Here is a 55,835-nt window from a genome sequence, read left to right as displayed (position 1 = left end):
TTGCGGACCATCGGCTCGAGCCCGGATCCGTTGAGCTGTTGTGTGTTGAAAGCCGTCACGGCTTGTCTCCCGCGTCGATAAGGGCGGGAGCTCGAAGAATCTCTCAGTCGCCACAGCCCGGTTAGTCCGAGTGGCAATCTCATCACTATAACATATGTCGCGCGCGGAGTCCCGATCAATCGGCAACAGATTTAAGAATTTCAATAAGTTAGGCGGAAAGGGAATCTTCCAGAACTCGACAAAGTACCCGCACGGCAGACGTCAGGCTCGAAGGGCCGGACCGATCTTGGGACTAGTGGGAGGCCTGTGCACGCAGATGGAGAATGGGTCGGGCTTGCGCAGCAGGCTTGGAAGTCAGCACCCGTCGGTTCTGGTGCCAAAGCTCATAGCGGCCGCTCCGCAACTTTCGAGTCAGGCGCATCGCCTCCGAATCGCTGTTGGCATCGATCACGTCTTCCACCCATTGCGGACATCCGAGACCATCACGCCTTATTGCTCCAGCGATCCCGAGAGCGAGGGCTGCTCGCCCTTGGTCGGGGTCCAACCGAACAGACGCTCTGAAACGATCCAGGCGGTCAGGCCGCCGATGAACTGGGCGATGACAAACGGCGGCGCGTTCGACGGCGCGATCCCAGTGAACGTGTCCGAGAACGACCGAGCGATCGTCACTGCTGGATTGGCGAAGGACGTCGAAGCGGTGAACCAGTAGGCCGCGACGATGACCAGCGCGACAGCAACCGGCACGGATTCCGGCCGCGAGCGGAGCGTCCCGAGGATCGTCAGCACCAGCGCGAAAGTGGCAACAGTCTCGGACAGCCATTGCCCCAGGCCCGTGCGGGCGTGCCCCGATAGCTGGATCAATGGTTGATCGAACATCACATGAGCGAGCAGGGTCCCGCTGATGCCGCCGGCGATCTGCGCCGCGACAAAGGCGCCGGCCTTAGCCCAGCCAATCTCCCGCCTGAGCGCGAAAACGGTGCTCACGACCGGATTGAGGTGAGCACCGGAGACCGGTCCGAGCGCGGTGATCAGGACGAACAGGATCGCTCCTGTGGCGATGCTGTTCGCGAGCAGCGCGACGGCGACATTCCCGCCCGCCAGTGTCTCGGCCATGATCCCGGAACCGACCACCGTCGCGACAAGCAGCCCGGTGCCGATCGCCTCCGCGGAAAGCCGCTGGACCAGTGAGTATTTCATGCTCGCGCCTATGCGGCCGAAAATGTCCGCTTTCCACCCAAAGCGACACTTGCCGTGTCGGCCTAGAACTTGATCTTGAGCCGAACCATCAGTCGATTGGACGGGAAACCACCCACATCAGCCTGCTCTGTTTCAGCGCTGGCGCTAACCCCAGTGGCAAGTTGCACCTCGGCCTTCGGAACCTGCGGCTGCGGTGCAGGCGGTTGGTTGATGCGGTAAGGGCTCGAACCATCGGTTCGGGGGGCGCAGACTACAATTTCCTCGTTAGACGAGCGCCGCGCTTCGCACGGCTGTGGAATGGTCAAAACAATCCTTTCGGGGGGAGCCGAGCTTATAGCTTGAGCCACGAGGAGGAGAAGCAAAGACAATTCGTTACCTCGTCATCTAAGTCACCGTGGGTTCAAAAGACCCGATTTGCAATGATCTGCTAGCCATCGATAGCGGCATGGCGGCTGGGCCTGCTCCCGACCATTGCGGACATTCGACTCTCGTGCAAACCTCATCTCACTAGGGGAAGCTGAGAGTGGAACTCGCAGTACAGCGTTTTGCCTGCACCCAATGTGGCATGTGCTGCAATCGGTCACCCGAGGTCGAGCTGTCGGAAGCGGCGGCCCTTGCGGACGTCTTTGTGCTCAGGCTCATGTTCCGCCTCTACTGGCTGCCGCGTCAGCTAAGCGACTATGTCGCACCGAGCGAGGACGCGGCGAATGCGAGGGCGGTTTTCTATGAAAAGAAGCGCCTCCTGAGTGCCTTTGCCGCACACCAGTCTTCGGTGAAGGTGCGGCGTGATCGGAAAGCGGTCGAGTATACGAAGTACTTCATGATCTCTGCGCTCGCGCTCGACACGAGGCTTGGGGCCTGCAGCGCCCTGAACGGGGAGCGCTGCGGCATCTATGATCGGCGGCCACTGAGCTGCCGCTCGGTACCGTTCCACTACTCACGCGCCGAAGCCTTGGCAGAGAGTGGCCTCAAGGCCTTCGTTGAGACGACCGGCTATGGCTGCGACACCAGCGAGACTGCGCCAATCGTTCTAAAAAACGGTCAGATCGTCGCTTCGGACATGAAGACAGCTCGGTCGGAAGCCATTGCGATGGTGGAGCGCGACCGCCGCTGGAGCGAGGCAATCGTCCGACGAATGAAGGCCGGAACTCAGGGACCGGGCACGCTGCCGAGGCTGCAGGAGGTCGAAGCCGGAGCGCACTTCGGAGCTACGACAACGTCGATGAGCTTGGCCTGGCAGATTGCTGCCGATGTTGGACTGATTGGTTCGGAGGAATGCAATAGGCTCATCAAGCTTCAGCTAACCGTAATCGACCGGGATCTCGCGGCTAGCAGGTGCTCGCCAGATGCACGCGAAACCCTCGCCGGGATGCGAGCGGAGTACCAAAACCACCTGCATGTCGGCCACGCCATTGTCCTGAATGACTAATGTCCGCTTTCCACCCAATGCGGACATTGGACTTGCGGCTGGGGACCGAAGCTCGCGAAACCCACAAGCGCCGGATGGCTCGCCAACCCAGCGGGCGAGCCTTCGCCGCCGTGGCCCGCAAGTCACAACCCGTTAGGGAATGGCGACTATTTTCGAATTCATGGGGCCGCGGCGCGGCGGGCCGCGTTGAAACCGGGCGAGGACGAAGGGAGCCGATCGAGGTGCGAGCGGGGCCGCGAATGCCAGGACTGATCGCGGCGGCGCTGCTGTGCGGCGCTTCGCCGGCCATCGCCCAAACGCCCTCGCAAAATCCGGCTCCCGCGTCCGCCAGCCTGACCCCCGCGCTGGTGAGCTTCGCGCCGCTTCCGGCGAGCCCGGCGGTCAACATTTACTACCAGCAGCGCGCCAATGCGCCGATCTGGCTGCGCGACTCCGCGTCGCTCGAGGCCGCGAAGCTGCTGCCGGCGATCCTCGAGCGCGCGACGCTCGACGGGCTCGCCAACGGTCCCGAGCTCGCCCGGCTGGTCGAGAGCGCGATTGCCCAAGCCCAGCCCAATATCCTGTCCGCGCCGCCCGCTGCCCGGCCGTCCGCGCTGGTCGACGCGGACAAGCTGCTGTCCGCGGTCTGGGTGCAATACGTGCGCGCTCTGAAGTCGCCCATCCGCGGCATGACGTGGGGCGACCCGGCGCTGGCGCCGCGCCTTCCGCTGCCGCACCAGGTGCTCGCCGAAGCGCTCAAGGCGCCGTCGCTGGCCGAGCACGTCCGGGCGGTGTCGTCGATCAACCCGGTCTACGCGCAAATCCGCGACGCGGCGTGGGACCGCATGCGCCTCGAAGGGGGCCCGGCTCCCGACGCCCGGCTGACGGCCAATCTCGAGCGCGCGCGGGTGTTCCCGGCGACCGGCCGCTTCATCGCCGTCAACGCCGCCACCCAGCAATTGTCGGTGTACGAGGACGGGCGGGTGGTCGACACGATGAAGGTGGTGGTCGGCCGGCGCGACACTCCCACGCCGATGCTCGCCGGGACCATCCACTACGCGACCTTCAATCCATACTGGAATATCCCGACCGACGTCGCCCAGCGGGCGGTCGCGCCGCTGGTCGTCAAGCGCGGCACCGCCTATCTGCGCGCCGCGCGCTACGAAGTCGTGTCGGACTGGTCGACTCAGGCGACCGTCGTTGCGCCCGACAGCGTCGACTGGAAGGCGGTCGCCGAAGGCACGGTCGAAGCGCGCATCCGCCAGCTGCCTGGCCCCAACAACATGATGGGCGCGATCAAGTTCGGCTTCGTCAACGACCTTGGCATCTACCTCCACGACACTCCGCACCGGGGTCTGTTCGCCAAGGACCAGCGGACCTTCAGCCTCGGCTGCGTGCGGGTCCGCCAATCGGCTCGGCCGCTGGCTGCTCGGGTCCGAACCGGTGCCGCCGTCCGAACAGCCCGAGCAGTCGGTCCGGCTGCCCAGGCCGGTACCGGTCTACATCACCTATGTGACCGCGCTGGCGGACGATGGCCGGCTGGCCTTCACCAAGGATATCTACGGGCTCGACCCCAAGGCCGAAACGGGGCTGGCGGCGATCGAACCGCTGGTCCCTGCGCCAGGCTCCACCGCGGCCGCCGGCGGGGCGGACGCCACGGCCGCTCCGCACTAGGAATGCAATCTAGGATAGGCATCTGCCTATTGCGGATAGGAAACAAATAGGGAACAAGGCTCCTACGGAGTCGCCCCTATGCTTGTTATCGATGCGCCCGTTCTGGTCGGGCTTGCCGCGTTCATCACCAGCCTGTCGACGCTGATCTGGGCGGTTCGTCGCAAGCCCTGAGCGAGCGCTTCATTTGCTCGGCTTGGCGCTCGGGATCGTCGCGACGAGCCGCCGCCCCTGCCAGATCTCGCATGCGCTCGCTCTGCCGAGGCCGCGGGCGGCCGCGACCGCCTGCTCGTCGCTCTCAGCTCGAAGCACGTCGGCGGCGCGGGCGATCCGCTTCGCCCCGTCGAGACAGTAAAGCTTGTACTCGGGCATGCCCCACCCCCGAGCCGTTCGATAGCCGAAATCCCGGCGTTCCCCGAGTCCGCGGGCCGACAGTTGTTAAATTTACGTTTGTTGGGTGGACAAGCGCGCCGCCAGGCGCCGCTCGACCAGCCGGATCGCCTCGGCGATCGCCTGATCGATGTCGAGCCCGCTGGTGTCGAGCAAGTCGGCGTCGTGCGCCTGGGCGAGCGGGCTGATCTGGCGGTTCGTGTCGCGCTCGTCGCGGGCCCGGATGTCGGTCAGCACGTCCTCGTAATGGGCGGGCAGCCCGCGCTCGAGCAACTCGCGGACGCGCCGTTGGGCCCGCACCTCGGCCGCGGCGGTGACGAACAGCTTGGCGTCGGCTTCCGGAGCGACCACCGTGCCGATGTCCCGGCCGTCGAGCACCGCCCCGCCCGGCTGGCCGGCGAACTGCCGCTGGCGGTCGAGCAGCGCGGCGCGGACCGACGGGTAGGCCGAAATCCGCGAGGCGATGCTCGACACCGCTTCGCTGCGCAATTCCGCGTCCGCCGGGTCGACCGCGGCGACGTCGCACCCCCGCAGCGCTTCGAACTCGCTCGAAGGGTCGCCGCCCCAGCGCCACAGGTTCAGGGCCACCGCTCGGTAGAGCATTCCGGTGTCCATGTGCGGCAGCTTGAAGTGGCTGGCGAGCGCCCGGGCGATGGTCCCCTTGCCGCTCGCCGCGGGTCCGTCGACAGCGATCAGAATCCGCTCCGCAGCCACGTTCTCGTTGTCGTAGTGCTCGTTCAAGCACCGCGCTTTGACAGGGCTCCAAGCCTATGGCAAGGCGCCCGCCGCACGGTGCCGGGCTTCCCTTCAGGCCTTCCGGACCGAACCCGAAACTGGAGTGAAACTCACCATGGTGAAGCCCGAATGGGGCGCCAAGCGCACTTGCCCCAAGTGCTCGACCCGCTTCTACGATCTCGGCAAGGACGATCCGGTCCATTGCATCGAATGCGGCAATGAATGGGTGCCCGAGCCGATCCTCAAGTCCAAGCAGCCGCTGCCGTTCGAGCCGGCCGCTCCGGTCGCCAAGGAGCCCGTTGCCGAGACCGATCTCGAAGCCGAGGATCTGGCGATCGACGAGGACGAGGAGCCGTCGGCCGACGACGAGGTCGACCTCACCACCGGCGACGACGATCTCGGAGTCGAAACCGAGGCCAAGGAAGACGAAAGCTAGGCTCCAGCGGTCGGGAGCGCTGCACAGGCGCTCGATTTTCAAGTTTTCAGGAGAGACAAGTTCGCCTAAAAGCGCTTGTCGGACGGGGCCGTAGCTCAGCTGGGAGAGCGTCGCAATGGCATTGCGAAGGTCAGGGGTTCGATCCCCCTCGGCTCCACCATCCGTCCACGCTGGCCGCCCCCGCGGAGGCCACTGCCGAGCTTGTTCCGCTCCTAGCTCAACTGGATAGAGCGCCGGGCTTCGAACCCGGAGGTTGGGGGTTCGAGCCCCTCGGAGCGGGCCAGCGCCCGGCGCTACTAAGAGGCAAGCGCCGCGGCTTGGCGGGCGCGCTCGGCGACGGCCAATAGGTCCGTCTCACCGCGGCCGACCAGCCAGCTGCCGCCGACGCAGTGCACCGCCTCGAGCGCCAGCCAGTCGCCCGCGCTTTCGGACGTGATTCCCCCGGTCGGGCAGAAGCGCACGTCGCCGAACGGCCCGGCGAGCGCCTTCAGCGCCGGGATTCCGCCCGAGCTTGCCGCCGGAAAGAACTTGAAGCGGTCGAGCCCGAGGTCGAGCCCGCGCATGATGTCGCCGGCACTCGCCACCCCGGGCAGGAACGGCACGCCGCTCGAGATCGCTTCGTCGGCCAGCGGCTCGGTCAGGCCCGGCGAAACGATGAAGCGGGCACCCGCCTCCGCAGCGGCGACCAGCTGGCCCGCATTGAGAACGGTCCCGGCACCGACGATCACACCCGAAACGCCGGCCATGACCCGGATCGCATCCAGTGCGTGCGGGGTTCGCAAGGTCACCTCGATTACCGGAAGGCCGGCCTCGACCAGCGTTTCCGCCAGGGTGGCCGGGTCGAGCGAGCCGTCGAGCACCAGCACCGGGATCACCGGCGCTTTGCGCATGATCTCGTCGATGGTCACCGATAGGCCTGGGCGAAGGCTGCCGCTGCGCCGAACAGCCCGGGCTGCGGATGCGTAACGAGCTTGACCGGAATCGCCTCCATGCGCCGCTCGAAGCGGCCTTTGGCGATGAAGCGGTCGTCGAAGCCCGATTTGTGGAGATGGTCGCGGAGCCGGTAGCCGAGGCCACCGGCAATGACGACTCCGTTGGCGCCGTGGGCCAGCGCAAGGTCGCCGGCCACCGCTCCCAGTGCCAGGCAGAAGCGGTCGAGCGCCGCCGAGGCGAGCGCATCGCTGCCCTCGAGCGCGGCGCTCCACAGCGCCTTGTCCTCGGGCGGGGTCACCGCCCGGCCCTCGATCGCGGCCAGCGCGGTGTAGGTGTTTACGAGGCCCGAGCCGCTGGCGATCCGCTCGACCGAGACTCGGCGAAAGCTGCGCCGCAAATGGGCGAGGATCTGGTCTTCGAGGCTGTCGAGCGGAGCAAAATCGACATGGCCGCCCTCGGTCTCGATCACGTGGCGGTGCTCGCCGTCGATCAGCAATTGCGCGACCCCCAGGCCCGTGCCGGGTCCGACGATGGTCGTCACGCCTTCGCGCGGCAGCTCCAGATCCGGTCCGCAGACATGGAGAAAATGCTCGGCGCCGAATTCAGCCACCGCGTGGGCGATCGCACCGAAATCGTTGACGATGAGGTGCCGCGTGACCCCGAGCTTTTCCTCCATCAGCGCCGGGCGGATCACCCACGGGTTGTTGGTCAGCTTTAAGAGCTCGCCGCCGACCGGCCCGGCGAACGCCATTCCGAGCGCGTCGGGCAGATCGCCGTCCGCCTGCCGCCCGAACTCCTCCCAGGCGGTTCGGAAGCTCGCATGCTCGGCGGTCTTCAGGGTCACCGGCTCGCCCAGTGCGACGACGTGGCCTGAATCGATTTGGGCCAGCGCGAACCGCGCGTGGGTGCCGCCGATGTCGGCGACGGCAATGGTCCGGCTCATGCGAGTTCGAGGTCCATTTCCGCGAGCATCGCGGAGCCGCCGGCCTCGGCGTCGTTGCAATAGCGGCGCATCAGAGCGAACAGCTCGCGCCCGGTGCCGAGCGGCGGCGCCGGCGCCGGCGCCGGTTCGCGCGCGGCGATATCCACTCCGACCGCTTCCAGCCGTCCGTCGTGTCCGCACAGCCGGATCAGGTCGCCGTCCCGGATCCTCGCCAGCGGCCCGTCGGGCAGCGCTTCGGGCGAGACGTGGATCGCCGCGGGAACCTTGCCGCTGGCGCCGGACATGCGCCCGTCGGTGATCAGCGCGACCCGGTGGCCGCGGTCCTGGGCGACGCCGAGCGCCGGGGTCAGCTTGTGCAGCTCGGGCATGCCGTTCGAGCGCGGGCCCTGGAAGCGGACCACGACCGCCATGTCACGGTCGAGCTCGCCGGCCTTGAACGCCTCGAGCACCTCGTTCTGATCGGAAAAGCAGCGCGCCGGCGCCTCGATCGTCCAGCGGTCGGCCTCGACCGAGCTGGTCTTGAAGATCGCCCGGCCCAGGTTGCCCGCGACCAGCTTCATTCCGCCATCGGGCAGGAACGGGTCGGAAACCGGGCGCAGCATGTCGAGGTCGAGGCTGTCACCGGCGGGCTTCCACGCCAATGCGTTGCCTTCGATCACCGGGTTGGCGGTGTAGGCGCTGAAATCGTCGGCGCCCGCGGTCAGGGTGTCGGCGTGGATCAGGCCCTGGGACAGCAGGGTCGAGGCGACGAACGCCATTCCGCCCGCGGAGTGGAAGTCGTTCACATCGCGAGCGCCGTTGGGGTAGATGCGCGCGATCAGCGGCACTTGCGACGACAACATCGCGAAATCCTCCCAGTCGACGCTGATGCCCGCCGCCCGGGCGATCGCCGGCAAATGGATCGCGTGGTTGGTCGAGCCGCCGGTCGCCAGAAGCCCGACCATCGCGTTGACGACGGCTTTCTCGTCGACCACCTCGCCCAGCGGCCGAGCGCCGTCGCGGCCCAGCTCGGCCAGCCGGTGGACGGCGGCCCGGGTCAGCGCCTGGCGCAACGGGTCCTGCGGGTTGACGAACGCCGCGTTGGGGATGTGAAGCCCCATCAGCTCCATCATCATCTGGTTGGAATTGGCGGTGCCGTAGAAGGTGCAGGTGCCAGGGCTGTGGTACGACTTCGACTCCGCCTCGAGCAGCTCGTCGCGGCTCGCCTTGCCTTCGGCGAACAGCTGCCGGACGCGCTGCTTTTCCTTGTTCGGCAAGCCCGACGGCATCGGCCCGCCGGGAATCAGAAGCGCCGGCAAATGCCCGAACCGGAGCGCCCCGATCAGCAGCCCCGGGACGATCTTGTCGCAGATGCCAAGCAGCGCCGCGGCGTCGAACATTCCGTGGCTCAGCGCGACCGCCGTCCCCATCGCGATCACGTCGCGGCTGAACAGCGACAGGTCCATGCCCGGCTGGCCCTGGGTGACCCCGTCGCACATCGCCGGAACGCCGCCGGCGACCTGGGCGGTTGCCCCGGCCTCGCGGGCGAAAATCTTGATCTGCTCGGGGTAGCGTCCGTACGGCTGGTGCGCCGAGAGCATGTCGTTGTAGGCGGAGACGATGCCGATATTGGGGCCGCTCATCGTTTTGATGCGGTCCTTGTCGTCGCCGGCGGCGGCGAAGCCATGGGCGAAATTGCCGCACGACATGCGCGGCCGGCCGATGCCCCGCTCCTTCTGCTCGGCGATCAGCTCGAGGTAGCGCCGACGCTTCGGTTTCGATCGCTCGATGATCCGGTCGGTGACCCGGGCCACGGTTGCATTGAGCGTCATTTTCCCAACTCCTGCGATACGCCCGTGCCGCTTACTCGTGCCAGCTGACGCCGTCGCGCTCGGTCAGCGCAATTGCGGCCGAAGGTCCCCAGGTTCCCGCCGCATACGGCCGAGGCGCAACTCCGGCCTCGGACCAGCCGGCGCGGATGGCGTCGATCCATTCCCATTGCGCCTCGACCTCGTCGCGGCGAACGAACAAGGTGGGGTCGCCCTCGATGAGGTCAAGCAGCAGTCGCTCGTAGGCGATCCGCCGGCGCTGGTCGGCGAACGCGTTGGCCAGCCCGAGGTCGAGCGGCACTTCGCGAAGGCGGATCCCGTGGCGGTCGAGGCCCGGAGTCTTGGCCATCACCAGCAAGCGGATGGTTTCTTCCGGCTGAAGCCCGATGACAAGCTTGTTGGGAACGGTGGCCGCGCCGCGGGCGGCGAAGATCGAATAGGGGACGCCGTTGAACTGGATGAAGATCTCGGTCTGCCGCTCGGGCAGGCGCTTGCCGGTGCGCAGGTAGAAGGGCACTCCCTTCCACCGCCAGTTGTCGACATAGGCCTTCAAGGCGATGAACGTCTCGGTCGAGCTGTCGCGGCCGAGCTCCTCGACATAGCCGGGCATCGTCTGCCCATCGATCGCGCCGCGGCCGTACTGGCCGGTGACAATGTGGGCGGCGATGGTTTCGCTGGTCGGCCGCCGAAGCGAACGCAGGACCTTGACCTTCTCGTCCCGGACAGCCGTCGCGTCGAAATTGGTCGGCGGCTCCATCGCGACCAGCGCCAGCAGCTGCAGCATGTGATTCTGGACCATGTCGCGGAGCGCCCCGGCGCCGTCGTAATAATCGCCGCGGCCCTCGATCCCGACCGTCTCGGCGACGCTGATCTGGACATGGTCGATATGGGTGCTGTTCCACAGCGGCTCGAACAGCGAATTGGCGAAGCGCAGAGCGAGCAGATTCTGGACGGTTTCCTTGCCGAGATAATGGTCGATCCGGAAGGTGCGCTCCTCGGGGAAGGCCGCTGCGACCGAATCGTTGATTTCCCGGCTCGACTTCAAGTCCGAGCCCAGCGGTTTTTCCAGCGCCATCCGAACCGTCGGGCAGGCGAGCCCGACCGCGGCCAGCCCGTCGATGGTCGGCTTGAACAAGGATGGCGCCGTCGACAGGAAGATCGCCAGCCCGCGCGCCGGGTCGCCGACGGCTTCGGCGAGACGCTGAAAACCCGCCTCGTCGGCGATGTCGAGCGGCACGTAGGCAAGCCGCTTGAGGAAGCGCTCACCGATTTCGGGATCGTAGAAGCCGGCGGCGAGGTGCTCGTCGAGCGCCTGCTTGGCCTTGTCGCGGTAGCCGTCGTCGTCGAGCTCGCTTCGAGCGGTGCCGATGATCGTCAGATCGTCGGGCAGCAGCCCGTCGGCGTCGAGCCCGTACAGCGACGGAAGCAGCATCCGCCGGGCCAAATCGCCCGTCGCTCCGAACAGCAGCAGTGCGGAAACCTTATCGGCCATGCGCTCCCTTACGCGGCGGCAGCAGGAAACGCAGCGGGATTTCAACGCGCGAGGCCCAGCTGATCTCGTTGTGCGCCTGGCCGGGGAAGTTGCGGCTGATCCAGTTGCGGCCCAGCCGGTAGCCTCGCCTCGCGACCACTCGATCGATGCGCATCTGGTAGCGGGCGTAGACCGCATCCAGGGTTTCGCTGCCATGGTCGAAGTACAGCCGGTGGGTGCGCGGCGAAGGCAGAGACGGCGCCAGATAACGCTCGAACGCGGAGGACACCGTCTCATAATCGGAGTCGCTGAGTGTCTTGCCTTCCGGCGGGATCATCAGCGGCCAGTGCGTCGAGACCATGCCCGCGCCGCCGAAGACATGGGGATATTCGCTGATCGCGTAAAGCGAGATCAACGCTCCCATCGACGAACCCATGATCGCCGTGTCGGAACGGCCGGTGCGCACTTGGTAAGCGCGGTCGATGCGCGGCTTGAGCTCACGGACGATGAACTTTAGGTAGCCGTCGGACAACGGGTCGCCGCCGTAGAGGCCGCGCACCCGCTCCATGTACGCCGGCGGAAGACGCCGGAACGCCTTTGACGGCACATATTCGCGCAGGCGCTTGGGCGTGTTCCAGATCGCGACGACGATCGTCGGACGGACCTTGTTCTGGGCAATCAGCCGGCCGAGCACTTCGTCGATCTTCCACTCCATCCCGCCAAAGCCGGTTTCCGGATCGAACAGATTCTGGCCGTCGTGCATGTAGAGCACCGAATGCCGAGGCCCGCCCGGCCGGTAGCTGGCCGGCAGCCACACGGTCACCTTGCGCGGGTCGGCGTAGCGCGACTGCACGATGCCGAGATCGTCGAGCTTGCCCGTGGAAATGCCGGCCGCCGCGGGGACAGCGGCCAGAAGCATCGCCAGGAACAGCGCGAGCCGAGCGATCACGCGGCGTCCTCGAGCATTCCGAGCGCCTCGGAGTGCGGCCGAAAGGTCTTCGCGCACTCGGCGATGAAGCGGTCGATCTCGTCCATGTCGACCGGGACGATGTCGGGTCCCGGCGGGCGAAGCTTCGATGCATCCGGGAAATTGCCGTAGCCGGCGAGCATGCAGTGCCACGACACGGCGCTGTAATAGCCGCCGATGTCCTGCTCGGCGACTTCGCGGTCAAGCTCGCCGCCGCTGAACCAGGCGCTGATGATCCCCTTGAGGCTGTCGGACAGTTCGGTCATCGCTGCGGCGTCGCGCCAATAGTCGGTGTCGCGGCGAAGCTGCGTGCGATAGTGGCAGACGATGTAATCGCGGATGCCTTCGTAGCGCCGCGCCGTGGCGTCGTTGAAGCGACTGCGCGCCGCCTCCTCCATGCCTTGCGAATCGACCTCGGCGATGAACTCGTCGACCGTCGTCAGGACGATGTGCAGCGCGGTCGCTTCGAGCGGCTCGAGAAAGCCCTGGGCGAGCCCGATCGCGAGGCAATTGCTGACCCAGCTTCGCTCGAGCCGGCCAACTCGCATCTCGAGGTGGCGGACCTCGGCGTCATTCGCCAGCCCGAGGTGCGCTCGAAGCTCGGCGGCGGCCTCGTCGGGATCGATGTAGCGCGACGAATAGACGTAGCCATTGCCGATTCGGCTCGTCAGTGGGATGTGCCAGATCCAGCCGGCGCTTTTCGCTGTCGCCAGGGTGCAGCATCCGGGCCCTTCGTCCGGCAGCGGAGTCGGAGCGACGACCGCCCGGTCGTTGAACAGATTGTCGGCGAACGAGCGACGCGGCTCCCCGAGCGATTGCTCGATGATCAGCGCTCGAAACCCGCTCGCATCGACGAAAAACTCGGCTTCGAAGCGGCGGCCGTCCTCGGCTTCGAGGGCGATGGCGTCGCCGTTCTCGCCCAGCTCGACCGAGGCAATTTTCGCGTCGACGTGCTCGACACCGCGGCCGGTCGCGACTTCCTTGAGATATCGGCCGAGCAACACCGCATCGAAATGATAGCCATAGCTCGCCTGGAATGCGGCATCGGCCGGCGCGAGCGGCGCAAGGCGCTTCCGGGCGAGCGCTGTGTTGAGGAAGAAGCGGTCGGGATGCGCCCAGACGTCGCGGCCGGTGCGGCGCGCCCGCGTGTTGTAGAAGAACTTGTTGGCGGTGTGCGCGTCGGCCGTGGTCAGGAACGGGTGAAAGTAGCGGTCGAACCCCGGCCGGTCGGACCAGTCGATAAAGCGGATGCCGGCTTTGTAGGTCGCGTTGCACCGCGGCATCCACTCCTGCTCGGAAATCCCGATCGTGTCGAAAAAGGCTTTCAACTGCGGAGTCGACCCTTCACCCACGCCGATGATCCCGATTTCGCTCGATTCGACCAGCGCGACGCGCGTGCCCAGGGTGCCCCAGCGGTGCTGGAACAGGTTGGCGGCCATCCAGCCGGCGGTGCCGCCGCCGAGGATCAGGATCGAAGGGGGCCGTCCGCCGTCGCTCACCGCCTGGCTGTCACTATTTGAGGGCCACGAACCGCACCGCCGTTCCGCCGCCCGGCGCGATCCGGATCGCCAGGCGATCGCCGCTGGTCACCGTCCGATTCTCGATCACGATGTCGCGCGGGTTGGTGCGGTAATCGGCGCGATCCCCGTCTCGGTAGATTTCGGCCCGGTAGCGGCGGCCCGGCGCGAGAAAGCCGAGCGCAACGTCGAACCGCCGTTCCTGCTCGTCGCCGACCGCCCCCAGATACCAGTCGGCCGAATTGCGGTCCTTGCGGGCAATCACCGCAAAGTCGCCGACCTCGCCTGCAAGCATGCGCGTGTCTTCCCAGTCGACCGGCACGTCCTTGATGAACTGGAACGGCCGTCGGTTGGCTTCGTAATTCTCAGGCAGATCGGCGGCCATCTGGAGCGGCGAATAGATGACGACGTAGAGCCCGAGCTGCCGGGCGAGCGTCGATGGGATCGCCGTGTCGCCCCTGCCGCGGAGGCTGAGGATCCCGGGGGTGTAGTCCATCGGTCCGGACAGCATGCGCGTGAACACCAAGTTCACTTCATGCTCGGGCGGGTTCTTGGGCTCGCCCCAGGCATTATATTCCATCCCCCGCTGACCCTCGCGGGTGACCCAATTGGGGTAGGTGCGCCTCAGGCCCGTGTCCTTGATCGGCTCGTGCGGATTGATGGAAATCCGGCGTCTTGCCGCTTCCCTGACCACCTTCAGATGATGGCGGGCCATCACCTGCCCTTCGTGCCACTCGAAGCGGATTCGGCCATCCGGACCGCGCGCCTGGATTCCGCCGGCGTCGGACACATAGCCGGTCTTCACCGCCTGAACGCCGAGTTGTTGATAGAGGTCGAGGCCAGCCTCGAGCTGATCTTCGTAGTGGGCGATATTGCCCGAAGTTTCGTGATGGCCGATCAGGCTGACGCCTTTGCGGCGGCCGTGGGCGGCGACCCTGGCGATGTCGAAATCGGGATAGGGTTCGGTGAAGCTGAAGTCGTCGCCGGTCGCGAACCAATCCTCCCAGCCCTTGTTCCAGCCTTCGATCAGCACGCCTCCAAAGCCGTGCTTTGCGGCGAAGTCGATCATCCTCATCGCGTAGGCGGTCGTCGCCCCATGCTTGGGCCCGGCGTGCCAGGTCTGAGTGTCGAGGTGCATGCCCCACCAGATGCCGACATATTTCATCGGCTTGACCCAGCTGACGTCGCCGAGCGCGTTGGGTTGGTTGAGGTTGAGGATCAGCGTGTTGGCCGCGTACAGGCTCGGCGCGTCCGCAGTAATCAGAAGCACCCGCCACGGCGTCGCGAACGGGGTCGCGCGCGCCACCTTCGGACCAGCCGCGGAGTAAGTGAGCACCGCTTCGAGCAGCCCATTCTCCACCTGGCGGACGTTCATCCCCGAATAATCGACCAGCGCCGCCTCGTGGATCGCGATGTGGACGCCGCTCGCGGTGCGCATGGTGAGCGGCGTCTGGGCGGTCGCGATGCCGCTGATCGGAGTCCGATTGTAGAGATATTCCTCGCGATTGGATTCGAACGCCGGCGACCACCACGCCTCGCCCGGCTCGACGACCCGGAATTGGGTCAGCTCTTCGGTGATGCTGACCTGGTTGAGGTTCGGCTGCTGCGGCAGCTCGTAGCGAAAGCCGATGCCGTTGTCGTAGAGCCGGAACACCAGCGTCATGCGGCGCTTGAGCTTGTCCTTTTCTTCAAGGCCGATGGCGAGCTCGTTGTAGCGGTCGCGGACGGTTCGCCATTCGCCCCACGGCTGCTCCCAACTCTGGTCGAAGCTGCGCCGGATTTGCCCGGTGAGCTGAAAGTTGCGCAGCAATTGCGGAGCATCGGCGAGCAGGAATCCGACATGGCTTTCGCCGATCACCGGCTGGCCAAGCCTGCTGACGGCATATCCGACGCGTCCCTCGCCGTTGATGGTGATGTCGAGGGCCAGCACTCCGCCAGGCGAGGTCGCGCTGGCAACCTTGTCCGCGGCCGCGGCGGGCACGGCGAGCACCAGCATGAGCAAAGCCAAAAGAGACCGGACCATCAGCTAATGTCCTCAATGGCCGCCGAAAATGCGCCGAGCGCTCCCGAAGACGCCTCGCCGGACGATATCAGGCTTGGGCCAGATGCCCGGAACGCCGCCGGCCGCTCCGAAAGGTTGAAGCTGCACAGCAACCGCCGGCCGTCGTGCGAGCGCTCGAAGCGCAGCAGCTGCTCGCCGGCCTCGATGATGTCCATCGACCCCAGGCGCAGCACGGCGCAGTCGGACCTGAACTTCAGGCAGCGCCGGGTGAAGGCCAGCATCGAGTCCGGATCGCCGACCTGCCGGTCGACGGACAGCGGACGGTGCTCGTCGCCCGCCGGAAGCCACGGCTCGCCGGTTGAAAAGCCGAGGTTCGGAGCCTCGCTGCGCCACGGCATCGGAGTCCGCACTCCATCGCGGCTGAGGGTCTGCGGCCAGTTGGCGATCGCCTCGGGATCCTGGAGCTGGTCGAACGGCACGTCGACCTGCGGCAGCCCCAGCTCCTCGCCCTGGAACAGGATGATCGACCCGCGCATCGCGCTGAGCAGCAGCATCTTGGTCCGCGCGAAACGGTCGGCCTGCTCGATCGGCGCCCAGCGCGACAGCGCCCGCGGAGCGTCGTGGTTCTCGAACGCCCAGGTCGGCCAGCCGACCCCGGGCCGGGCCGGCCAGTCCTGGGCGACCCGAGCGACGAGCTCCGGGGTCAGCCGCTCGGCATAGAGGAAGTCGAAACCGTAGGCGCTGTGCAGCCGCGAATTCCCCTGCGTGAAGACGTGCATTTCGCCCAGCGATCCGTCGCCGCCGACCTCGGCCAGGGTGAAGCGGCCGCCGTAGCCGTCGATCGCCCGCCGAAGCCGTTCGAGGAACAGGACGATGTCCGGGTGGGACTGGTTGTGCAGGTGCTGCTGGAAGTCGAACGGCCGAGTCCGCTTCCCGCCCGGGGGCGCCGGCGGATTATCGCGCAGCTGAGGGTCGTGCATGGCGAAATTGATCGCGTCGATCCGGAAGCCGTCGACGCCGCGGTCGAGCCAGAAGCGGGCGACATCCAAGAGCGCGTCCTGGACCGCGAGATTATGGAGGTTGAGGTCGGGCTGCTCGCGCAGGAAATTGTGCAGATAATATTGGCCGCGCCGAGCGTCCCAAGTCCAGGCGGCGCCACCGAATACCGATTGCCAATTGTTGGGCGGCGTACCGTCGGGCTTGGGGTCGGCCCACACGTACCAGTCGGAGCGCGGCCCGTCGCGGCTCGAGCGGCTCTCCAGGAACCACGGGTGCTGGTCGGAGCTGTGCGAATAGACCTGGTCGATCATCAACCGCAGGCCGAGCGAATGGACGCGCTCGACCAGAGCATCGAAGTCGGCAAGCGTTCCGAACACCGGGTCGACCGCGCAATAATCGGACACGTCGTAGCCGAAGTCGCGCATCGGCGAGCGGAAGAAAGGCGACAGCCAGATCGCATCCACTCCGAGGCTCGCGACATGCTCGAGACGTGCGGTGACTCCCGGCAGGTCGCCGATCCCGTCGCCGTTGCTGTCGGCGAAACTGCGCGGGTAAATCTGGTAGATCGCCGCGCCGCGCCACCACGGCGCCAGCTGCGCGGCGCTGAGTGTTTGCCGGTCAGCGAGCATTGCAGATCGCATAGCCGAGCGGCGGCAGGGTGATGCGGATGCTGCCGGGCGCCGATGCGGCGGCCGGACAAGCGCCGGCAAGGCTCGCGAAACGCGTGGAGCCGACCTCGACAATGATATTTCCGGCGATCGGCTGCGGCGAGGTGTTTAGGGCGACCAGCACCTCCTTGCCGTCCAGCACGCGCGAGAATGCGAGCAGCCCGGGAGTGTCGGCGCCCGCGCGAAACACGGTTGCGCCGTGGCGCAGAGCGGGCGTCCGCCTGCGGATGTCGGCAAGCTGCGCGATCAGGCGGTACAGCGGGTGGCCCGGGTTGAAGTTCGACTGGGCGGTGGTCCCGCGGGTGCCGAGCAGATCATTGTCGTTGTAGATGGCGACCCGCGACGGGAACATGTCCTCGCGCGCGTCCTGGTCGCCGCCGTCGCCGACAAAGCCCTGCTCGTCGCCCGAATAGATGGTCGGAACGCCGCGCGCGGTGAGCATCAGCACGTGGCCCAGCATGACCCGTTTCAAGACCTCATCGCTGCTGGCCTGGGGGAACCCCTTGCGGACATGGTGGGCGAACCGCCCCATGTCGTGGTTGCCGATGAAGGTCGGCAGCCGCAGCGCTGTCGCCTCGCCGCCCTCGTACAGCAGGTCCTCGGCAAAGAACTGGCGCCAGATCTCGGTCGGTTTGTTCCCGGCAATCGTCCTCAGCGCGCCTTCCTTGAACGCGAAGTCGAGCACCGTCGGCAGTTTGTCGCGCTTCGTGTGCAGCGCGAGGTAGCCCTGGTTGAAATCATCGTTGGCGACTTCGCCAAACATGTGGAAGTTGGGGATTCCGCGCCGCCGCGCCCGCTCGATCATCGCCGGCACGAACTGCTGCCAGAACTCGGGGTTGACGTGCCGCGCGGTGTCGATGCGGAAGCCGTCGATGCCAAAGCGGTCGATCCACGAGCCGTAGATCTCGATCATTCCGGCGACGACTTGCGGGCTCTCGGTGAAGAGGTCGTCGAGCCCGACGAAGTCGCCCATCAAGCTCGATTCCCCGCGGAAGGTCGAGTCCCCGCGGTTGTGGTAGTGGATCGGGTCGTTGAGCCAGGCCGGCACCTTCACCGATTTTTCGGCGTCCGGCACGCGCACAGTGTAAGCGTAATTGGTGTCGGTCAGCCGGCTGAAATTGGCGGCGGTGCCTTCGCCATGTCCAGCGAAGCCGGAGTTGATCGGCGGTCCGTTGACGCCGCCCCGGCGCTGGTACGGGTAGTCGGCGATGCTGCGGTAGGCGCATTGGCCGATCTGGACGCACTCGGTCGTCTGGATGACGTCCGCGGTATGATTGGTGATGATGTCCATGTAGACCTTCATCCCGCGCGCGTGCGCCGCGTCGACGAACGCCTTGAAGTCGGCGTTGCTGCCGAAGTGCGGGTCGACCTGGGTGAAGTCCGTCACCCAATAGCCGTGATAGCCTGCGCTCTCCTGCCCCCTGGGCCCCTGCACCGGCTTGTTCTTGAACACCGGCGCGAGCCACACGGCGGTCGCGCCGAGCCGCTGGATATAGCCGAGCCGCCGGGTCAGCCCCTTGAGGTCCCCGCCGTGGAAGAACCCCTTGTGGGTCGGGTCGAACCCTGTCGCCAGCCGGTCGCCGGTGATGCCGCCGCGGTCGTTGCCCCGGTCGCCATTCTCGAACCGGTCGGGAAGCAGGAAATAGATGACTTCGTCTTCGGGCGCGCGATCGCGGAGGCTCTGCGCGGCCGCGCCCGACGAGGCGAGCAGGGCCGCGCCGAATAGCCAGAGCGGGAATTTTCCAATCATGCCGGCACCTCCGTTGCGACCGCCTGTTGCGCTTCGGTCCGGGACAGGCGGTTCAGATAGTCGCGGTGGTCGGGCATCCGCCTGACCTTGGCTGCGATCAGCTCGCGGATCGAAGCGAGATATTGGTCGACATTGTCGTCGCCGGGCGCGTCGGCGAGCGGATGGTAGCTTCGCGGCAGGATGTTCTGCCCGACCATCACCTGGAGCCAGGCGACCTCGGTGAACAGCTCCTCGTTGAAGCGGAAGATCCGGCCGTGCGAGCGGAAGGTCTCGATCTTTTCGACGAGCGTGTCCGGGATTTCCATCTCGCGACAGCGCTTCCAGAACGGCTCGCTCCGCCCGTTCGCCCAATAATGCAGGATCAGGAAGTCGCGGATCTTCTCATATTCGAAGGTCAGCTTGGCGTTGTAGGCGGCGACGTCGGCCGGGTCGATGCCGTCGCGCGGAAGCAGGTCGACGAGATGCTTGATCCCCGACTGGACGAGATGGATGCTGGTCGATTCGAGCGGTTCGAGAAAGCCGCTGGCGAGCCCCAATGCGACGACGTTACCGCGCCAGAAATCCTGCCGACGGCCGGCGGTGAACTTCAGCGGCCGCGGCTCGCCGAGCGCCTTGCCGTCGAGGTTGGCCAGAAGCGTGGTCGCGGCCGCGTCGTCGCTGATGAAGTCCGAGCAATAGACGTAGCCGTTGCCGATCCGGTGCTGCAGCGGGATTCGCCACTGCCAGCCGGCCTCGCGAGCCGTTGCCCGGGTGACCGGGGTCAGCGGCTCGACCGACTCGCAGGGCACGGCCTGCGCCCGGTCGCATGGGAGCCATTGCGACCAGTCGACATAGGCACTGCCCATCGCCTCGCCGATCAGCAGCGCTCGGAAGCCCGAGCAATCGATGAACAGGTCGCCGGCGACCCGGCGGCCGTCCTCGAGCTCGACATGAGTGACATGGCCGCTTTCGCCGTCCCGGCCGACATCGGTGATCCGCCCCTCGAGCCGTTTCACGCCCCATTTCTCGGCATGATCGCGAAGATGGGCCGCGTAGAGGCTGGCGTCGAAATGATAGGCGTAGTTGGCCGCTCCGATCGGCGTCCGCGGCAGCGGGTCTTCGCGCATGAACACGTTGCTCGCCGCGGCCATCGCCGACAGGCTGTACTCCGCGAGGCCCGTCCGGTCGCCGCGGGCTCGCGCCTGGAGCCAGTAATGATGAAACGGGATCAGACCCAGATCCCGGCCCACCAGCCCGAACGCGTGGATATAGCGCTCGTCGGGCGCTCCCCAGCCGACGAAGTCGATCCCCAGCTTGAAGCTGCCCTTCGTCGCTCGGACGAACTCGGCCTCGTCCAGGCCGAGAACGCCGTTGAACAGCAGAATTTGGGGGATCGTCGCCTCGCCGACTCCGACGGTGCCGATCTGCTCGGATTCAACGAGCTCGATCGGCCATTGCTCGCCGATGATCCGGCCGAGCGCGGCAGCGGCCATCCAGCCGGCCGAACCGCCCCCGACGACGACGATTTTCATCGGCCTGCTTCTTTGCTTGCGGCGGCGGTCGAGTCGCCTCGAGCCGCCGCATCCTTCACGTCAGAACTTGAAGGTGGCGCCGACCTGATAGCGGCGTCCGTAGCTCTGATAGTCGATGACCTCGAACGGAGCGCCAGCATTGATCGTGCTGAACGGCTCGTCGGTCAGGTTGGACGCCTGGGCGAACACCGAGAGGCCGTTGAACATGGTTCCCGCCCCCCTGCCGGCGCCAAGGTCGTAGCCGATCTGAGCATCGATGAGGGTCTCGCCCTTCGCGCGGCGGCGAATACGGTTGGCGCCAAAACCGGAGAACTCACCCATGAACGTCGAGCGGTAGCGGGCGCTGACCCGGGCACCAAATCCCCACTTTTCGAAGAACAGAGTGCCGTTGGCTACGTGACGCGAGTAGCCAGGGATGTCGCCGAAAGGACCGTCGGGCTCTGGGCGAACCCGGCTCTTGGTGTATCCGTAGCCGCCGGTGACCCCGAACCCGTCGAGCGCCGAGATGAACTCGCCGAAGGGCAAGGTGCCGGCAATCTCGACGCCGTAGATCTTGCCCCCCTTCGCATTGACCGGCTGCGAGATGGTGCCGGGTACACCCTCTGGAATGATGCCGCTTGGTGCTACAAGCAGATCGTCGAGCGGCAGGCCGGCATAGTCGTACGGCACTTCCTGTTCGTAGATGAAGTTCTTCAGCTGCTTGTAGAACAGCTGCGCCGCAACGTAGCCGCGCGTGCCGAAGTATTTCTCGACGGTGAGGTCGGCGGCATTGGCTCGGTACGGCCGCAGCTCAGGGTTACCGCCGCCGCCGCGGATGGTCGGGTTGGACAGGTCGGTCCTGTCGACACCATAACCGAACGCCACCCGCATCTGGTCGAGGCGCGGGCGCTGCATTTGGCGGGCGAGCGCGAATCGTACGACCAGATCAGCGGGCGTGCGCAGCGACAGGTTCAGATTAGGCAGCACGTCCCAATATTTGTCGCCGAGCGTCGCCCGGTCGAAAATGTTGCCGGTGATCACCGCTCCGGTGGATTCCTGATCGGTCCGGACCGCCTGCACTCCCACGTTTCCGGTCAGTCGCGACGGCCCGATGTCACCATCCAGATTCAACATCACATAGCCGGCGTAGAGATTCTCCCGGATGTCGTATGCCTTCCTCGGGATATCGGAGTGCGGATTGGCGACGCGGGTGTAGATCCCGTCTCGGAGCAGCGCGAGCGGGTCGTAGCTGATCACCGGCCCGAGGTCGAGGTAGGAGAGGTTGGTCGGTCTCAGCAGATACTGGCTCGGAACCACCATTTCCGCGGCGCCGTTGGCGAGCATGAGGTACGATTCATCGGGCGTCAGCGACTTGTCCCGGTCGGTGAGCGACAGGCCGGCACGAACGCTCGAAAGGAAGCCGCCGAGCTCGCGCTCCACGTCGCCGCGATACTGCTTGAGCACGTCGTCGACGATGCGGTTGTTGTAGTAGCCATCCTGGCCCCCCGGAGTGTCGGGACCCGCACCCCAACCCATCGGCGAGGTCAGCTTGATGACATTGGGATCGCTATAATCGAGCGTCGGGTCGAAGGTGCAGCCGCTCTCGCCGCATTCGAAATCGAGCGTGTCGCGAGCGCCGACTCCGAATCCGCGGCCGGTGCCGGCATTCGATTCCAGGATCAGTTCCTCGCGGTCGGTGCGGGAGATGCTGAGGTCGAGCTCGGCCTTCCACCCGTTGCCCGGGCGCCACGCAAGGTTCGCGCCTCCCGAGAACAAATCGGCTTCACGCGTCAGGTGGTGGTTGTTCACCACCGCCTCGATATTGGTGAAGGTGCCGCTGACGACATTGCCGTCCTCGACCTGGGTGTTGGTGAGCCCGGCGGAGGTCCAGCCGAGCGCACCGGCGAGCGGCAGTTCGATGCCGCGCCGGATGATGTCGTCATCGAACTTCGAATAGAAGCCGTCGAGCGTCACTCGGAACGCGTCGGACATGTCCGCCTGGAAAGTGGCGCTGGCGCCGTAGCGCTTGAGCTGGGTTGAAGTGACCCAGGATTTGTTGCCGCTGATAATCCGGCCGCCTGAGTCCTGCCATCCCCAGGCGTTATATTCCTCGATCTGGTAGGGCTCGTCGACGTAGCTGGCGGAAAGTGCGATGCCCATCGTGTCGTCGGCGAACTTGTCGATGTAGGTCGCATTGGCGCGCCAGCCGAAGTCCTTCGACCCGGCATTAAGCTTGCCGATTTCGGCGTTACTGGCCTTGAGTCCGACCGCGATCACCCGCGAAGTCGTTTCCAGCGGACGCGCGGTGCGGATGTCGACCGTGCCCACGAGGCCCTGGCCGATGAGGCTCGGAGTCATCGTCTTGTAGACGTCGACGCGGTTGACGACCTCGGACGGATACTGGTCGAACTCGACCGCGCGGTTGTCGCCGGTCGAGGTCTGTTCGCGCCCGTTGAGCAACGTCGTCGAGAAATCAGGGCCGAAGCCGCGAATGGAGATGAACGCGGCGCGACCGTTGAGGCGCTGCGAAGTCAGGCCGGGAAGCCGGGCGATCGACTCGCCGATCGATGCGTCGGGCAGCTTGCCGATGTCCTCGGCCGATACCGATTCGACCACCTGCTCGCTGGTTTTCTTCTTGTTGATCGCGCTCATCAGGCTGGCTCGGAAGCCGGTGACGACGATGTCCTGCGAGTCGCCCGATGGCGAGGTCGTGCCGCCCGCGGAAACCTCTTCCTGCACCTCGCCGGTCGGAGTGACCTCGGTCTTTTCCTCCTCGGTTTGCTGCGGCGGCGCCGGAGGGGGAGCCACGCCCGTGTCTTGCGCCTGAGCGGTACCCGCGCTCAGCAGCATCACCAGGCCGATAGCCAACGGACTCACCGTCGCTGCGAACTGCGAACGTGTCGAGATTGCCTTCATCTTGTCTCCCCCGGAAACCCGGCCCCGCGGCACAGGCTCACCAATGCGCGGCCCGAAGCCCCGCTCACTCCAAGCCTAGGAATATCAGCAGTTTGCGGCGCGGGAAGCGCTCGTGCGGCTATACATACGTATTCAGCCCGCTTAGGCTGTGCATTTAATGACGCAGAGGCGCCCGACTTCGTTCGACATCGCCGCGCTGGCCGGCGTTTCGCAGCCGACGGTCTCGCGCGCGTTGAGCGGCAACCCCTCGGTCAGCGAGCCGACCCGAGCGCGGGTGCTCGCGGCCGCCGAGCAGCTCAATTACAAGGTCGACAAGAACGCGTCCGGATTGCGCCGGCAGCAGTCGCGGACTCTGGCGCTCTTGTTCTTCGAGGAGAGCTCGACCGAGGGAGCGCTGATCAACCCGTTCTACCTCTCGATGCTGGGGCCGATGGTCCGCAAGTGCGCGCGCGACGGATACGATCTGCTGATCTCGTTCCAGCAGCTGTCGTCCGACTGGCATGTCGATTATGAGGACAGCCGCAAGGCGGACGGGATCATCCTGCTCGGGTACGGCGATTATCTCGAATATCAGCCGCTCCTGCAGCGGCTGGTCGAGCGCGGCACGCATTTCGTCCGGTGGGGCTCGGCGGGCGGGGTCCAGTTCGGCGCCACCGTCAGTTCCGACAACGAACAGGGCGGCTTCGACGCGACCCAGCATTTGCTCCAGGAAGGCCGCCGGACGATCGCCTTCATCGGCACCGCCGAACCCGCCTACCCCGAGTTCCTCGATCGCTGGCGGGGCCATTGCCGGGCGCTTCGGGCATCCGGAATGGAGCCCGAGGGCCAGCTTCGAGTCGACGCCGAGCCGAGCGAGGAGTCGGGCCGCGCCGCGGTCGCGGAGCTGATTCGCCGCGGGGTCGCGTTCGACGCGATCTTCGCGGCCAGCGACGTCACCGCGATCGGTGCGATGCACGCGCTTCAGAAGCTCGGCCGGGCGATCCCGCAGGAAGTGGCGATCGTCGGTTTCGACGACATCCCCGCGGCGAGCCTGTCGAGTCCGCGGCTGAGCACCGTGACCCAGGACGCGAAAGGCGCGGGAGAAGCGCTGGTCGAGGCGCTGATCGAGGCGATCGGACTGGGCTCGGCGAAAAACCGCCTGCTCCCGGTGCGTCTGAAAGTGCGCGAATCGAGCCGCGCGACCTAGGCGGGCGCGGCCGCCGGCCAGCGGTCGCGCCGCGCCGAGCGTTGTGGCACCCCGACCCCGAAGGCAGCGATGACCGCGTAGCAGGCAACGGGGACGAACAAGCCGCGTATTCGTATGCGCTGCACTGCACAAACAACAATCCGCCGTTGTCGGACAGCGGCGGTTCTGCCAGCTTCGCCGGTCTCAACGGTGGGGACAAACCTTGGCGACAATGACGACAGTGGAAAAGCCGCGGCAGTCCTTCGCGGGTCTGTGGAACATCTCGTTCGGCTTCTTCGGGATCCAGATCGGGTTCGCGCTCCAGAACGCCAACATGTCGCGGATCTTCCAGTCGCTGGGCTCGAGCCTCGACGACCTTCCCGCGCTGTGGATCACGGCGCCGCTGACCGGCCTGCTGGTGCAGCCGATCGTCGGCCATATGTCCGACCGCACCTGGCTCGGCCGGCTCGGACGGCGTCGGCCCTATTTCCTCGCCGGTGCGATCCTCGCCGCGCTGTCGCTGTTCCTGATGCCGCTGGCCCCCGTGCTGCTGATGGCCGCGGTGCTGCTGTGGACATTGGACGCCAGCCTCAACATCTCGATGGAGCCGTTCCGGGCGTTCGTCGGCGACATGCTGCGCAAGGACCAGCACACCGCCGGTTATGCGGTGCAGACCGCGTTCATCGGCGCCGGGGCGGTGGTCGGCTCGATTTTCCCGTGGCTGCTCGAATCCATGGGGGTGGCGAACGAGGTGCCCGGCGGCGGCATTCCCGACACGGTCCGCTACAGCTTCTGGTTCGGCGGCGCGGCGCTGTTTGCGGCCGTGCTGTGGACGATTGTCTCGACCAAGGAATATTCGCCCGACGAGATGGCGCGCTTCACCGAAAGCGTCGACCATCCAGACAGCGCGCAGACGCTCGGCGCGCTTGCCGCGCGCGGTCTCGGCGGAAGCCTCGTGTGGATCGCCGCCGGAGCCCTGGTCGCCCTGTCGGTCGCTCCGCTCGGGCTCGAAAAGGAAGTCTATCTGCTCGGCGGCCTGCTGATCACCTACGGGCTCGCCAGCATCATCGCCATCCTGCTGGCCCGGAGCGGCAGCACGACCAACATGCTCAGCCACATCGTCGGCGATTTCTCGGGCATGCCGACCGTCATGAAGCGGCTCGCGGTCGCGCAATTCTTCAGCTGGTCGGCGCTGTTCATCATGTGGATCAACACCACGCCGGTGGTCGCGCAGAACTTTTACGGAGCCGCCGATCCGGCGAGCGCCGGTTACCAGGACGCCGGCAATTGGGTCGGGGTGCTCTTCGCCATCTACAACGGCGTCGCGGCGATCGCCGCTCTGACGCTCCTGCCGTGGCTGGCGGCGCGGGTCGGCAAGGCGCGAACCCACATGATCGGCCTGCTCGCCGGCTCGGCCGGCTATGCGAGCTTCTTCATCATCCGCGACCCGCAGTGGCTGGTCCTGTCGGAGATTGGCGTCGGCATCGCCTGGGCGTCGATCCTGGCGATGCCCTACGCGATCCTCGCCGGCAGCCTGCCGCAGCGCAAGCTCGGCATCTACATGGGGCTGTTCAATATTTTCATCGTCATCCCGCAATTGCTGGTCGCCACGGTGATGGGGTCGATCATGAACGCGTTCTTCCCCGGCGAACCGATCTGGACGATGCTCGCCGCGGCGATCGTCATGGCGCTGGCCGCCGTGGCGATGCTGTGGGTCGAAGACGAGCCGCGGAAGGCCGGCTGACGGCGAAATCCGGCGGCTAGGTTCCGGCTTCCAGCTCCCTGAGGCTGCGCCCGCGCGTCTCGCGGCCAGCCCAGGCGATGAGTCCGGCCGAAAGCGCCATCGGGCCGAGCAGCGCGGCGGCCGCTCCGGTCAGCGTCGGGATCAGTCCGGCCAGCGCGAATCCCTGCACCGCGACGCCGCCGAACTTGCTGCTTCCGGCAACCAGCCCGGTGGCTCGGCCGCGAACCCCCAGCGCGTAATTCTCGGCGGTGTAAGGGAGGAGAACCGCGATCATCCCGTTGGTGCCGACAATCAGCATCGCGATGACCGCGATCAGCAGCGGCGGCCAGGTCAGCAAATCGGCGGGCAGCAACGCCCCGAGCAGTCCGGCCAGCGTCAACAGGATCGTTCCAACCAGCGTCCATTTGCTGCTGACCCGGGCGTAGAACCAGGCCCCGATGAGGATGGTCGGCAGCGCGAGCAACGCGGAGCTGGTGATAATGCCGCTGGCGAGCGCCGAACTGTAGCCGCGCGCCTGGAGGTCCGTCGGCAGCCACAGCAGGAGGCCGAAATTGACGAAGCTCCAGGACAGCGCGGCGATCGCCAGGGCGCTGGTCAGCCGGTCGTGTCGCTGAGCCGCGATCGGCGCATCCGGCGGCGCGGCCACCGGCGGCTTGGGCAATATGCCGAACCGGACCTCCATCTGCCTGAGCTCCGCGCGGCGCCCCTGTTCGGCGAGGAAGCGCGGCGATTCGGGGATCAGCCGGGCGAGCGCCAGCAAGGCGATCCCGGTCGGAAAGCCCTGCAGCCACAGCACACGCCAGCCGAACAAAGGTTCGAGCGTGTGGGCGGCGGCGCTGGCGGCGAGATAGCCCCCGGCCAGGCCCGTCCCGCCGACCAGCACCAGCACCCAGCTGCGGTGCTTGGGCGGCATCACTTCGGCGAGCAGCGTATAGACCACCGGAAGCATGCCGCCGGCCGAGCAGCCCATCAGGAAACACATCAGGAGATTCCATTCGAACGCCGGCATCGCCCCGCAGATGGAGGTGGAAACGAACAGGATGGTGGAAAGGAGGATCGAGACACGCCGGCCGTAGACGTCCGCCAGCCAGCCCCAGACGAACGAGCCGATGGTCGTCCCCGCCAGCGCGGTGAACGGCAACCAGGCGACCGTCGATTTGCTGATGCCGTATTCGGAGTTCATTCCCGGCAGCACGAAGCCGAGGGTCGCCGGCTTCATCACGTCGATGATCAATCCGAAGATGAGGACCAGCAGGACACCGAGGTGCCAGCGGTTGAGCGGCGTCGAGTCCGGCGCTTCGTAGCTCGTCCCGGCATGGTCGCCATGCGGCGCCCGGCGCCTGGGCAAGGCTCCGAAGATGGCGAGCGGCACCCCGGCGGCAATCAGCGCCATGCCTGCGTACATCGTCTGGTCGAGCGGCATTCCGGCGAGCTGGTTCCCCATTCGGCGCGCCTCGGCGAGCATTGGCAAGTGGAGCAGCACGCCGGCCGCGATGGCTGCGCAGCCCGCCCAGAACCACGCCGCTCGCTCACCGACGATTGAAATGCGCGCTGCGGTCGTATCCTGCATCAGACGCGATTGGCGGATGGGCACGCAAAGTTCAATTCGGCGGGCGCTGAAGCGGCCTCGACCCGTCATCGGCTCGGCGATGAAAGAATGCTATGATCGGCCAATGGGGAAGGCCGGCGAGAGACGGAGTTCGAGGGCCGCCAGGCCAGGCCCGCCGCGGAGTGAACCCAAGGGTCGCCGGCAGTACGACATCGTCGACGAGGCTTCGATCGAAAGCTTTCCGGCCAGCGACCCGCCCGCGTGGACCAGCGGCCGGGATGATTCGCCAGCCGAGCCAGACCGGCGCTCGAAGCGCGCATAAAGAAAGGCGGCGGCGCCTTTCGACGCCGCCGCCCGACTTTGTAACCGTCAAATGGCGATTACAGGTTGGTCGAGACCTCGGTGAAGGTCGTGTTCAGCGCGCTGCCGATGCTCGACATCGCACCAATCGCCGCAACGGCGATGAGAGCGGCGATCAGACCATATTCAATGGCGGTCGCGCCCTTGTCGTTACGAATCAGTTTCAGAAACTTGGCCATCTCTGGTCTCCTTAAGGTTCCACTTACTCGGGAACCGACTGTTCCCCCACCTGCGCAGTCCTTCGCGTAGGTTGCGTCCGAAATAGTCGCCGAGGGGTTGAGAAAGACTTAAAGCGGGAGGTTGCCGCCGGTTAACCACGATGACCGCTCGTCAGCGGCCGTTGTCCTCGATCATTTCCTCGAGATCGCGCACCAGCTCGCGCAGCCCGCGAGTGCGCTCGCTCCAATCCTCGGGAAGCGGGCTTTTCCTTTCCGGGCGGCGCGGCCGCGGCTGCTCGGCCGGCGCTCGGAAGGTGCGCGGCAGCGGCGGTCCCGAACGGCCGTCGACGGCCAGCGCCGGAACCATGAAGCTGCGCCAGACTCGCGCCGGCGCGGTGCCGCCGGTGATTTTCCCCAAGGACTTGTTGTCGTCGCGGCCGACCCATACGCCGACCACCAGGTCGCCGGCAAAGCCGACGAACAAGGCATCGCGATTGCCTTGCGTGGTGCCGGTCTTGCCGAACGTCGGGACCGCCAGCGCAGCTCGGCGGCCGGTTCCGTTGTTGGCCGCCTCCCACAGAAGATCGAGCATCGGCGCCCAGTCGCGCCGCCGATCGAGGCTGCCGCCGCGGCGGAAGAAGCTGGCGAACCCCTCCTCTTCGCGGGCCAGGGCGAGGCCGCGCGGCTCCACCGGGTAGTGGCCGCCGGCGATGGCCGCGTAGGCCGAAGTCAGCTCGAGCAGGCTGACTCCGGCGGTGCCCAGAGCAACGCTCGGGGCGTTGGGAAGGGGAGTTGAAATGCCGAGCTCGCGGGCGGCTCGAAGGACATTGGCCCGGCCGACGCTTTCCGAGAGTCGGACGGTGGCCGCGTTGCTCGAGCGGGCGAACGCCTCGCGCAAGGTGATCCGCCCGCGGTAGACGCCGTCGCTGTTGGCCGGAGTCCAGCCGCGAATCGTGATCGGGCGGTCGTCGATGATGCTTTCGGGGGTCCAGCCGGCACGCATCGCCGCCAGATAGACGAACAGCTTGAACGCCGATCCCGGCTGGCGCCTCGCCTGGGTCGCCCGGTTGAACGGGCTCGCCTTGTAGCTTCGACCGCCGACCATCGCCACGACCCGCCCGTCGGGCCGCATCGCGACGATCGCCGCCTGGGCATCGCCGATCGCCGCGTTGTTGATCGCCCGCACAGCGATCCGCTGCAGGTCGGCGTCGAGCGTGGTTCGCACCTGGACCTCGCCGAAATCGGCCTCGAACGCCTTTTGCGCCGCGGGTGCGACCCAGTCGGCGAAATAGGTCCCTGTCGGCACCTTCGATGTTCGTCCCACCGGCCGTGCAAGGACCGTCGCATGCGACCGGGCCTCACCGATCACACCGGTCTCGGCCATCGCGTCGAGCACCATTTGACTGCGCTTCTGGGCGAGCTTCAGGTTGCGCGTCGGGGCCAGCCGCGACGGCGCCTGGACGATGCCGGCAAGCATGGCCGATTGAGCCAGCGTCAAACGCTGCGGCGAGCGGTTGAAATAATGCTTCGCGGCAGCGCGCAGCCCATAGACTCCGTCTCCGAAATAGATGCTCGAGAGGTAGCGCGACAGGATCTCCTCCTTGGTCAGCCAGGCCTCGAGCCACAAGGAGATGATCACCTCCTGGGCCTTGCGCTTGAGGCTCCGGTCGCTCGACAGGAAGCTCGTCTTGGCGAGCTGCTGGGTGATCGTGCTGCCGCCCTGGCGGACTCCGCCGGCCCGTGCGTTGGCGATCATCGCTCGCCCGATGCCGCGCGGATCGATCCCCCAGTGGCGGTAGAATCGCCGGTCCTCGATGGCGACGAACGCGGCCCTGGTCAGCGGGTCGAGGTCGGCGGCGTTGACCGGCGCCTCCTTGATCGCTCCGCGCCGGGCGATCGGCCTGCCCTCCTGCGACAACAGCAACAAGGCGGGATCGTCGAGCGGCTCGAGCGCGCGCGACAGCGGCGCGGTGACGATCAGCCACAACAAGGTCACCAACAGGACCACGGAAACGGTATAGAAGATGATCCGCCGCCGGCTTCGCGTCGGCCTTTGCTCAACGGTGGGTGGCTGGGGCCCAACCGGTTCGGTCCTGCCGGGCTCGGCCGGCGCCGGCATCGCAATCGGCGCGAACGGGTCGGGAAGCTCCTCGACATGAACGCCGCCGCGGCTCCAGATTCCGTCCCTGTCCGCCACCCACGATCCTTCTTGCGGGACTCGCCAACTGCCTTAGTCCAGTAAAACAGTGCCGAGCATATATCCAGACATTTGCTGAACCGGTGATTGAGGCTACACGGCGCACCATGCCGCGGTCCGCTCTCCGGCGCGCCCTGGCGATGGCGCTGGTCGTCGCCGTCGCCGCCGTCACTTCCGCCTGCGAGCGCAAGCCGGAAGGCGCGGTCAAGGTCGTCGTCATCGGCGAAACCCCGAAGGTGGTCGACCCGGCGGCCGGGCCGCTGTCCCCCGGGGAAGCGCTCCTGTTGACCAATGTCGCGCAAGGGTTGGTGCGGTTCGACGCTCGCGGCCAGATCGAGCCGGGACTCGCCGAGCGCTGGAACGTCAGCAACGACGGCCTCAGCTACATCTTCCGAATGGCCGCCGGCGAATGGCCGAGCGGGGACAGGATCACCGCGCATCAGGTGGCTCGACTTCTGCGCCGGACGATCGCCGCCAGCAGCAACAGCCCGCTCAAGGACACGCTCGGGGCCGTCGACGAGATCGTCGCGATGACCGACCGGGTGCTCGAAATCCGGCTCAAGGCTCCGCGGCCCAACCTCCTGCAATTGCTCGCCCAGCCCGAGTTTGCACTGGTTCGCGAGGACGAAGGCAGCGGTCCTTTCCGAATCGCGCACGGTGGGCCGGCGGGGGTCATCCGGCTCGAGCGGCAGGTGACCGCGCTGGACGGCGAGGAGGGCCGCACCGAACAGCTGTGGCTCGGCGGATCGGACGCGCCCACGGCGGTGCGCGCCTTTGTGGCCGGAGAGGCCGACCTGGTGCTCGGCGGCACGTTCGCGGACCTTCCCTACGCGCGCCGAGTCCAGCTTCCGCGCGGGGCGCTGCGTTTCGATCCGGTCGCGGGGCTGTTCGGGCTCGCACCCGCTCGAAGCGGGGGCCCGCTTGCCGATCCCGAGCTTCGCCGGCTGCTCAGCCAGGCCATCGATCGCGACGCGCTGATCGAGGCGCTCGGCGTGCCCGGGCTGGTCGGCCGAGCGACTCTGCTCGAAGCCGGTCTCGACGGGGTTCCGGATCCGGTCACTCCGGAGTGGCTGACGGTGCCGATCGGCGAGCGCCGGCCAGGGCTGATCGCCGCCTCCGACCGCGTTTTCGGAGCCGAGGAACGGCCGGTCCTGCGCATCGCTTTGCCCGAAGGCCCAGGAGCGCAGCTGCTGTTCAATCGGATCGCTTCCGACTGGGCGCTGCTCGGCATCAAGCTCGAGCGCTCGGCGCCGGGGCAGCCGACCGACCTCAAGCTGGTCGATGCGGTCGCACCGTCGACTTCGCCGGCCTGGTTCCTGCGCCGGTTCCGTTGCGGAACCGCGCCGATCTGCGACGAACAGATCGACCCATTGCTCGAAGCCGCCAGGGCGGCTCCCGTCGCGGCCCAGCGCGGCGCCCTGCTCGCCGAGGCCGCGCGCCTGATGGACGAAAATCAGCTGTTCATCCCGATCGCAGCCCCCGTCCGCTGGGCGCTGGTTTCGGACCGCGTCACGGGGTTCGCCGGGAACCGCTTCGCCCGCCACACGCTCACCAGCCTCGAGGAAAGGCTCAACCGCGAAGGCGCTCAATGATGGCCGTGCCACCCGAAGACAGAACACGGTTTCCCGGCCTCGGCACCGACCCACAGTCGGTCCGCCGCCGTGTCGAGGCGCTCGAACGGCTGATGGAGCGGATGTTCGTGATCCCGGGCATCAACCGGCCGGTCGGCCTCGACGTGATCCTCGACCTGGTGCCAATCGCCGGCAGCACGGCGGCGGCGGCGCTCGGCGCCTACATGACCTGGGAAGCGCGCAATATCGGCATGTCGAAATGGCAGATCTCCCGAATGGCCGGCAATGTCGGAGTCGACTGGCTGCTCGGGCTGATCCCGTGGGTCGGGGCGATCCCCGACCTGTTCTTCCGGTCGAACACCCGCAATTTGCGGATCATCAAGCGCCACCTCGACAAGCATCACGCGAGCACCGCGACGATCGACGCGAAAGCCGCACCGTCCCAGCCCGGGCAGGGCCCTCCCGATTCGCGAAAATTAGGTCCGGGAACGTAAGTCCGATCCGCGATTTGCGCATGGGACACAGGAGGTCCCATGACCAAGCTCTTCAAGAACAACGGACTCACCATCGTTCTCCTGCTGCTGTTCCTGGGCAGCATCATCGGCCAGTGGCTCACTGGCGTGCATTTCGAAAACGAAGAGCTGGTGCGCCACGGCGAGGAGCCGATCGGCGCGATCCAGTTCCTGAGCGACCCGCAGTTCCTGTCGACGGTGTTCGAGAATTGGGAAAGCGAGTTCCTGCAGATGTCCGCCTATGTCGTCCTCACCACCTTCCTGTTCCAGAAGGGCTCGGCGGAATCCGAGGACCCGGACGAAGGATCGCGCGACGGCCGGCTCGAGAATGCCCGCTTCGCGCCGAACGCACCGGCCGCGGTCCGCAAGGGGCCCGTCGTCCGCTGGCTGCACGCCCACTCGCTAGGGGTCGCGCTGCTGCTGCTGTTTCTCGCCTCGTTCCTCCTGCACTGGTTGTTCAGCGCTCGCCACGCCGGCGAGGAAGCGGCGCTGCATGGCGAAGCGGGAGAACCGCTCGGCGCTTACCTGACAAGCCCGCAATTATGGTTCGAATCGTTCCAGAACTGGCAAAGCGAGTTCCTGTCGACCGCGGTGCTGGTCGTCCTCAGCATCTGGCTCCGGCAAAAGGATTCGCCCGAATCCAAGCCCGTCACCGCGCCCCACAGCCAGACGGGAACCTAATCGCCGCTGATCTGGGGGCGACCGACGTCGCCCTGGCCGACGGTTCGGCCGGCCATTTGCAGCATCCGCTCCAGCGGCACCCGGGCGCGGGCCATGATATCGGGCGACAGCTCGATCCGCGGCTTCAGGTCGCGCAGCGACACGTACAATTTCTCCAGCGTGTTGAGCGCCATGTACGGGCACATGTTGCAGTTGCAGTTGCCGTCGCCGCCCGGCACCCCGATGAAGGCCTTGCCCGGCGCCGCCTTCTCCATCTGGTGGATGATGTGCGGCTCGGTCGCGACGAGGATGGTCTGCGCCGGGCTGCTCAGCGCGAACTCGAGGATCGACCGGGTCGAGCCAACATGATCGGCATGGTCGATGATGTGCGGCGGGCACTCGGGATGCGCGGCGACGGGAGCGCCCGGATGCTCGGCTTTGAGCTTCAAGAGCTCCGTTTCTGAGAACGCCTGGTGGACGATGCACACGCCCGGCCACAGCAGCATGTCGCGCCCGGTCTTGCGGGCAAGATATCCGCCGAGATGGCGGTCGGGACCGAAGATGATCTTCTGATCCTTGGGGATTTGCTTGAGGATGATGTCCGCCGAGCTGCTGGTGACGATGATGTCGCTCAAGGCTTTCACCGCCGCCGAGCAGTTGATGTAGGTCAGCGCGATATGGTCGGGGTGCGCGTCCCGAAACGCCTTGAACTGATCGGGCGGGCACGAATCCTCGAGGCTGCAGCCGGCGTCCATGTCGGGCAGGATCACAATCTTGTCCGGCGACAGGATCTTGGCGGTTTCGGCCATGAAGCGGACTCCGCAAAAGGCGATCACTTCGGCATCGGTCGCCTCGGCCTTGCGCGACAGATCGAGGCTGTCGCCGACGAAATCGGCGAGGTCCTGGATCTCGGGCTTCTGGTAGTAATGCGCGAGGATCACCGCGTTGCGCTCGCGCTTCAACCGCTCGATCTCGCCGAGGAGATCGATCCCTTTCAGGCTCTGCGGCTGTGCGGTCATCGCGTTCCTTCGGCGGCCCGCTTGGAGCGCGCTTCTTCCAATACCTCATTATAGGAACGCGACCGGTCGATATAAGAGGGGTCCGCGGTCTCCTTCTCGCTTGCGAACCGGGCAACCACCTTGGCTTTGTCGAAGCCCGCGGCGTTGAGCGGCATCGCGAAGCTGCGCTGGATTGCCTGCCGGGCGGATTCGCGCGCCAGTCGCATCGGCAGCTCGGCCATCGCCTGCTTGCGCAGGTCGGCGACCGCAGCGGCGCGGTTGGCCTGGTCGAGCCGGTCTTCGCCGCCGAAGATGGTCGTCATCAATCTGCCGTTGCCATATTCGCGGGCGCTGGCGAGATCGACCTGCGGTCCGGCGATCTCGATGTCGGGCACCGTGACCCGAAGCGTGCTGCTGCCTGCATCCCAGCGCACGTCTCCGGGCTGGAGCTTCGACAAATCGACTTCGTAGCGCACGTCGCCGGGCAGGATCAGCGTTCGCTCGGCCGAGAAGCCGAGGCGGCTCTGGCGCGAGCTGGTGACCGACACATAGCGCGCCGCAAAGACGATCAGCCGGTTCTGGGCCCGCATCGATTCGAGGCTGGAGGTGGCGATGGTCTTGGGGTCGGGAGCTCCGAAAATGCGATCGGCGACCGCGGCGACGCCGATCAGCAGGCCGAGCACCATGGCCGCGAGGATTCCCGCGATGAGCATCGGACGGTTCAGGCGGCGCGGTTCCATGTCTCTCCTTGGCAAACAACGAGTCCCCGCGCTTCAAGGTCCAGAAGATGCGCGAGCACCGAGCCGCCGGCCGCCGTCACCAGCCGCCGATCGAGCCCTGGATAGGCGTCGGCGACGATCTCGGGGATCGTCCGCGCCCGCTGCTCGAGCAGCGACAGGATCTGCCGCTCGCGCTGTTTTCGATGGCCGATGAACCCGCGCACATGCTGCCTCGGGTTGGTCACCGGCGGCCCGTGCGCCGGGTAGTAAATGCGGTCGTCGCGCCGCTGCAGTCTGTCGAGGCTGGCCATATAGGCGGCCATGTCGCCGTCGGGAGGAACGACGACGGTGGTCGACCAGCCCATCACATGGTCGCCGGTGAACACCGCGCCGGCAGCTTCGTCGGCAAAGCACAGATGGTTCGACGTGTGCCCCGGCGTTGCGACCGCGGTCAGCCGCCGCCCGTCGACGTCGACCCACTCCCCGTCCTCGAGCACCTGGTCGGCGCGATAGTCGCCGTCGAACGCGGCATCGGCCCGCGGGCCGACCGTTTCCAGCGCCAGCGGCGCGCAGCCGACGATCGGAGCCCCGGTGGCGTCGGCGAGCGGCCGAGCGGCCGGGCTGTGGTCGCGGTGGGTGTGGGTGCACATGATTGCCGCGACTGGGCGGCCGGCGATCGCTTCGATGAGCGCTTCGACATGCTCGGGCAGGTCGGGACCCGGGTCGATCACCGCGACCTCGCCGGCCCCGACAAGATAGGTCTGGGTGCCGGTGTACGTAAAAGCCGACGGGTTCGAAGCGAGCACTCGGGCGATCCCCGGCTCGAGCGGCTCAAGCTTGGCGTATGGCGCATCCACGATCACGCCTGTGCCACGCCCCGCTTGTGGTTTGCAAAAGGCGAGCTAGCAGCGCAGTTGGTAGGGCCCGCGCGTATCGACCACCTGACCCAGGCTTGCGGCGCTGCCGGCGCTCCTCACCACCTGGATTTCGATGTTGCTCCCGGTCACTCCGGCGCACAGCTCCGAAGGCAGCCGGATTCGGCGCGTCTGTCCCTTGCGCATCTGCGCCAGAGCGAGCTCGGCGCGGACATCCCCTCTCCGCACAAAGCGCAGGCTGGTGTCGCCGCCCAGCGCCTCGTCGGCACGGATGGTGAGCAGCGTGTCCCTGGCGAACGCGATGCAGGGGCCGCCCTCGCCAATTTCGCCCGGAGTCGAGCATTCCAGAGTCAGGTTCGGCTTGGTGAGCGCAATCCCAGGCGCGAGCGATGGTGCCGCCACGACGGGCGCCCGCACCGGCAAGGGGAGCGGCGGCAATTGCGCGTACTCAGGCGTGGGCCCGATCTCAGGCCGAATTCCGGGCGGAGGGCCTGCTGCGGGCAACGGGCTGATGAATACATCCCTCGCCCGGACTTCGATGATTTTCGCCTTGAGCTGAGCCACCAGCGCCGCCCGCCGATCCTGCGGGAGCTTTTCGAGCTGCTCGATCTTGGTGGCGGCGCTTTCGAACATTCGCACCAGGTCGTCCTTGTCGGCGCCCTTGTCGCTGCACAGCGTGATCTTGGTCGGTCGCGTGTCGCCGGCCGTGAATTCGAACTTCTCGCCCTCGCACTCGGCGACCTTCTTGGTCGCCTCGGACGGTGCGGCAAGCGCGCCCGCCGGAGCCGGCTGCGCGGCCATGGCCCCGGTCGCGGCCAATGCCGGCGCGATTCCAAGCAGCCAATTTCGTGCGGTCATGATTCGCCCTCCCGGCAACGGCTTATGCTCGTTCGGGCGCGGCAGGTGAACCCGCCTTTAACCGCCAGTCAGGCTTTGGCCAGCGACGCCGCCAGAGCAGCGGCCGGAGCCGCGCCGCGCTCGGCGCTGCGGGCGAATGCATCCGGGTAAACGCGGCTGAACAGCGCGTCCATGCTCCGGTCCCAGCTGAACTGGCGGGCTTCCGTGCAGGCTTCCTGGCGGATCGATTCGCGGTCGGAATTCCACACCGCGAGGATGTTCCTGGCCATCGCCTCGCTGTCGTCGACCGGTCCCAGGCGTCCGATGCGCTCGGTCACCCGGTCGATCATCGCACCGGCTGCGACTCCGACCACTGGCAGGCCGGACGCCTGCGCTTCGACGATCGACACTCCGAAAGTCTCGTCGGCCATTCCCGAGACATAGATGTCGGCGCTCGCCACCCATCTGGCGAGCTCGATCCGGTCCTTGAAATAACCGGGCATGATGATCCGCGGATCGCCCATCGCCGCGATCTGTTCGCGTAGCCGGCCTTCGCCGATCAACGCGAGCCTGGCGCCCAGTTCCTCCGGCAGGCGCCGGAAAGCGTCGACCACCATGTCGGGCTTTTTCTCGCGGTCGAGCCGGCCGACATAGATCAGCAGCGGCTGGTCATCTCCAAGGCCGAGCTTGCGGCGCAATTGCGGGTCGCGGCGCGAGGGACTGAAATCGCCCAGCTCGACCCCGAGGCCGACAATGTCGACGTTCGGCACTCCGTAGGCGCGCAGCTTGGTCGCGCCGCCGTTGTGACTGAGTGCGAAGACCGAGTCGAAACGGCGGTAGAGATAGCCGCAGTAGCGATAGCCTAGCAGCGCCGCCGCCCCCGCGAGCGTGTTGCCGATCACCTTTCGAAACGGCCTTTGGACATAGACGGTCGGAAAATCGGTCATGTAGGCCGCGACCAGCGCCGTCTCCGGGTGGCGCTTGCGATGGGAGGTCGCCGCCCACGGCAGATTGTATGCGTCCTGGCACTCGATGAGGTCGGGCCGATGGCGCTCGAGCGCCTCGCGCACGGCGCCGTTGCGCAGCAGCAACCGATAATGGGGGCTGGTCGGCACATGCGGCGAGGCGATCGTCACGGTGACCGCGCGGCCCTCGTCGATCACCTCGTCGCGCGCGCCGGGGATGATCATCAAATGGCGGTGAGCGGTCGAATCGAGGATGTGCCGCCGCTTGTGGAGCAAATAGGTGCGCACTCCGCCGCCGACCTCGGACCAGCTCTGGGTCAGGTCGCAAAACAGCCTCGGTGCGCTCAGAGGGCCGATCAAGTTGGGATCGTCGAGGCTCATGCGCCTGTCCCAACCCGAAAGGGCGGACAAAGTGCCATCGGCGGCCCTTGGCGCGCGGAACTGTCGGTGAATTTTACAGTTTGCCGCCGGGACGCCTCGGCTTTCAATCTGAAAATATCGGAAAACAGCCGTTTTCTGCGATTGGCACGGCGGTTGCTATATTTATGCCGTCCACTTGGTTCCACGCCAATGAGAGGGACGGTGAAGCGGTCTTTCTGGTCCCGCGCCACCGTCCCTCCTTCATTATGGGCTCCAGCTATTGCGAGTCCTGCTCGACCAGCTGCTTCAGCTCGCCGCTCTCGAACATCTCCATCATGATGTCGGATCCGCCGACGAACTCGCCCTTCACGTACAGCTGGGGGACGGTCGGCCAGTCGCTGTAATCCTTGATTCCCTGACGGATTTCCGGGTCCTGCAGGACGTCGACCGTCTCGTACGGGACGCCAAGATGATCGAGGATCGCCACCGCGCGGCTCGAGAAGCCGCATTGCGGGAACAGGTTGGTGCCCTTCATGAACAGGACGACGTCGTTCTTGCCGACGATCTCGCCGATCCGCTCCTTGGCATCGCTCACTGCCTTGTGTTCGCTCACCGACTCTCTCCCGATGGCGCCGCGGTCGTCAGCTGCAGCGCGTGCAGTTCCTCTCCCATCCGCCCGCCCAGCGCCGCATACACCCGCTGGTGCTGGCGAACCCGGTCGAGGCCGGCAAAGCTCGGGCTGACCACCCGCGCCGAATAATGGTCGCCGTCGCCGGCGAGGTCGGTGATCGTCACCTCGGCATCGGGGATCGCGTCCCGGATCAGCCGCTCGATTTCTTGAGCCGCCATCGGCATCAGAGGGCCGCCACGGGCGTCACAGGTTGATCTGTTCCATGATCTGGCGCCGGGCTTCCGCCTCCTTGTGGGCGACCGCCTCGCGAATCTTCGAATCGTCGGTGTCGACTCCGGCCGCGGTGAGGTCGCCGAGCAGCTTGCGGATCACGTCCTCGTCGCCCGCTTCCTCGAAATCGGCGCGGATCACGTCCTTGGAATAGGCGTCGGCTTCGGCGTCCGAGAGGCCCATCAGCCGCGCCGCCCAGGCGCCGAGCAGCCGGTTGCGACGGGCGATGACGCGGAACCTCAGCTCTTCATCGTGCGCAAATTTGGTCTCGAAGGCGCGCTCGCGGTCGTCGAATGTCGTCATTGGCTCCTTCCCGATGCTCTCGCCGTCGCAGATAGGGACCGTCGCCCGGTCAGTCCAGCGTGCTGTCCGGAGGCCCGTGGAAACGCCGGGCGATGCGCGCTTCCTGGTTGCTCAAAGCTCGACCACCAGCTTGCCGATCACTCGGCGCTCGGCGATCGCCCGGATCGCCTCGCCGGCGCGCTCGAGCGGATAGGTCGCGCTGATCCTCGGCGCGATCTTCCCTTGTTCCCACCAGCGGAACAGCTGCTCGACATGGGCCGCGTTGGCCGCCGGATCGCGAATCACGAATGCACCCCAGAACACGCCGCACACGTCGCAGCTCTTGAGCAGCGTCAGGTTGAGCGGGAGCCTGGGGATTCCGGCTGGAAATCCGACCACGAGATAGCGGCCGCCCCAGCCGATCGAGCGCAGCGCAGCTTCCGCATAATCGCCGCCGACCGGATCGAAGATCACCTCGGCCCCGGCAGGGCCGACCGCGCCCTTGAACAGGGCCGCGAGCGCTTTCTGGCCGTCGCGGTCGAACGGCCCGCTGGGATAGACCAAGGCTTCGTCGGCGCCGGCCTCGCGCGCCGCGGCGGCTTTCTCGTCCGACGAGACCGCGGCGACCACCCGCGCGCCCATCGCCTTGCCGAGCTCGACCGCGGCAAGGCCGACCCCGCCGGCCGCGCCGAGCACCAGCAGCGTCTGTCCTGCCTGCAGCCTGCCGCGATCGGCGAGCGCGTGGATCGACGTCGCATAGGTGAGGAGCAGCGCGGCCCCCTCCTTAAAACTGCGCTCGGATGGCAGGCGGAACGCTATCTTGGCGGGAATAACGATCTTCTCGACCAGCCCGCCGAAGCCCGGCACCGCGATCACCCGGTCGCCGACTTGCCAGCCGTCGACATTTTCGCCGACCGCCTCGACCTCGCCCGCGACCTCGCCGCCCGGCGCGAACGGCCGCGGCGGCTTCAACTGATACTTATCCTCGATGATCAGCACGTCCGGATAGTTGATCGCGCACGCCCGCACCCGGACCAGCAGCTCGCCGGGCCCCGGCCCGGGTTCCGGGAGATCAGCGATCCGCAGAGTCTCCGGACCGCCCGGAGCCTCGCTCAGCAGTGCGCGCACACTCAGCCCGCCGCGCCGGCGACGCCCGGCAGCTTGGAGATGTCGGCGGGCTCGTGCTGGATGACGACCTTCGCGCCGGTTTCCTTCGCCAGCTTCTCGAACTCGCCGGTCGCGGCGGCGTTCGTCGACGACGCATTGGCCGAGGGCTGGTCGTTGGCTTGGGGAGCGCAGCCAGCGAGCGCCACGGTTGCAACCAAGAGCGTGGCCAATCGAATCATTCGATACCTCCTAGTTCTGGTGTGCCCGCTGATCGGCGACGACCTGGCTTGCGGTCATACCGTCGAAGGTGACCCGCGCCAACGCGGCCGGGTCGCGCTCGGCATGGCGGCGTCCGCCGACGGTGCGGATCGCCCGGTCGAACAGCAGCCGGTCGGCATCCGGAAGCTGGCGCCGCGCCTGTGCCGTCGTGCGCTCGAACGCTTGCGGCGACGACCCGTCGATCACCACCGGCTCCGGCTTCCCGCACGCCGCGATCGACAGCAGCAGCAGCGCAGCGGCGGCGGCCCTCATTCCTCGTAATGCGCGCTGGTCTTGGAGCGGACCTCGTCCGCCGTGACGTCCGGCGCCAACTCGACCAGCTTGAACGAACTGTCGTGATCGGGCCGCTGGAACACGCACAAGTCGGTGATGATCATGTCGACGACGTTCTGGCCGGTCAGCGGCAGAGTGCACTCGGGGATGAACTTGGGGTCGCCGTTTTTCGACACATGCTCCATGACGACGATGATCTTCTTGACCCCGGCGACCAGGTCCATCGCCCCGCCCATGCCCTTGATCATCTTGCCCGGGATCATCCAGTTGGCGATGTCGCCTTTCTCGCTGACTTCCATCGCGCCGAGTACCGTCAAGTCGATGTGGCCGCCGCGAATCATCGCGAAGCTGTCCGCTGAGCTGAAATAGGACGAGGACGGCAGCTCGCTGATGGTCTGCTTGCCGGCGTTGATCAGGTCCGGGTCGACCTCGTCGTCATACGGGAAGGGGCCGATTCCCAGCATCCCGTTCTCGCTTTGAAGCGTCACCGTCAGCCCCTGCGGGATGTGGTTGGCGACCAGCGTCGGAATGCCGATGCCGAGGTTGACGTAATAGCCGTCGCGCAGCTCGTTCGCGGCGCGCGCGGCCATCCGGTTGCGGTCCCAGGGCATTATGCCGTCTCCCGCTCGCGGACGGTGCGGAACTCGATTTTCTTGTCGTAGGGCGCGCCGGAGATCATCCGCTTCACGTAGATCGACGGCAGATGGATGCAGTCGGGGTCGAGCGAGCCCACCGGCACGATCTCCTCGACCTCGGCGACGCAGATCTTGCCGCAGGTCGCGGCCGGCTGGTTGAAGTTGCGGGCGGTCTTGCGGAACATCAAATTGCCGAGCTCGTCGGCTTTCCAGCCCTTGACGATCGACAAGTCCGCGCGGATTCCGCGCTCGAGCACATAGGTTTCGCCGTCGAACTCCTTCAGCTCCTTGCCCTCCGCGACAACCGTCCCCACTCCCGTCTTGGTGTAGAACCCGGGGATTCCCGCGCCGCCGGCGCGCATCCGCTCGGCGAGCGTGCCCTGCGGGCAGAACTCGACCTCCAGTTCACCGGCGAGGAATTGCCGTTCGAACTCCTTGTTCTCGCCGACGTAGGACGAGATCATCTTCTTCACCTGGCGGGTGCGCAGCAGCTTGCCGAGCCCCTCATTGTCGATTCCGGCATTGTTCGACGCGATGGTCAAATCCTTGACCCCGCTGGCGACGATCGCGTCGATCAGCCGCTCGGGAATGCCGCACAGGCCGAAGCCCCCGGCGGCGATGGTCATTCCGTCGTGGAGCAGCCCGTCGAGCGCCGCTGTTGCATCGGAGTAGATTTTCTTCATCAGCCGCCTTTCAGCTCCGAAGCTTGGCCAGCACCCCCTGGAGCTGCATCGCGTTCGACATGTCGCCTTCGACTTTCAATTTGCCGGTCATGAAGGCGGTCATCCCGTCCAGCTGACCCGCCGCCATCTGCTGCCAGTCGTCCCAGCCGACCTTGATCGTCGTGTCCGCCTCGCCGTCGTTCTCGCTGACTTGGCTGGCCGCGCCGTCGAGCATCACCGCGCCCTGGTCGCCGAAATCGAGCTTGACCCGCTTGCCCGGAATCCACGCCTGGCCTTCCTGCATCCTGGCCACCAGTTCCTGCTTGGTCATTCGCATCTCCTTTTCGAGACGCGCTGCTAGCCGCCCGTTGCAGCGGCATCAAGCAGCCCTCATCCTCCCTGGCGCGAAGCGGTGGGGAGGGGGACCGCTCAGCTATGCTGAGTGGTGGAGGGGCCACACAGACGAGTGAGGCTGTCCGCTACGCCAGTCGGATCGGCCAGCACGTCGGCCGCCCGAATCCTGACGACCTGCAGGCCAAGCCCCCGCAGATAATGATCCCGTACATCGTCTCGCGCGACAGCGTCTGCCGAGTCATGAATCTGGCCATCCACCTCGATTACCAACCTGGCTGCCGGGCAGTAGAAGTCTGCGACGTAGCCGCCAATTGCATGCTGACGACGAAAACGGATTCCTGCAGGCGAACGGCGCAACAGGCCCCACAACCGCACTTCGGGAGGAGTCATCGCACGCCGCTGCTGGCGCGCCGCTCGCATTGAATTTCGAGTAGCTCGCACGCTGGCCCCTCCACCATCCACTCTTCGGTGGATGGTCCCCCTCCCCACGAGCTTCGCTCGAAGGGAGGATTAGTCAAGTTGCAGCGGCATCAAGGCGAGCCTATCTGCGCTTGCATGGGATATGAAGCAGACTTGAAGCTGTTCATCGACGGCAGCTGGCGCGCCGGCGAGGACCGCGACCATTTCACCGTCGTCAACCCGGTCACCGGAAGCGGCATCGGCGAGCTCCCGCTGGCCAGCGAGGCCGATCTCGAGGAAGCGCTCGCCGCGGCGCAGCGGGCGTACCCGGAGTGGCGCTCGACCGACGTCGAGAAGCGCGGCGCGATCCTGCGCAAGGCGGCGAAGCTTCTGCGCGAGCGGGCGGAGGACATCGGCCGACTGCTGACGCAGGAGCAGGGCAAGCCGTTCGCCGAGGCCAAAGGCGAAGTCCTCGGCGCCGCCCAGCTGTTCGACTGGTACGCCGAGGAAGCCAGGCGCGACTACGGCCGGGTGCTGGTCCGCCCGCCGGGCCAGCTGTCGCGGGTGATGCACGAGCCGGTCGGCCCGGTCGCCACCTTCACGCCGTGGAATTTCCCCATCTACCTGCTCGCCAAGAAGGTCGCCGCGGCGCTCGCCGCCGGCTGCTCGGTGATCTCCAAGCCGCCCGAGGAGACGCCCGGCTGCACCGGCGCGCTCGCCCGCGCCCTTGACGATGCCGGCCTGCCCAAGGGCGTGTTCCAGCTGGTCCACGGAGTCCCGGACATGGTCAGCGGCAAGCTGATCGGCTCGCCGGTCATCCGCAAGATGAGCTTCACCGGCTCGGTCCCGGTCGGCAAGCATCTGATGAAGCTGGCCGCGGACAGCCTGACCCGAGTGACGCTCGAGCTGGGCGGCCACGCGCCGGTGCTGATCTTCGACGATTGCGACCTCGAGAAGACGCTCGACATGGTCGTCCCGCAGAAATTCCGCAACGCGGGGCAAGTGTGCGTCTCGCCGACGCGATTCTATGTGCAGCAAGGCATCTACGAGGCCTTCATCGACGGCTTCGCCAGGCGCACTCAAAAGGTAAAGGTCGGCGACGGCCTTGCCGAGGACACCAAAATGGGCCCGCTCGCCAACAAGCGCCGCCCCGAAGCGGTCGCAGCGATGATTGAGGACGCACGGGCGAAAGGCGCGCGCGTCGTTGCCGGCGGCGAGCCGGGCGACAGCGGCTTCTTCTTCCAGCCGACCCTGCTCGCCGACGTGCCGCTCGAAGCCGACATCATGAACAACGAGCCGTTCGGACCTGTTGCCGTGTCTCGTCCCTTCGACACATTCGACGACGCGGTCGAGCAGGCCAACCGCCTGCCTTACGGCCTCGCCGCCTTCGCCTTCACCGAGAACGGCCGCCGCGCCAATTTGCTCGGCGACGCGATCGAGGCCGGCATGGTCGGCATCAACACCTTCAACATCTCGGTCGCCGACGCGCCGTTCGGGGGGGTCAAGGATTCCGGCTTCGGGAGCGAAGGCGGCAAGGAAGGGCTCGAGACCTACCAGGTGGTCAAGGCGATCCACCAGGCTTGAGCGACGCCCTTCGAACGTCATTCCCGCTTTCGCGGGAATGACGGGGTGGCTACACGGCCGCCCATGGCTCCAAAACCGAAAAAGCGAACCGGCGGACGCATCCTAGTCGACCAGCTTCGGATCCAGGGCTGCGACCGGATCTTCACGGTGCCGGGCGAAAGCTTCCTTAGCGTTCTCGATGCGCTCCACGACACGCCCGAGATCGACCTCGTCGTCTGCCGGCAGGAGGGCGGCGCCGCCTACATGGCCGATGCCGACGGCAAGATGACGGGGCGGCCGGGCGTCGCCTTCGTCACCCGCGGTCCCGGTGCGACCAACGCCAGCGGCGGGGTCCATGTCGCCTTCCAGGATTCAACCCCGATGATCCTGTTCGTCGGCGACCTCGACCGCTCCGACAAGGACCGCGAGGGGTTCCAGGAGGTGGATTTCGCAGCGTTCTTTCGGCCGATCGCCAAATGGGCGGCGCGGATCGACGATGCTCGTCGGATCCCCGAATATGTCGCCCGAGCCTGGCGTGTCGCGACCGCCGGCCGTCCGGGCCCGGTCGTGCTGGCCATCCCCGAGGACATGCTTCGCGACGAGGTCGAGGCCGCCGACCGGCCCAACGTCCCGCCGCTCGCCGAAGCCCCCGACCCGGGCGCGATCCAGGCTTTGTTCGAGCTGTTGAAGGAAGCCTGCGCGCCGGTCGCGATCGTCGGCGGCGCCGACTGGAGCCCGCGCGCCGCCCATCACTTCGCCACCTTCGCCCACCGCTACGGAATCCCGGTGGCGGCCGCGTTCCGGCGGCAGGACGCGATCGCCAATAGCTGCCAGGTCTACGCCGGCAACCTCGGCTACGGCCCCAACCCGGAGCTTCAGCAGCGCATCCGCGAGGCCGACCTGCTCCTGGTCGCCGGCGCCCGGCTCGGCGAGGCGACCACCGACGGCTACAAATTGATCGCTCCCGACCATCCCGGGCAGACTCTGGTCCACGTCCATCCGGACCCCAATGAGCTCGGCCGGATCTACCACGCCGACCTGCCGATCTGCGCCGACATGGGCGAGTTCGCGGAAGTCGTCGCCGACTGGCACGAGCCCGATCTGGTCCGCTTTTCCGCCGGCGAGGAGGCGCACAAGCAGTGGCTCGAATGGTCCGAGCCGAAACCGCGCGACGGTGTCCAGCTCGACCTCGGCCCGTGCGTCAAGGTGATGCGCGACAAGCTCCCCGTGAACACGATCATCTGCAACGGCGCCGGCAATTTCTCCGGCTGGTGGCACCGCTACTGGCGCTACGGCTGCATGCCGACCCAGCTTGCGCCGACCAGCGGCACGATGGGCTACGGACTGCCTGCCTCGGTCGCCGCGGCGCTGCGATTCCAGGACCGCCCGGTGGTCTGCGTCGCGGGCGACGGCGATTTTCTGATGAACGGGCAGGAACTGGCGACCGCGGCCGGGCGAGGGCTCGATCTGCTGGTGATCCTCGTCGACAATTCCAGCTACGGCACGATCCGGATGCACCAGGAGCGCGACTATCCAGAGCGGGTGTCCGGGACCGATCTTCAAAATCCGGATTTTGCGGCGCTCGCCCGCGCTTACGGAGGCTGGGCGGCGACGGTTGAGCGGACGGACGACTTCGCCGCGGCGCTCGACCGGGCTTTAAAGAAACGGGGCATCCGCCTGCTTCACCTGAAGACCGACGTCGAGCAGATCAGTAACCAGACGACCATCTCGGAGCTGCGGAAGCGTAAGTGAGCCCCGCCGCCGCGCTCAGCGCCGCGAGTGCTCGAACAGATATTGGTTGATGAGGTAGGCGGTACGGCGCCGAGTCCGGGCGAAAGGCTTGGGCGCCTTGTCGAAGCCGGGCTTGACTTGCTGAGGATCAGCTCCAAGCAGCGGGACCAAATCCTCCATTCGCGCCCGGAAACTTCCATACTCTACGCGGCGACTACGCATCATCTTCTCCGGGCCTTCTCCGGAAGTCCGGTGCCCTGTAACGCCTACGAGTTAAGTGCCCGAATTGATCCGCAAAGTTACGTCTGTTTCGGAGTGCAAAATGTTATCCACAGGCTCGACAGCTTCTTATCCACAGAAAGACCTTAGAGCCCAAATGGATACGTCTCTTCCTCCCCAGGCCGCTGTTCGCCCGGCAGCGGAGTGACCGCCCTGGTCTCGTCGAATTATGCCCACGCGTCGAACTGCCTGGGCAGGATCGCTTCCGAATAATGGCTCCAGCGCTCGGTCTCGGGCCGGTAGATGACCCCGATGAAGCGCTCGAGCCGCGGCTCCTCGAGCGCCTCGAGCAATCGCTCGTCCGCTTCGCCTTCGCGCAGGTCGAGGAGAAAGCGCGAAATGCCGCTGTCGTGCGACATGCGCTCGTGGCTTCCCGGCAGCGACGGCCGCACCCGCTTGATCCGCATCGGCTCGTCCCAGTCGTCGGCGGCGGCGACCGTGCCCGTGTGAGTGCCAAAGCCGATCAGCCCCGCCTCATCGCCGAACCGCTCTTTGCAGAGCTGGCCAATGTTGAGCTCGCCGCGCGACATGCCCATGTCGGTGAAAGCCGCGTTGCCGATGTGGCTGTTGTGCGCCCACACGATCACCTTCGATCGCGGCCCCTTGGCCTCGAGCAGCTGGCACAAAGTCTCGAACATGTGCGTGTCGCGCAGATTCCAGCTCTCCGCCGAGCCGTGGTACATCACTCGATAATAGGCCTCGGCGTTCTTCACCAGGCGCGCGTTGGCCGAGGCATCGAGCCACTCGTCGCATTCCTCGGACAGGCATTGCATGCGACCGTCCATCAGCTCCTTCAGCATCTGGACGACGCCGACCTCGCAGCGCGCATAGCCCTCGACCAGCGAATGGCGGCCGTAGGCGGCGGGATTGTCGGCCCACGGCTCGAGGCAGCCGTACCGCTTGACCGCGAGCTCGGCGAGCTGCGGGTCCTCGCGCTCGAGGAAATCGATCACCGCCCGCATCGAGCTCGACAGGTTGTACAGGTCGAGCCCGTAGAAGCCGGTCATCGCCTCGTACTCGCGGCCGTGGTTGTGGCCGCGCAGCCAGCGGATGAAGTCGTCGACGTCGGTGTTGCGCCACATCCAGGTCGGGAAGCGCTCGAATGCCGCCTCCTCGCCCTCGCGCCGCGCGCGGCACCGGACATAGCGGTCGACGGTGGCGGCATCCGGCCAGTCGGCCTCGACCGCGACAATGTTGAAGCCGTGACGCTCGATCAGCCGCCGCGAGATCGCGGCGCGCGCGCGGTAGAATTCGGACGTGCCGTGGCTCGCCTCGCCGAGCAGCACGACGCGCGCTTCGCCGAAGCGGTCGAACATCGCCCCGAATGCAGGCTCGTCGATCTGAGGCAGCGGCTCCGCGGACGTGCGGATCAGTTCCGGCAGCAACTCAAGTTCGCTATCCAGCATCCTTCCACCCTTCCTCGCCGATCAGCGGCACGAAGCGGACTTCGCCGAGGCTTTCGCGTTCGACCTCGCCGTCCGGCAATTTGGTCAGCTTGACGAGTTTCTGCACCCAGGCCTGCCTGCCCACCGGCATCACCAAGCGCCCGCCCGGAGCCAGCTGGTCGACCAGCGGCTGCGGCACGTGGCTTCCGCTGGCCGCGGCGAGGATCGCGTCGTAGGGCGCGCCGTCCGGGCAGCCGCGCGTGCCATCGCCCTCGAGGATTGCCACATTGTCGTAGCCGAGCCGCCTGAGGCGCTCGGTCGCCACCGCCACCAGCTCGGGCTTGCGCTCGACGGCAATCACCTGGTCGGCGATTTGGCTCATCACCGCCGCCGCGTAGCCGGAGCCGGCGCCGACCTCGAGCACCCGGTCGCCCGGCTTGATGCCGGCCGCTTCGATCATCAGCGCGACGATATAGGGCTGCGAGATCGTCTGCCCGGCCTCGATCGGCAGCGGGTGGTCGCCATACGCCTGGGCGGCATGCGCGGGCGCGACGAACTCCTCGCGGGGCACTTGCCGGAACGCGTCGAGCAGCATCGGGTCGCGAATTCCCCGCGCGGCAATTTGCCGCTCCACCATCCGCTCGCGAAGCTTGGCGAAATCTGTCATCAGCGTCGGCTCGCCGACACTAACTTGCAGACCCGAAGGGCGTTCCAATGGCCACGAGCGACACGGTTTTCGCCGGCTCCATCCCGAGCATCTACGACGGCTACCTGGTGCCGCTGTTGTTCGAGCCCTATGCCGAGATCGTCGCCGAGCGCGCCAAGGCGCTGCGGCCACAGCGGATCCTGGAGACTGCGGCCGGCACCGGCATCGTCACCGCCGCGCTGCACACCGCGCTGCCGCAAGCGGAGATCGTCGCCACCGACCTCAACCAGCCGATGCTCGAGGTCGCCGCCTCGCGTCTCCAATCGGACCAGGTGAGCTTCCTGGCGGCGGACGCGCTGCAGCTGCCGTTCGACGACTCCAGCTTCGACCTCGTCGTCTGCCAGTTCGGAGTGATGTTCTTCCCCGACAAGGTCGCCGCCAACGCGGAGGCGCGCCGAGTGCTCCGCGAAGGCGGCCGCTATCTGCTGGTCATCTGGGACAGCATCGATCGCAACCTCGCAACCAAGGCCGCCGGGGCGGCGGTCGCCGGGCTCTTCCCGGACAATTCCGGCGCCTTCTACGAACGAATTCCGTTCCGCTATCACGATCCCGCTCTGATCGAGCACGACCTGCTCGCCGCGGGCTTTCAGGACATCGAGTTCGAAACCGTCGGCCTCAGGAGCCGGGCGCGATCGGCCGCCGAGGCTGCGAAAGGCCTTTGCCAGGGCAGCCCGATGCGCACCGAGATCGAGAAATACGGATCCGATGCGCTCGAGCGAGCAACCGAGGCGGCCGCCCGGGCCTTGCAACAGTTTGAAGGACCGGACGGACTGGACGCGCCAATGTCCGCGCACGTGGTGACCGCGATCAAATGATCCCGGCGAGCGGGCTCGACGGGTCCGCATAGCGCCGCTTGGGCATCCGTCCGGCGAGATAGGCGAGGCGTCCGGCCTCGACCGCTGCCTTCATCGCCCGGGCCATCAGCACCGGGTCCTTGGCCTCGGCGATCGCGGTGTTCATCAGCACTCCGTCGCAGCCAAGCTCCATCGCCTCGGCGGCGTCACTGGCGGTGCCGACCCCGGCGTCGACCAGCACCGGCACCTTGGCGCCCTCGACGATCAGCCGGATGGTGACCAGGTTTTGCAGGCCGAGGCCCGAGCCGATCGGCGCTCCCAAGGGCATGATCGCGACCGCGCCCGCGTCCTCGAGCCGCTTCGCGGCGATCGGGTCGTCGGCGCAATAGACCATCGGCTCGAACCCCTCCTTGGCGAGGATTTCGGTCGCCCGGAGCGTCTCGAGCATGTCGGGATAGAGCGTCCTGGCTTCGCCCAGCACCTCGAGCTTGACCAGGCTCCAGCCGCCCGCCTCGCGCGCCAGGCGCAACGTCCGGACCGCGTCTTCGCCGGTGAAGCAGCCGGCGGTGTTGGGAAGATAGGTGACCCGCTGGGGATCGATGAAATCGGTCAGCATGGGCTGCTTGGGGTCGGCGATGTTGACCCGGCGCACCGCGACGGTGACGATCTCGGCCCCCGACGCGTCGACCGCCGCGGCATTCTCCTCGAAGCTCTTGTACTTGCCAGTGCCGACGATCAGCCGCGACGTGAAGGTTCGGCCAGCGACCGTCCAACTGTCGCTGTCGACGCCGCTGAGCGCCTGGCCTGGAACCGCATGTGCGGTCACTCAGCCGCCTCCGACGAAATGGACGATCTCATAGCGGTCGCCGTCCTCGACCCGCAGATCGGCAAGCCTCGAGCGCGGAACCACCTCGAGATTGCGCTCGACCGCGACCCGCTGCCGATTGAGCCCGAGCTCGGCCAGCATCGCGGCGATGCTGAGCCCGGCGGGCACCCGGCGCTCCTCGCCGTTGACGTGGATCGCGAGGCTTTGTTGGGCATCGATCGTCATTGACAAACCGCAGATAGGAAGCTCCACGGCCAATCGCAAACGACTGGCCGGAATGAACGAGGGAACTTTCGCCGATGGCCGAACCCGGTAAGCCTGTCCGAAGCAAGGCCCCAGAGGCCGAAGCCGATGACGGGTCAATGCGGATCGACGCCAAGCTGGTGAGCGATCTCGCCCAGTTGCTGACCGACAACGACTTGAGCGAGATCGAGGTCGCCGACGGCCCTCGCCGAATCAAGGTGAGGCGTGGCTTCGCGCCCGCCCCAACGCCGGAAACCCACAGGGAAGCGGCCCCCCCGGGGTCCCAGCCTGCGGCCCCTTCGGCCGCCGCTCCCGCCGAGGATCTGTCCGGCCAGACGATCAAGTCCCCGATGGTCGGCACGGCGTTCCTGTCGCCCGAACCGGGAGTCGAGCCGTTCGTCTCGGTGGGCGACGCGGTCACGGCCGGGGATACCTTGCTGATCATCGAGGCGATGAAGGTGATGAACCCGATCACTGCCCCAAGCGGCGGAGTGATCAAGAAAATCCTCGTCGCCGACGCCCAGCCCGTGGAGTTCGATCAGCCCCTCATCGTGCTCGGCTAACGGCCAGCCGATGCCGATCAAGAAGCTGCTGATTGCCAACCGCGGCGAAATCGCGCTCCGAATCCACCGCGCGTGCCACGAAATGGGCATCGAAACCGTCGCCGTGCACTCGACCGCCGACGCCGACGCGATGCATGTGCGCCTCGCCGACGAGACGGTCTGCATCGGCCCGCCGCCGGCGACCGAAAGCTACCTCAACATCCCCAACATCATCTCGGCCGCCGAAGTGGTTCACGCCGACGCCATCCACCCCGGCTACGGCTTCCTGTCGGAAAACGCCCAGTTCGCCGAGATCGTCGAGCTCCACAACATCATCTGGATCGGTCCCAAGCCCGAGCACATCCGGACCATGGGCGACAAGATCGAGGCCAAACGGACCGCCGCCCGGCTCGGCCTGCCGCTGGTGCCCGGATCCGACGGGCCGCTCGACAGCATCGCCGATGCCCGCAAGGTGGCGAAGAAGGTCGGCTATCCGGTGCTGATCAAGGCGGCATCGGGCGGCGGCGGGCGCGGCATGAAGGTGGTGACCTCCGAAGCCCAGCTCGAAAGCCTGATGAGCCAGGCCGCGTCCGAGGCGCGCTCGGCGTTCGGCGACGACACCATCTACCTCGAGAAATATCTCGCCGATCCGCGCCACATCGAATTCCAGGTGTTCGGCGACGGCGACGGCAATGCGGTCCACATCGGCGAGCGCGACTGCTCGATCCAGCGCCGCCACCAGAAGGTGCTCGAGGAAGCCCCCTCCCCGGCAATCAGCGCCGAGCAGCGCGAGCGGATGGGCGGGATCGTGGCCAAAGCGATGGCCGAGATGGGCTACCGGGGCGCCGGCACCATCGAGTTCCTCTACGAGGATGGCGAGTTCTACTTCATCGAGATGAACACCCGGCTCCAGGTCGAGCACCCGGTCACCGAGATGATCAGCGGAATCGACCTGGTCCGCGAGCAGATCCGGGTTGCAAGCGGCCAGGGCATGTCGTGCCGCCAGGAGGAAATCCGGCTTCACGGGCACGCGATCGAGTGCCGAATCAATGCCGAGGACCCGCAGACCTTCGCTCCGTCGCCGGGCACGGTGAAGAATTACGTCGCCCCGGGCGGCATGCACGTGCGGGTCGATAGCGGCCTCTACACCGGCTACCGGGTCCCGCCTTACTACGACAGCATGATCGCCAAGCTGATCGTCTACGGATCGACTCGGGAGCGCTGCATCATGCGCCTTCGCCGGGCGCTCGAGGAGTTCCTCGTCGAGGGCATGAAGACCACCATCCCGCTTCACCAGCAGATCGTCCAGGACGACGACTTCATGCGCGGCGACTACACCATCAAATGGCTCGAGAAATGGCTGGAACAACAGCAGGCCGGCTGACCGTGGGACTTGGCCCGGGCAATCAAACTTTCCGCCAGCCGAAGCGTTGGGATCACGACGAGGCGCCCATGGCCTACCAAGCTTCGCACAAGCCCGACCGGATCAAGGCGCTGGCCGGCGTGCTGGCCGTTCACGTCGCGCTTGGAGCGGTGATCCTGACCGGGCTCAATGTCCGCACTGTCGCGACGACCATCGAGCGGCTGCGGACATTCGACATCACCGAGCTTCCGCCACCCCCGCCGCCGCCACCGCCGCCGAGCCCGACTCCCGAACGCGCCAAGGAAAAGGAGGGAGCGGCGGCCAAGAAAGCGCTGCCGACCCCGGTCGTGGCCCCGCCGCCGAAGATCGTCCTTCCGGCCAAGTCGCCGGTCGTCGCATCCCGAGTGCCGTCGACCGGCAGCGCGGCGACAGCCGGCGCGGCAGCTTCCGGAACCGGAACCGGCGCCGGCGGGTCGGGGACCGGCCTCGGCGGCGGCGGCAGGGGCAGCGGCGGCAGCGGCGACGGCTTCACCCCGGCTCAGAGGATCAGCAAGATTCCCGATCGCGAATACCGGCGCTTCGTCACCGCCAGCGGCATGCGCCGGGGCCGCGTCGGCATCACCGTCAAGGTCAACACCGACGGCCGGCTCTCCAATTGCCGGGTCGCCCGCTCGAGCGGCAATTCCAGCGTCGATTCGCTGATGTGCAGCCTGACACTGCAACATGTCCGCTTCCGGCCGGCGCGGGATCCGCAGGGCCGGCCCGTGGCGCAGGACATCACTTGGTACCCGGACTGGACCCCAAACCGCTGAAATCGCCGGCTTAGCGGCTCGCCAGGCGGCGATCGCGCCGGTCGAGCCCGTAGACGTCGTCGAAATAGACGATCGAAGACCCGCTCGGGACGGCTGTCAGATAGGTGATGTACACTGGGACCGGGACAGGCAGCGGGACCTTCTGCTCGGGCCGTGCGCCCTGCGCCTTGATCGGCCGGCCGAACAGCCAGCGCGCGAACCGCGGCGCATCGGCCAGCCGAACGCAGCCGTTGCTCGCCAGACGGGCGGCCTCGTCGAGCAATTCCTTCGACGGCGTGTCGTGGAGCCAGATCCCCTGCTCGTTGGGGAACATGAACTTCATCTGGCCCATCGAGTTGGCGGGACCGGGGTTCTGGCGAAGGCGGATCGGGACCCGTCCGGCGACGACGGCCCGCCAGTCGACCGAGGCCGGACTGACGACCCTGGCGTTGTCCGTCCAGTCGGACATCACCTGATAGCCCTTCGCCTTGAGATAGCTCGGGCCCTGCTTGAGGACGTTGGGAGCGAGGCGCTGCGCGGTGATGTCGGCCGGCGCGTTCCAATAGGGGTTGAGCACCACGAAGCGGATGAACGCGCTCATCATCGGCGTCTGGGCGATTTGGGGCGAGGGCTTGCCGGCGATGACCCGCATCATGTCGACGACCTGGCCGTCCTCGTACATGTACAACCGCTGCGCCGCCGGGTTGACGATCGCATAGCGGTGGCTGCCCGAAGGCAGCGCCCGGGCGCGCTCGATGTTGACCGCCAGCAGCTGGCGCTCATGTTCGTTGCGGTACTGACGGGCGGCGTGCGCTCGGCGAAGCTGCACGTAGACCGGGCTCATCCAGCCCATCCGTTCCATATATCTGGAAACCGAGCCGGAGCTCGCCGCCTGGTCGAGGATGGTTCGCGGCGAAGGCGGGGTCGGCTTGAGCTCGGGGTCGACGTAGATGATGCCGACGTTCGGGTCGCGCTTGAGATCGCGGACATAGGTGACGAACGCCTCGCTCAGCATCACTTCGGCGCGCTGCACGGCGGCCGGGTGGCGGCGCGAGGCGGCCTGAACCGCTCTCGAGAGCTGCGCGACGCGGTAGCGGTTGGGATTCAGATTGTCGGCGTGCGCCGTGCTCAGAAGCTGGAGCAACTGGTGCGGCGCGGGTCCGGCCGTCGGCGAGAACCACAACGGTGCACCGCCGCGCGAGCGGTAGAATTCGGCGATCGCGTTGCCCATTCCGGGGTTTTCGCGCGCCACCGCCTTGCGTTGCGCGGCCGCCGGCGCGGCGTTGGTGATCGTCAGGGTCGCCGCGACAAGCGGCAGCAGGGCGGCCATGCGGGCCGCCTTTGCGAACGAGAGCACGGGGCTCGCGCGAGCGCTTAAGTTACGCAAACTCATCACTTTTTTCTCCGATGCTCTTTATATGGAGCCGGCGCCCGCCTTGGTCAACGGCCCGCGCGATGCTCCGCTCCGACGGCCACAAGCCGCGCCGCGTCCCTTCCGTATACATCGTCATAATAAGCGACAGATGAACCGCTCGGGACCGCGGTCAGATAAGTGATGTAGAGCGGGACCAGCGTCGGGATGGGGACGATTTGCTCGGGCGCGTCGCCCTGTTTCTTGAGTTCGCGGCCGAACAGCCAGCGGGCGAAACGCGGCGCGTCCTCGAGGCGAATGCAGCCGCCGCTGTAGAGCCGCGACGCCTCGCTCAGAAGCTGCCGCTCGGGCGTGTCGTGAAGGAAGATGCCTTCCCTGTTGGGAAACAGGAATTTTATCATCCCCAAGCCGTTGTTGGGGCCCGGGAGCTGGCGGATGCGGACTTCGACCCGGCCGTCCGCGACCGCCTTCCAGTCGACCGTGCCCGGGTCGACGACGGTCGGCTTGTCGCTCCAGTCCGACAGCAGCTGATAGCGGTTGGCGGTCAGATATCGGACGCCCTGCTTGACAACATGGGGAGCGATGCGCTCGGCGGCGAGGTCGGGCGGCACATTCCAATAGGGATTGAGGGCGGCGGCGCGAATGAACGCGTTCATCATCGGGGTCGGGTGCTTGGGCTTGCCGACGACCACCCGCATGGAATCCACGACCTGCCCGTTTTCATACATATACAATCGCTGGGCGGGCACATTGACCACGACATGGCGCAGGTCGCCCGGCGGCAGCGCCCGCGAGCGCTCGAGATTCAACATCAGCGTGCGCCGCTGCCGGTCGTCGGAATAGGAGCGGCTCAGCAGGGCCCGGCGGAGCTGCCCGTAGGTCGGGTTCATCCACGCCATGGTGTCGACGAAGTTCTCGAGCGAAGACGCCGAGGCGGCGCTGTCGAGCAGGTACCGAACCAATGGCGGGCCGGGAACCAGCTCCCGATCGACATAGACGATATCGATGTTCGGCGTCCGCCGCAGGTCGCGCGCGTAATCGACGAACGCCTGGCTGAGCATCAGCTCCGCGCGCTCGACCGACCGGATGTCGCCGCGCCGCGCGGCGCGCAGCGCGCTGGTCAGTCTGGCGATCTGGTAGCGATCGGGATCGAGCCCATCGACCGACGCGCTGTTGAGCAGGCCGAGCATCAGTTGGGCGGCTGCTCCGGACTGAGGTGCGAGCCACAGCGGCCGGCCGCCGCGTGCGCGGTAGAAATCGGCAATCGCCGAGCCGCTGTTGAACGCGGTTGCGAGCTGGGCTGATCCCGCGGCCGTGGCCGGAGCGGGCGAGGCGGGAGCTGCTGCCAATGAAGGAAGTGGGGGGGGGGGGGGGGGG

At 66.7% G+C, this 55,835-nt stretch carries 52 protein-coding genes, 2 tRNA genes and 1 pseudogene (1 of these 55 running past the window's edge); 16 read left to right on the top strand and 39 right to left on the bottom strand.

Annotated features, from left to right (window positions below):
• Both H0T81_RS10100 and H0T81_RS10095 read right to left on the bottom strand, forming a co-directional pair.
• Positions 1-59 carry the start of a Crp/Fnr family transcriptional regulator gene (locus H0T81_RS10100; RefSeq protein ID WP_294012577.1) on the bottom strand. It extends 709 nt beyond the left edge of the window, so only the first 59 of its 768 coding nucleotides appear in the window; it begins with the start codon at positions 57-59; its stop codon lies off the left edge, out of view.
• A 430-nt stretch (positions 60-489) separates the two neighbouring features.
• On the bottom strand, positions 490-1,197 hold the full coding sequence (locus H0T81_RS10095; protein ID WP_294012574.1) for an MIP/aquaporin family protein: 708 nt from the start codon (positions 1,195-1,197) through the stop codon (positions 490-492).
• Between the two features lie 523 nt (positions 1,198-1,720).
• On the opposite strand from H0T81_RS10095, the gene H0T81_RS10090 reads away from it, so the two are divergent.
• Positions 1,721-2,626, top strand: coding sequence for a YkgJ family cysteine cluster protein (locus H0T81_RS10090; RefSeq protein ID WP_294012571.1), 906 nt, complete (start codon positions 1,721-1,723; stop codon positions 2,624-2,626).
• A 239-nt stretch (positions 2,627-2,865) separates the two neighbouring features.
• The gene (locus H0T81_RS10085) at positions 2,866-4,329 is read left to right on the top strand and encodes a L,D-transpeptidase family protein (protein WP_294012568.1); all 1,464 of its coding nucleotides are present in this window, start codon (positions 2,866-2,868) and stop codon (positions 4,327-4,329) included.
• Positions 4,330-4,459: 130 nt separating this feature from the next.
• Here H0T81_RS10085 and H0T81_RS10080 read toward each other — a convergent pair whose 3' ends face one another.
• Entirely contained in the window at positions 4,460-4,648 is a 189-nt protein-coding gene (locus H0T81_RS10080; RefSeq protein WP_294012566.1) for a hypothetical protein, read from the bottom strand.
• A 72-nt stretch (positions 4,649-4,720) separates the two neighbouring features.
• Positions 4,721-5,365: a (d)CMP kinase gene (cmk, locus tag H0T81_RS10075; RefSeq protein WP_294012620.1), complete on the bottom strand. Its 645-nt coding sequence runs from the start codon at positions 5,363-5,365 to the stop codon at positions 4,721-4,723.
• 151 nt (positions 5,366-5,516) lie between these two features.
• Between cmk and H0T81_RS10070 the strand changes: the two genes are divergently transcribed.
• The 3 genes from H0T81_RS10070 (at position 5,517) to H0T81_RS10060 (ending at position 6,120) form a co-directional block, all read left to right on the top strand.
• Positions 5,517-5,837 (top strand): TIGR02300 family protein, encoded by a 321-nt coding sequence (locus tag H0T81_RS10070; protein WP_294012617.1) that lies wholly within the window; start codon positions 5,517-5,519, stop codon positions 5,835-5,837.
• An 84-nt stretch (positions 5,838-5,921) separates the two neighbouring features.
• Positions 5,922-5,997: transfer RNA gene (locus tag H0T81_RS10065), tRNA-Ala, on the top strand.
• A gap of 46 nt (positions 5,998-6,043) precedes the next feature.
• A tRNA-Arg gene (locus H0T81_RS10060) sits at positions 6,044-6,120 on the top strand.
• A 13-nt stretch (positions 6,121-6,133) separates the two neighbouring features.
• Here H0T81_RS10060 and eda read toward each other — a convergent pair.
• From eda to H0T81_RS10005, 11 genes are read right to left on the bottom strand one after another with little or no spacing between them, the layout of a single operon-like run.
• Entirely contained in the window at positions 6,134-6,727 is a 594-nt protein-coding gene (gene eda, locus H0T81_RS10055) for a bifunctional 4-hydroxy-2-oxoglutarate aldolase/2-dehydro-3-deoxy-phosphogluconate aldolase (protein WP_294012614.1), read from the bottom strand.
• A gap of 14 nt (positions 6,728-6,741) precedes the next feature.
• Complete coding sequence (gene glk / locus H0T81_RS10050; protein ID WP_294012563.1) at positions 6,742-7,713, bottom strand: glucokinase; 972 nt, start codon at positions 7,711-7,713, stop codon at positions 6,742-6,744.
• On the bottom strand, positions 7,710-9,524 hold the full coding sequence (gene edd, locus H0T81_RS10045) for a phosphogluconate dehydratase (RefSeq protein WP_294012560.1): 1,815 nt from the start codon (positions 9,522-9,524) through the stop codon (positions 7,710-7,712). Before edd ends, glk begins: the two co-directional genes overlap by 4 nt.
• 31 nt (positions 9,525-9,555) lie before the next feature.
• Positions 9,556-11,013 carry a glucose-6-phosphate dehydrogenase gene (zwf, locus tag H0T81_RS10040; protein ID WP_294012557.1) on the bottom strand — a complete coding sequence of 486 codons (1,458 nt, stop codon included), beginning with the start codon at positions 11,011-11,013 and terminating at the stop codon, positions 9,556-9,558.
• Positions 11,003-11,941, bottom strand: a complete 939-nt coding sequence (locus H0T81_RS10035) for an alpha/beta hydrolase-fold protein (protein ID WP_294012554.1) — start codon at positions 11,939-11,941, stop codon at positions 11,003-11,005. Before H0T81_RS10035 ends, zwf begins: the two co-directional genes overlap by 11 nt.
• Positions 11,938-13,458 carry a tryptophan halogenase family protein gene (locus H0T81_RS10030; protein WP_294012551.1) on the bottom strand — a complete coding sequence of 507 codons (1,521 nt, stop codon included), beginning with the start codon at positions 13,456-13,458 and terminating at the stop codon, positions 11,938-11,940. The genes H0T81_RS10035 and H0T81_RS10030 overlap by 4 nt, the downstream gene beginning before the upstream one ends.
• A gap of 13 nt (positions 13,459-13,471) precedes the next feature.
• Positions 13,472-15,499: a glycoside hydrolase family 97 protein gene (locus tag H0T81_RS10025; RefSeq protein ID WP_294012548.1), complete on the bottom strand. Its 2,028-nt coding sequence runs from the start codon at positions 15,497-15,499 to the stop codon at positions 13,472-13,474.
• Complete coding sequence (locus H0T81_RS10020) at positions 15,499-17,106, bottom strand: alpha-amylase family glycosyl hydrolase (protein WP_294012545.1); 1,608 nt, start codon at positions 17,104-17,106, stop codon at positions 15,499-15,501. The genes H0T81_RS10025 and H0T81_RS10020 overlap by 1 nt, the downstream gene beginning before the upstream one ends.
• Positions 17,096-18,895, bottom strand: coding sequence for an alpha-amylase family glycosyl hydrolase (locus H0T81_RS10015; protein WP_294012543.1), 1,800 nt, complete (start codon positions 18,893-18,895; stop codon positions 17,096-17,098). The genes H0T81_RS10020 and H0T81_RS10015 overlap by 11 nt, the downstream gene beginning before the upstream one ends.
• The gene (locus H0T81_RS10010; protein ID WP_294012541.1) at positions 18,892-20,406 is read right to left on the bottom strand and encodes a tryptophan halogenase family protein; all 1,515 of its coding nucleotides are present in this window, start codon (positions 20,404-20,406) and stop codon (positions 18,892-18,894) included. The genes H0T81_RS10015 and H0T81_RS10010 overlap by 4 nt, the downstream gene beginning before the upstream one ends.
• Positions 20,407-20,466: 60 nt before the next feature.
• The gene (locus H0T81_RS10005) at positions 20,467-23,262 is read right to left on the bottom strand and encodes a TonB-dependent receptor (RefSeq protein ID WP_294012539.1); all 2,796 of its coding nucleotides are present in this window, start codon (positions 23,260-23,262) and stop codon (positions 20,467-20,469) included.
• A gap of 196 nt (positions 23,263-23,458) precedes the next feature.
• Between H0T81_RS10005 and H0T81_RS10000 the strand changes: the two genes are divergently transcribed.
• Positions 23,459-24,487, top strand: coding sequence for a substrate-binding domain-containing protein (locus tag H0T81_RS10000; RefSeq protein ID WP_294012536.1), 1,029 nt, complete (start codon positions 23,459-23,461; stop codon positions 24,485-24,487).
• Between the two features lie 211 nt (positions 24,488-24,698).
• On the top strand, positions 24,699-26,210 hold the full coding sequence (locus H0T81_RS09995; protein WP_294012533.1) for an MFS transporter: 1,512 nt from the start codon (positions 24,699-24,701) through the stop codon (positions 26,208-26,210).
• Positions 26,211-26,226: 16 nt separating this feature from the next.
• Here H0T81_RS09995 and H0T81_RS09990 read toward each other — a convergent pair whose 3' ends face one another.
• From H0T81_RS09990 to H0T81_RS09980, 3 genes are all read right to left on the bottom strand, one after another.
• Positions 26,227-27,780: an MFS transporter gene (locus tag H0T81_RS09990; protein ID WP_294012531.1), complete on the bottom strand. Its 1,554-nt coding sequence runs from the start codon at positions 27,778-27,780 to the stop codon at positions 26,227-26,229.
• 359 nt (positions 27,781-28,139) lie between these two features.
• On the bottom strand, positions 28,140-28,298 hold the full coding sequence (locus H0T81_RS09985; RefSeq protein ID WP_294012528.1) for a Flp family type IVb pilin: 159 nt from the start codon (positions 28,296-28,298) through the stop codon (positions 28,140-28,142).
• Between the two features lie 151 nt (positions 28,299-28,449).
• Positions 28,450-30,474 carry a transglycosylase domain-containing protein gene (locus H0T81_RS09980; RefSeq protein ID WP_294012525.1) on the bottom strand — a complete coding sequence of 675 codons (2,025 nt, stop codon included), beginning with the start codon at positions 30,472-30,474 and terminating at the stop codon, positions 28,450-28,452.
• 107 nt (positions 30,475-30,581) lie between these two features.
• Here H0T81_RS09980 and H0T81_RS09975 point away from each other — a divergent pair, with 107 nt between their 5' ends.
• The 3 genes from H0T81_RS09975 to H0T81_RS09965 are packed head-to-tail and all read left to right on the top strand — an operon-like array spanning position 30,582 to position 33,238.
• A complete protein-coding gene (locus tag H0T81_RS09975; RefSeq protein WP_294012522.1) occupies positions 30,582-32,066 on the top strand; it encodes an ABC transporter substrate-binding protein in 1,485 nt (494 codons plus the stop codon).
• Positions 32,066-32,539, top strand: coding sequence for a DUF4112 domain-containing protein (locus tag H0T81_RS09970; RefSeq protein ID WP_294012520.1), 474 nt, complete (start codon positions 32,066-32,068; stop codon positions 32,537-32,539). Before H0T81_RS09975 ends, H0T81_RS09970 begins: the two co-directional genes overlap by 1 nt.
• A gap of 39 nt (positions 32,540-32,578) precedes the next feature.
• Positions 32,579-33,238, top strand: coding sequence for a DUF6766 family protein (locus H0T81_RS09965; protein WP_294012517.1), 660 nt, complete (start codon positions 32,579-32,581; stop codon positions 33,236-33,238).
• Here H0T81_RS09965 and nadA read toward each other — a convergent pair.
• The 15 genes from nadA to H0T81_RS09890 form a co-directional block, all read right to left on the bottom strand.
• Positions 33,235-34,236, bottom strand: coding sequence for a quinolinate synthase NadA (nadA, locus tag H0T81_RS09960; protein WP_294012515.1), 1,002 nt, complete (start codon positions 34,234-34,236; stop codon positions 33,235-33,237). The two genes, H0T81_RS09965 and nadA, sit on opposite strands and share 4 nt — an antisense overlap.
• Positions 34,233-34,955 (bottom strand): DUF4230 domain-containing protein, encoded by a 723-nt coding sequence (locus H0T81_RS09955; protein ID WP_294012513.1) that lies wholly within the window; start codon positions 34,953-34,955, stop codon positions 34,233-34,235. The genes nadA and H0T81_RS09955 overlap by 4 nt, the downstream gene beginning before the upstream one ends.
• Positions 34,937-35,791 (bottom strand): MBL fold metallo-hydrolase, encoded by an 855-nt coding sequence (locus H0T81_RS09950; RefSeq protein ID WP_294012510.1) that lies wholly within the window; start codon positions 35,789-35,791, stop codon positions 34,937-34,939. Before H0T81_RS09950 ends, H0T81_RS09955 begins: the two co-directional genes overlap by 19 nt.
• Positions 35,792-35,836: 45 nt before the next feature.
• On the bottom strand, positions 35,837-36,667 hold the full coding sequence (locus H0T81_RS09945) for a hypothetical protein (RefSeq protein WP_294012507.1): 831 nt from the start codon (positions 36,665-36,667) through the stop codon (positions 35,837-35,839).
• Between the two features lie 68 nt (positions 36,668-36,735).
• Positions 36,736-37,992, bottom strand: coding sequence for a glycosyltransferase (locus tag H0T81_RS09940; protein ID WP_294012504.1), 1,257 nt, complete (start codon positions 37,990-37,992; stop codon positions 36,736-36,738).
• A gap of 256 nt (positions 37,993-38,248) precedes the next feature.
• Complete coding sequence (gene grxD, locus H0T81_RS09935) at positions 38,249-38,566, bottom strand: Grx4 family monothiol glutaredoxin (protein WP_294012612.1); 318 nt, start codon at positions 38,564-38,566, stop codon at positions 38,249-38,251.
• Between the two features lie 14 nt (positions 38,567-38,580).
• A complete protein-coding gene (locus H0T81_RS09930; RefSeq protein ID WP_294012500.1) occupies positions 38,581-38,826 on the bottom strand; it encodes a BolA family protein in 246 nt (81 codons plus the stop codon).
• A gap of 19 nt (positions 38,827-38,845) precedes the next feature.
• Positions 38,846-39,175 (bottom strand): DUF1476 domain-containing protein, encoded by a 330-nt coding sequence (locus H0T81_RS09925; RefSeq protein WP_294012497.1) that lies wholly within the window; start codon positions 39,173-39,175, stop codon positions 38,846-38,848.
• A 111-nt stretch (positions 39,176-39,286) separates the two neighbouring features.
• Positions 39,287-40,282 carry an NADPH:quinone oxidoreductase family protein gene (locus H0T81_RS09920; protein WP_294012494.1) on the bottom strand — a complete coding sequence of 332 codons (996 nt, stop codon included), beginning with the start codon at positions 40,280-40,282 and terminating at the stop codon, positions 39,287-39,289.
• A gap of 2 nt (positions 40,283-40,284) precedes the next feature.
• A complete protein-coding gene (locus tag H0T81_RS09915) occupies positions 40,285-40,500 on the bottom strand; it encodes a hypothetical protein (RefSeq protein WP_294012492.1) in 216 nt (71 codons plus the stop codon).
• A 10-nt stretch (positions 40,501-40,510) separates the two neighbouring features.
• Positions 40,511-40,792 carry a hypothetical protein gene (locus H0T81_RS09910; protein ID WP_294012490.1) on the bottom strand — a complete coding sequence of 94 codons (282 nt, stop codon included), beginning with the start codon at positions 40,790-40,792 and terminating at the stop codon, positions 40,511-40,513.
• Positions 40,789-41,424, bottom strand: coding sequence for a 3-oxoacid CoA-transferase subunit B (locus tag H0T81_RS09905; protein WP_294012488.1), 636 nt, complete (start codon positions 41,422-41,424; stop codon positions 40,789-40,791). The genes H0T81_RS09910 and H0T81_RS09905 overlap by 4 nt, the downstream gene beginning before the upstream one ends.
• On the bottom strand, positions 41,424-42,131 hold the full coding sequence (locus H0T81_RS09900; RefSeq protein ID WP_294012485.1) for a CoA transferase subunit A: 708 nt from the start codon (positions 42,129-42,131) through the stop codon (positions 41,424-41,426). The genes H0T81_RS09905 and H0T81_RS09900 overlap by 1 nt, the downstream gene beginning before the upstream one ends.
• Before the next feature lie 10 nt (positions 42,132-42,141).
• Positions 42,142-42,441, bottom strand: coding sequence for an SCP2 sterol-binding domain-containing protein (locus tag H0T81_RS09895; protein WP_294012482.1), 300 nt, complete (start codon positions 42,439-42,441; stop codon positions 42,142-42,144).
• A gap of 98 nt (positions 42,442-42,539) precedes the next feature.
• The gene (locus H0T81_RS09890; protein WP_294012478.1) at positions 42,540-42,854 is read right to left on the bottom strand and encodes an endonuclease domain-containing protein; all 315 of its coding nucleotides are present in this window, start codon (positions 42,852-42,854) and stop codon (positions 42,540-42,542) included.
• 165 nt (positions 42,855-43,019) lie between these two features.
• Here H0T81_RS09890 and H0T81_RS09885 point away from each other — a divergent pair, with 165 nt between their 5' ends.
• Positions 43,020-44,447, top strand: a complete 1,428-nt coding sequence (locus tag H0T81_RS09885) for an NAD-dependent succinate-semialdehyde dehydrogenase (RefSeq protein WP_294012475.1) — start codon at positions 43,020-43,022, stop codon at positions 44,445-44,447.
• A gap of 63 nt (positions 44,448-44,510) precedes the next feature.
• Positions 44,511-46,178: a thiamine pyrophosphate-binding protein gene (locus H0T81_RS09880; RefSeq protein ID WP_294012473.1), complete on the top strand. Its 1,668-nt coding sequence runs from the start codon at positions 44,511-44,513 to the stop codon at positions 46,176-46,178.
• A gap of 15 nt (positions 46,179-46,193) precedes the next feature.
• Here H0T81_RS09880 and H0T81_RS09875 read toward each other — a convergent pair whose 3' ends face one another.
• The 3 genes from H0T81_RS09875 to H0T81_RS09865 form a co-directional block, all read right to left on the bottom strand.
• The gene (locus H0T81_RS09875) at positions 46,194-46,337 is read right to left on the bottom strand and encodes a hypothetical protein (RefSeq protein WP_294012471.1); all 144 of its coding nucleotides are present in this window, start codon (positions 46,335-46,337) and stop codon (positions 46,194-46,196) included.
• A gap of 266 nt (positions 46,338-46,603) precedes the next feature.
• Positions 46,604-47,842, bottom strand: a complete 1,239-nt coding sequence (locus H0T81_RS09870) for an erythromycin esterase family protein (RefSeq protein WP_294012469.1) — start codon at positions 47,840-47,842, stop codon at positions 46,604-46,606.
• Positions 47,832-48,488: a protein-L-isoaspartate(D-aspartate) O-methyltransferase gene (locus H0T81_RS09865; protein ID WP_294012467.1), complete on the bottom strand. Its 657-nt coding sequence runs from the start codon at positions 48,486-48,488 to the stop codon at positions 47,832-47,834. The genes H0T81_RS09870 and H0T81_RS09865 overlap by 11 nt, the downstream gene beginning before the upstream one ends.
• 47 nt (positions 48,489-48,535) lie before the next feature.
• Here H0T81_RS09865 and H0T81_RS09860 point away from each other — a divergent pair, with 47 nt between their 5' ends.
• Entirely contained in the window at positions 48,536-49,342 is an 807-nt protein-coding gene (locus tag H0T81_RS09860; RefSeq protein WP_294012466.1) for a methyltransferase domain-containing protein, read from the top strand.
• Here the strand turns inward: H0T81_RS09860 and thiS are convergent.
• Positions 49,335-50,372, bottom strand: a pseudogene (thiS, locus tag H0T81_RS09855) (sulfur carrier protein ThiS). The gene H0T81_RS09860 and the pseudogene thiS sit on opposite strands and share 8 nt — an antisense overlap.
• A 74-nt stretch (positions 50,373-50,446) precedes the next feature.
• Here thiS and H0T81_RS09850 point away from each other — a divergent pair.
• The 3 genes from H0T81_RS09850 to H0T81_RS09840 all read left to right on the top strand — a co-directional run bounded on the left by H0T81_RS09850 (position 50,447) and on the right by H0T81_RS09840 (position 53,107).
• Positions 50,447-50,953, top strand: coding sequence for an acetyl-CoA carboxylase biotin carboxyl carrier protein subunit (locus tag H0T81_RS09850; protein WP_294012464.1), 507 nt, complete (start codon positions 50,447-50,449; stop codon positions 50,951-50,953).
• 10 nt (positions 50,954-50,963) lie between these two features.
• A complete protein-coding gene (gene accC, locus H0T81_RS09845; protein ID WP_294012462.1) occupies positions 50,964-52,316 on the top strand; it encodes an acetyl-CoA carboxylase biotin carboxylase subunit in 1,353 nt (450 codons plus the stop codon).
• A gap of 68 nt (positions 52,317-52,384) precedes the next feature.
• Positions 52,385-53,107, top strand: coding sequence for an energy transducer TonB (locus H0T81_RS09840; RefSeq protein WP_294012460.1), 723 nt, complete (start codon positions 52,385-52,387; stop codon positions 53,105-53,107).
• Positions 53,108-53,117: 10 nt separating this feature from the next.
• Here the strand turns inward: H0T81_RS09840 and H0T81_RS09835 are convergent, their stop codons facing one another.
• Together H0T81_RS09835 and H0T81_RS09830 are read right to left on the bottom strand one after the other, a co-directional pair.
• Positions 53,118-54,416: a L,D-transpeptidase family protein gene (locus tag H0T81_RS09835; RefSeq protein WP_294012457.1), complete on the bottom strand. Its 1,299-nt coding sequence runs from the start codon at positions 54,414-54,416 to the stop codon at positions 53,118-53,120.
• A gap of 110 nt (positions 54,417-54,526) precedes the next feature.
• The gene (locus H0T81_RS09830; protein ID WP_294012455.1) at positions 54,527-55,807 is read right to left on the bottom strand and encodes a L,D-transpeptidase family protein; all 1,281 of its coding nucleotides are present in this window, start codon (positions 55,805-55,807) and stop codon (positions 54,527-54,529) included.
• Positions 55,808-55,835 lie beyond the last annotated feature (28 nt).

It is taken from the genome of Sphingomonas sp. (genome assembly GCF_013812825.1).
Classification (GTDB): domain Bacteria; phylum Pseudomonadota; class Alphaproteobacteria; order Sphingomonadales; family Sphingomonadaceae; genus Sphingomicrobium.
The sequence above is the reverse complement of the archived record's forward strand: the minus strand, read 5'-3'. Positions and strand labels throughout refer to the sequence as shown.

What these genes read in the sequence shown, in the direction of transcription:
- H0T81_RS10095 (WP_294012574.1), bottom strand. Translation starts at nt 1,197, where the DNA reads ATGAAATACTCACTGGTCCAGCGGCTTTCCGCGGAGGCGATCGGCACC.
- H0T81_RS10085 (WP_294012568.1), top strand. Translation starts at nt 2,866, where the DNA reads ATGCCAGGACTGATCGCGGCGGCGCTGCTGTGCGGCGCTTCGCCGGCC.
- H0T81_RS10080 (WP_294012566.1), bottom strand. Translation starts at nt 4,648, where the DNA reads ATGCCCGAGTACAAGCTTTACTGTCTCGACGGGGCGAAGCGGATCGCC.
- H0T81_RS10070 (WP_294012617.1), top strand. Translation starts at nt 5,517, where the DNA reads ATGGTGAAGCCCGAATGGGGCGCCAAGCGCACTTGCCCCAAGTGCTCG.
- eda (WP_294012614.1), bottom strand. Translation starts at nt 6,727, where the DNA reads ATGCGCAAAGCGCCGGTGATCCCGGTGCTGGTGCTCGACGGCTCGCTC.
- glk (WP_294012563.1), bottom strand. Translation starts at nt 7,713, where the DNA reads ATGAGCCGGACCATTGCCGTCGCCGACATCGGCGGCACCCACGCGCGG.
- edd (WP_294012560.1), bottom strand. Translation starts at nt 9,524, where the DNA reads ATGACGCTCAATGCAACCGTGGCCCGGGTCACCGACCGGATCATCGAG.
- zwf (WP_294012557.1), bottom strand. Translation starts at nt 11,013, where the DNA reads ATGGCCGATAAGGTTTCCGCACTGCTGCTGTTCGGAGCGACGGGCGAT.
- H0T81_RS10025 (WP_294012548.1), bottom strand. Translation starts at nt 15,499, where the DNA reads ATGGTCCGGTCTCTTTTGGCTTTGCTCATGCTGGTGCTCGCCGTGCCC.
- H0T81_RS10020 (WP_294012545.1), bottom strand. Translation starts at nt 17,106, where the DNA reads ATGCTCGCTGACCGGCAAACACTCAGCGCCGCGCAGCTGGCGCCGTGG.
- H0T81_RS10015 (WP_294012543.1), bottom strand. Translation starts at nt 18,895, where the DNA reads ATGATTGGAAAATTCCCGCTCTGGCTATTCGGCGCGGCCCTGCTCGCC.
- H0T81_RS10010 (WP_294012541.1), bottom strand. Translation starts at nt 20,406, where the DNA reads ATGAAAATCGTCGTCGTCGGGGGCGGTTCGGCCGGCTGGATGGCCGCT.
- H0T81_RS10000 (WP_294012536.1), top strand. Translation starts at nt 23,459, where the DNA reads ATGACGCAGAGGCGCCCGACTTCGTTCGACATCGCCGCGCTGGCCGGC.
- H0T81_RS09995 (WP_294012533.1), top strand. Translation starts at nt 24,699, where the DNA reads ATGACGACAGTGGAAAAGCCGCGGCAGTCCTTCGCGGGTCTGTGGAAC.
- H0T81_RS09990 (WP_294012531.1), bottom strand. Translation starts at nt 27,780, where the DNA reads ATGCAGGATACGACCGCAGCGCGCATTTCAATCGTCGGTGAGCGAGCG.
- H0T81_RS09985 (WP_294012528.1), bottom strand. Translation starts at nt 28,298, where the DNA reads ATGGCCAAGTTTCTGAAACTGATTCGTAACGACAAGGGCGCGACCGCC.
- H0T81_RS09975 (WP_294012522.1), top strand. Translation starts at nt 30,582, where the DNA reads ATGCCGCGGTCCGCTCTCCGGCGCGCCCTGGCGATGGCGCTGGTCGTC.
- H0T81_RS09970 (WP_294012520.1), top strand. Translation starts at nt 32,066, where the DNA reads ATGGCCGTGCCACCCGAAGACAGAACACGGTTTCCCGGCCTCGGCACC.
- H0T81_RS09965 (WP_294012517.1), top strand. Translation starts at nt 32,579, where the DNA reads ATGACCAAGCTCTTCAAGAACAACGGACTCACCATCGTTCTCCTGCTG.
- nadA (WP_294012515.1), bottom strand. Translation starts at nt 34,236, where the DNA reads ATGACCGCACAGCCGCAGAGCCTGAAAGGGATCGATCTCCTCGGCGAG.
- H0T81_RS09955 (WP_294012513.1), bottom strand. Translation starts at nt 34,955, where the DNA reads ATGGAACCGCGCCGCCTGAACCGTCCGATGCTCATCGCGGGAATCCTC.
- H0T81_RS09945 (WP_294012507.1), bottom strand. Translation starts at nt 36,667, where the DNA reads ATGACCGCACGAAATTGGCTGCTTGGAATCGCGCCGGCATTGGCCGCG.
- H0T81_RS09940 (WP_294012504.1), bottom strand. Translation starts at nt 37,992, where the DNA reads ATGAGCCTCGACGATCCCAACTTGATCGGCCCTCTGAGCGCACCGAGG.
- H0T81_RS09930 (WP_294012500.1), bottom strand. Translation starts at nt 38,826, where the DNA reads ATGCCGATGGCGGCTCAAGAAATCGAGCGGCTGATCCGGGACGCGATC.
- H0T81_RS09925 (WP_294012497.1), bottom strand. Translation starts at nt 39,175, where the DNA reads ATGACGACATTCGACGACCGCGAGCGCGCCTTCGAGACCAAATTTGCG.
- H0T81_RS09915 (WP_294012492.1), bottom strand. Translation starts at nt 40,500, where the DNA reads ATGATTCGATTGGCCACGCTCTTGGTTGCAACCGTGGCGCTCGCTGGC.
- H0T81_RS09910 (WP_294012490.1), bottom strand. Translation starts at nt 40,792, where the DNA reads ATGAGGGCCGCCGCCGCTGCGCTGCTGCTGCTGTCGATCGCGGCGTGC.
- H0T81_RS09905 (WP_294012488.1), bottom strand. Translation starts at nt 41,424, where the DNA reads ATGCCCTGGGACCGCAACCGGATGGCCGCGCGCGCCGCGAACGAGCTG.
- H0T81_RS09900 (WP_294012485.1), bottom strand. Translation starts at nt 42,131, where the DNA reads ATGAAGAAAATCTACTCCGATGCAACAGCGGCGCTCGACGGGCTGCTC.
- H0T81_RS09895 (WP_294012482.1), bottom strand. Translation starts at nt 42,441, where the DNA reads ATGACCAAGCAGGAACTGGTGGCCAGGATGCAGGAAGGCCAGGCGTGG.
- H0T81_RS09890 (WP_294012478.1), bottom strand. Translation starts at nt 42,854, where the DNA reads ATGACTCCTCCCGAAGTGCGGTTGTGGGGCCTGTTGCGCCGTTCGCCT.
- H0T81_RS09885 (WP_294012475.1), top strand. Translation starts at nt 43,020, where the DNA reads ATGGGATATGAAGCAGACTTGAAGCTGTTCATCGACGGCAGCTGGCGC.
- H0T81_RS09880 (WP_294012473.1), top strand. Translation starts at nt 44,511, where the DNA reads ATGGCTCCAAAACCGAAAAAGCGAACCGGCGGACGCATCCTAGTCGAC.
- H0T81_RS09875 (WP_294012471.1), bottom strand. Translation starts at nt 46,337, where the DNA reads ATGGAGGATTTGGTCCCGCTGCTTGGAGCTGATCCTCAGCAAGTCAAG.
- H0T81_RS09870 (WP_294012469.1), bottom strand. Translation starts at nt 47,842, where the DNA reads ATGCTGGATAGCGAACTTGAGTTGCTGCCGGAACTGATCCGCACGTCC.
- H0T81_RS09865 (WP_294012467.1), bottom strand. Translation starts at nt 48,488, where the DNA reads ATGACAGATTTCGCCAAGCTTCGCGAGCGGATGGTGGAGCGGCAAATT.
- H0T81_RS09860 (WP_294012466.1), top strand. Translation starts at nt 48,536, where the DNA reads ATGGCCACGAGCGACACGGTTTTCGCCGGCTCCATCCCGAGCATCTAC.
- H0T81_RS09850 (WP_294012464.1), top strand. Translation starts at nt 50,447, where the DNA reads ATGGCCGAACCCGGTAAGCCTGTCCGAAGCAAGGCCCCAGAGGCCGAA.
- accC (WP_294012462.1), top strand. Translation starts at nt 50,964, where the DNA reads ATGCCGATCAAGAAGCTGCTGATTGCCAACCGCGGCGAAATCGCGCTC.
- H0T81_RS09840 (WP_294012460.1), top strand. Translation starts at nt 52,385, where the DNA reads ATGGCCTACCAAGCTTCGCACAAGCCCGACCGGATCAAGGCGCTGGCC.
- H0T81_RS09835 (WP_294012457.1), bottom strand. Translation starts at nt 54,416, where the DNA reads ATGGCCGCCCTGCTGCCGCTTGTCGCGGCGACCCTGACGATCACCAAC.